Below are 53,980 nucleotides of genomic sequence, written 5' to 3'. Positions count from 1 at the left end.
GAGCCACCGGTCCGACAGGACATATGAAATTTTGGCAAACCACCATCATTTGCGAGGCCCGGGGTGGAGATCTTCCGACGAGAACCAGACATCGCCCGATATGGCGGTGGCGGTGTCGTCCGGTGCCCTGTCCTGGACCAGCCAGATCGAGCGGCTGCGCGCGGCCTGCTCGCGCGTCGGGATCCTCGACGCTGAGTCTGCGAGCGAGGCGCCGACACAGGGAATGAACCACGATCGCATGAACGGATCGCAGGCGAAGCCTTTTTGCGTGCGGATCACCATCACCGCCAGTGGGACGCGCTCGGCCGGGCGCCAGGGGAAGATCATGCGGCCGCCAGGTCGCAGCGCCTTCAGCCACCCTGCTGGTGGCGCTGCGACGCCAGCATTGACATAGATGATGTCGGATGGCGGCAGGGGCGTCGTCACCGCATCGCCATGGACGACCGTTGCATTGCCATATGCTTCGAGATTTTTGCGCGCCAGATCGGCCAGTTTTTCGTCGAGTTCGAAGCCGGTGACGGTGCCGCCTGGTAAAACCAGCCTGGCCAGCACGGCGGTGTAGTAGCCGGTGCCGGCGCCGATATGAGTGACGGCCTCACCAGGTTTAGGCGCAAGCTTTCCGATCCACATGGCGTGCAGGAAGGGCTCGCCATTGTTGATGCCCTTGTCGTCGTCGAGCGTCACCAGCACGTTCTGATAGATATGAGCCGGGTCGGCGCTCGGCGTCGTGACCTTGCCGTTGCCGGCGATGACCGTCCACGGCCCGGGACCGAGAAACGCTTCGCGTGGCACCTCGGCGAAAGCCGCTTCCAGGCGTGGGTCGGGCGAGCCGGCATTGGCGACCAGCAGCCGCGCGTAGAATTTCCTGATGTCTTCGATCCGGGCCATGCTGCGGGACAACATAGCGCGGATTGCCAATTTGTCGCGAGGCTACCCTCTGCGCAGAGGGTAGTCGATTTCCCGGCGAGGCGGAGCTTAGCCGATCCCGAACAGGGTGTCGTAGAGCAGCTTGAAGTTGAGCCCCAGGATGACTGCGGCGACCACCCAGGCAAGGGCGGCGACGCCGCGCGGAATGGCGAGATTGCCCATCTTCTTCTTGTCGGAGACGAATTGCACCAGCGGGACGACTGCGAAAGGCAACTGCATCGACAGGATCACCTGGCTGAACACCAGCAGCTGGCCGGTGCCCTTTTCGCCATAGAGCGCGGTGACGACCACCACCGGGATGATGGCGAGGCCGCGCGTCAGAAGCCGACGTGCCCAGTTGGGGATGCGCAGGCGCAGAAAGCCTTCCATGATGATCTGGCCAGCAAGCGTCGCCGTCACCGTGGAGTTGAGGCCGGAAGCCAGCAGCGCCACCGCGAACAGGATCGAGGCGATGCCGAGGCCGAGCAGCGGCGACAGCAGCTCGAAGGCTTGGCCGATCTCGGCAACGTCCTGATGGCCGGTGTTATGGAAGGCGACCGCCGACACGATGAGGATCGAGGCGTTGACGAACAGCGCCAGCATCAGGGCGATGGTCGAGTCCGTCGTTGCCCATTTGATGGCATCGCGCTTGCCCTTGTCGGTGCGTTCATAGGCGCGGGTCTGCACGATCGAAGAGTGCAGATAGAGATTGTGCGGCATGACGGTGGCGCCGATGATGCCGATGGCGATGTAGAGCATCGCCGGATTGGTGACGATTTCCGACGACGGCACGAACATGGCATGCAGGATCGAGCCGGCCGGCGGGGCGGCGACGAAGATCTGGATGGCGAAGCAGCTGAAGATGATGATCAAAAGCGCGATGACGAAGGCTTCGAGATAGCGGAAGCCCTTGTTCATCAACAGCAGCACGAGGAAGGCATCGAGCGCCGTCAGCATGGCGCCGCCGATCAGCGGAATGCCGAACAGAAGTTGCAGCGCGATCGCCGTGCCGATGACTTCGGCCAGATCGCAGGCGATGATGGCCAGTTCGCAGGCGATCCACAGCACGAAATTGACTGGACGGGGATAGTAGGCGCGGCAGGCCTGGGCGAGGTCGCGGCCGGTGGCGATGCCGAGCCGTGCCGCCAGCGCCTGCAAAAGGATCGCCATCAGGTTGGACAGCATGATGATGAACAGCAGCGTGTAGCCGAACTGCGCACCGCCGGCGAGATCCGTCGCCCAGTTGCCCGGGTCCATATAGCCGACCGAGACCATGTAGCCGGGACCCATGAAGGCGAACAGGCGACGGAACCAGACGCCCGAGCTTGGCACGGCGATTGTGGAATTGACTTCGCGCAGGCTGGGCTGCTCGTCCTCGTCGGGCCTGGCGAACCGCCATGAGGAACGGGAGGCTGTGGCTTCGGCTTCAGACATGAAGGAGGGCTTTCCGCGAGACTGGACGATGTTGCCTCAAGCTATGCCATGGCTCAACATTATGCAATATGCTATATTTCATTGTCGTTGCTTTTAGGCGGCTGGCGGTCATCGGGTGAAACGGCAATCGGAAGCGCTGGTTGCACCTGTGGCGGAATGCAAATAAACGCCCTGAAGAATCAGAGCCCGTGCTATGAAAGCGTGGACGGGTGATAGCCTCGGGAGGAGCGCATATTGGCGCCGAAGAACAGACCAGTCCCGCGTGAGCCGCTGCTCGACGCCGAAATTCATTCGGAGGGATTCCGGCAGCAGCGCGAAGCGCGCCGCAGCGCGCTGGTCGAGGATTATGTCGAGCTGATCGCCGATCTGATCGAGGACGGCAACGAGGCGCGCCAGGTCGACATTGCCGCACGCCTTGGCGTTGCCCAGCCGACGGTGGCCAAGATGCTGACCAGGCTGTGCGCCGACGGGCTGGTGTCGCGAAAGCCCTATCGCGGCGTTTTCCTGACCGATGCCGGCCGCAAGGTCGCCGAGGAGAGCCGCATCCGCCACCAGACGGTGGAAGCCTTTTTGCGCTCGCTCGGTGTCAGCGCCGAGACGGCGCGCATCGACGCCGAAGGCATCGAGCACCATGTCAGCGTCGAGACGCTGGAAGCGTTTCGCAAGGCGATGACGGCGACGCGTTGAGCCGAACCCGCCGCTGGATTTCCTGAGCCGCCGGAACCGCCGTACGCCACGCACGTTGCTGCTGACACCGCGCGATGTCGCGGCAAGGGAGGAAGCGATGGGCGTTGAACGGGCACCGACCGCAAAGGGCAAGCAGGCTGCCGAGGGACTGACACAGGCGGCGGCAAGCGATGAGCGCAAAACCGAGGCCGAAACCCACCATTCGCTGAAAAAGGGCGCGGCGCGTTTCGAGGAACGTTCGAAGAGCTCCGACGGCAAGAGCGCCGGCGCCAAGCAGGAAGATTAGACGTCTGTCAGGTTGACGTCAGCTGTTCTGGGCGAACGCCGTCTGCCGGAACGTGGTGGCGGCGCTTTCAACAAACCGTTCCCTCACTCGCGGACGTCCTGCACCCAGCTGCGCGGGTGGCCGTCGACGCGGAACTGGAAGATGAAATAGGGCGGAATGCAGGTGCCTTTGCCAGCTTTCGCTTCCGCCAGATCGTCATAGCCTGCGGTGCAGATGTAGTCCTCGCGGCAGGGATGCGCCTTGTCGCAGGCTCGTAGGCCGGCGGTCTTGGTAAATTCCTTCGTGCAGAATTTGTGGTCCTTGCCCGACGCGATGCAGTCGTTGAAGCCGGTCTTGGCCAGACGCCCGCACGTTGCTTCGTCGGGAAGCTTGTCGCAGCTTGCCTTGCGCAGCATGCCACCGGGAAAGCCGCCGGTCTTCTGCTGCGGATTGTCGTAGCGCTGGCGCGCGGCGCCATAGCCGGCGAGTTTGACCAGCGGCTTCTTGTCCTTCGCGGAGTCGATGGCGCAGGCCTTGGCGGTGGCCGGCGACAGGCGGCAATACTGGTCGCTGCCCCAGCTCGACATCTTGATCTCGCCGAACTCGACGGGGTCGCCGACCACCGTGCCTGCTTCGCTGACGCAGGTGCCGAAGCCTGGATGGAAGGCGCTTTCGTGGACACCGGCGCAGCGCAGGCCCGCACCGCAGCTCCAGTCCTTGAAACTTGCATCCTCGCCGCGATAGCAGATCGAGCCCCAGCCATTGTAGAGGTCGGTGTCTTTCAGCGCCTCGGCATATCTGGCGTCCGGACGGGCGGCGAAGCTGCGCGTAAAGTCTAGCTGACTGCCGGCGGCGAACTGCTCGACGATGGCGCGGCGGCGCGGCAGGTCGGCGAAGAACACGGCCGAGCCCGGCACGAAGACGGCGTTGCGGCGCGGCTCGCTCACCGGATCTGCGCCGGTGTAGTGGAAACCGGCAATGCCACGCGTCTGATGGCAGCCGGTGCAGCTCATCTCGTTGAGCCGCAAGTTGAAGCCGGCCACCGACTTGATGGTCGAGAGTGTGTTGCCCCTGGCGATATAGTTCTTCAGCGCCTTGTCGATGTCCGCGTCGTCGACCAGCCCGTAGACGATGTTGTTCTGCGACCGGCTGAGACCGCCGGGGGCGACGGAGACGGCGCTCCTGGCCAGGAACTTTTCGTCGATCACCAGCCGGCCATGGTCGAGGTCGTAGATGTTGCGGTCGGTGAGCAGCCATTTGGCGAAGGACGGCTTGTCGGCCAGCACAATGGCGCGGTCGATCTGGTTTTCCATCTTCGCTTCATAGAAGCTGGACGCAGCCGGATCCCATTTGAAGATCTTCAGGAGATATTCGGCATGGCCGCCGAAATCGCGCCGCGTCGAGGCCGACAGCCTGAGCACCTGCATGTTGAGTTCGAGCCGCATGATCTGCGACGAATTCAGCATGGTGCCTGACAGCGGCCCTTCGTCGGAGCGCAGCCAGGCGGCAAGCTGGTCGGGTGGCAGGTCTTTTTTTCCAGCTGCCAGCCAGCGCTGGGCAACATCGGCGCAGGACACGTCAGTGGCGCTTGGCAGGTCCTTCGAGGCGCGCGCTTGTGCCTGCCTGGGTTTGGCGTTGAACACCAGGCTCATGGTCAGCGGCAGGCGCGAGGAAATGCGCTGGCCCGCCTTTCCCTTCACAGGCTTTTCCGCGACCGAATAGTGGAAACGGTAGATCAGCCGGATTTCGCCGCATTCGGTGTGGCCGAGATAGCCGCGGTCCATGCGGTTGACGACGCCGGTCAGGTCCAGCGTCGAGCCGTCGTCATCGATGTATTTCGGATTGAATTTCTGGCTGGTGTCCTTCGACTTCGCCATGGCAGCAACATAGGGATCGGGGCTGGTCTTCGGCTCGTCGGCTATCTGCCGCTTGACTGTGTCGCGCACCGTGGCCAGCGCCGGCACCGAAAACAGGCCGCGATTGTCGACCTCGCGGGTGAGGCCGAGTGCCGGGCCCAGCAGGCGGCTGATCGACAGGCCACCACGCTCCAGCGCCTGCAAGGTGGCGGGATCGGTGACGGCAACGCTGGAATCGAGCGTGGCGGCACGGGCGGACCCGATGCCGAAACAAGTCAATGCCGTCAGCAACAGCAGGAATTGGCCGATCGTCCGCAAGCGCCCCTCGCTTCCCAGAGAAACGGACATTAACGGTCTTCGATAGTCTCGGCCATGGGGACGATTGCAACGCCGAGCCGCTCGCCGCAACGAGCTTGGCCGCAAGGCGACCCGTATGGCCAAAAAGGCCATCGAAAAATGCTGTGACTTGGCGCAACCATTGGGATAATTGTTTGTTGCCCCGGAACAACGGGGAAGTTGCTGCACGAGGAGTTGCCATGCTCTGGAAGGGCCGTCGTCAGAGTGACAATATCGAGGACGACCGCAGCGACAGCGGCGGTGGCGGACTCGGCGGCGGCGGTGGCCAGTTCCGCATTCCGATCGGCGGCCGCACCGGTGGCGGCGGCAGCATCTTCCTCGTCATCCTGGTGGTGCTGGCCGGATGGTATTTCGGCTTCGATCCGTCGACGATCCTAGGTGGCGGCGACGGCGGCCTGCTGCCGGGCGGCGGCGGCCAGATCACCGACAACAGCGGACAGGACAACGGTGCCACACCGGCCAATGACGAGATGAAGCAGTTCGTGGCCACCGTGCTGGCCGAGACCGAGGACACCTGGTCCGGCATCTTCAAATCTCAGGGCCTAACCTACGAGGATCCGAAACTGGTGCTGTTTTCCGGCCAGGTCCGCTCGGCCTGCGGCTTCGCTTCCGCGGCGGCCGGACCGTTCTATTGTCCCGGCGACCACAAGGTCTATCTCGACATGACCTTCTTCCAGCAGCTCGACCAGCAGTTCGGCGCCTCGGGCGAATTCGCCCGCGCCTATGTGATTGCGCATGAGGTCGGCCACCACGTGCAGAACCTGACCGGCATCATGTCCAAGTTCAACCAGATGCGGCAAAGCATGGGCGAGGTCGAAGCCAACCAGATGTCGGTGCGAATCGAGCTTCAGGCCGACTGCTTTGCCGGCGTGTGGGCGCATTACACCGGGCAGAAAGGCATATTGGAGCAGGGCGACATCGAGAGCGCACTGAACGCCGCCAAGCAGATCGGCGACGACACGCTGCAGAAGAAGACGCAAGGCTATGTTGTGCCGGAAAGCTTCAACCACGGCACCTCGCAGCAGCGGCAGACCTGGCTGGCGCGTGGTTACAAGAGCGGCAAGCTGTCGGAGTGCAACACGCTGAGTGGGCCGATCTGACAGACCGTTTTCGAGCTTCACCTGCCGGCGATGCTGCCGTCAGGGGGTATCAGGATGAATAGAATCAGCCTGTTCTCACATTGTTCCTTGCGGCGGGCTCGCCTATAAGTGCGTCCGCCTGCGCCTGAGGGCGAGCAGAGGAGCTTGATCCTGCATGATCGACCCTAAAACCGCCAGACGGGGCCTTGCGCTCGTCTTCACCACGCTGCTGCTCGACATTATCGGCTTCGGCATGATCATGCCGGTGCTGCCGGCCTATCTCAGGGAATTGACCGGGGTCAGCATCAGCGGCGCGGCGATCGAAGGCGGCTGGCTGTTCTTCGTCTATGCGGCGATGCAGTTCGTCTTCGCGCCGATCATGGGCGGCTTGAGCGACCGGTTCGGGCGGCGGCCGATCCTGCTCGCATCGGTGCTGACCTTCTCCATCGACAATCTGATCTGCGCGGTCGCCTGGTCCTACCCGATGCTGTTCATCGGGCGTGTGCTGGCCGGCATTTCAGGCGCCAGCTATTCGACGACTTCAGCCTTCATCGCCGATATTTCGAATAATGAGAACCGGGCAAAGAATTTCGGCCTGCTCGGTATCGCGTTTGGCGTCGGCTTCGTCATCGGGCCGGTTCTCGGCGGGCTGCTCGGTACGTTCGGGCCGCGCGTGCCGTTCTATTTCGCCGCCGGGCTCGCCTTCGTGAATTTCCTCATTGCGTTGTTTTTCCTCCCGGAAACGCTCGATGACAAGCATCGCCGCCGCTTCGAGTGGAAACGCGCCAACCCGGTCGGCACGCTGCTCCAGATGCGCCAATATCAAGGCATCGGCTGGATCGGGCTTGTCTTCTTCCTGATGACGCTCGGGCACATGATGTATCCGGCGGTCTGGTCGTTCGTCTCCAGCTATCGCTATGGCTGGAGCGAGCAGCAGATCGGCTTCTCGCTCGGCGCCTTCGGCCTGTGCGGTGCGATCGTCATGGCGACGGTGCTGCCGCGCGTGATCCCGAGGCTTGGCGAGTGGAAGACGGCGGTCATCGGCCTGACATTCACGGCAGCCAGCGCCTTCGGCTATGCCTTCGCGTCGCAAGGCTGGATGATCTATGCGGTGATCGTCGTCGGCTGTCTGGAAGCGCTGGCCGATCCACCGCTGAGGAGCCTCGCCGCCGCCAAAGTGCCGCCATCGGCGCAAGGCGAATTGCAGGGGGCGATGACCTCGATCTTCTCGATCACCTCGATCATCACGCCGCTGCTCTATACGGCGATCTTTTCCTGGTTCACCGGGCCAAGCGCGCCGGTGACCTTCGGCGGTGCGCCCTATCTGGTGGGCGCATGTTTTCTGACGCTGGCGGTCATCGTCTTCGTCACCAAGGTGGCGAGGCCCGCGGCGCGCGCAAATGTCACCGCCGGCGTCGCCGAAGATGGAGCGCAGGTGTGAGTCACAGCCGCATTGCGCTGACTCGGGACGGACTGTCGCTGTCGCGGTTGGTCTTCGGCGCCTCGCGTCTGCTCGACAGCGCCGCCCGCCCGGATGCCGATCAGGTCGCACGGCTGATCGGCACCGCCGTCGATCTCGGCCTGACCAGCTTCGATCATGCCGACATCTATGGGAACTACGAGGTGGAAGCGGCCTTCGGTGCGGGATTGGCGCGCTGGGAAGGCAAGCGCGACAGCATCGAGCTGATCTCGAAATGCGATATCATGCTGAAGTCGCCAAACCGGCCGGACAACCGGCTGAAGCACTACGATACCGGTGGCGGCCATATTGTTGCGTCGGTGGAGCGGTCGCTTGCCAATCTCGGCACCGACTATATCGACCTGTTGCTGCTGCACCGGCCCGACCCGCTGACGGATGCCGACGAGACGGCGGCAGCTCTTGCCAAGCTGGTCACATCTGGCAAGGTGAGGGCGGTCGGCGTCTCCAACTTCACGCCGTCGCAGTTCGATCTGCTGGCCTCACGGTTGCCGTTCGCCCTCGCCACCAACCAGATCGAAATGTCGGTGCTGAAAACGGCCGCATTGACCGACGGCAGCCTGGACCACGCGCAGCGCCTTGCCTATGCGCCGATGATCTGGTCGCCGCTCGGGGGCGGCTCGCTGTTCACCGGCAAGGAGGGGCGCGAGGCGCGGGTGCGGGCAGCGCTTGCTGCGGTGGCCGCCGAGATCGGAGCCGGCGATCTGGCTGCCGTCGCGATCGCCTGGCTATTGCGCCATCCGGCCCGATTGGTGCCGGTGCTGGGTTCGATGAAGCCGGAACGGCTGGCCGCCATGGTCAAGGCGTTGGAGATCAGCCTCGACCGCCAGCAATGGTTCGCCATCCTGGAAGCCAGCGAAGGCCGGCCGGTGGCGTAGGACGAGATACTAGAGTCTTTGTTTGACGCAATTCCCGGACGGAAAACCGTTTCACACTTTTCCCGGGATTGCTCTAGGTTTCGATCCATTCGCCGGGGATATCCAGCGTCTTTGCCAGCATGGCACTGGTCTGCGGCGATGGTTTGCGACGATTGGATTCGAGGTCGGACAGGAAACCCTGGCTGACACCAATAGCAGTCGCCAAATCGGCTTGGGTCAGGTTGCGCCAATTGCGCAGCGCCTTGAGCCGGCTCGAGCCCCGCAGGATATCCATGGTCACGGCAGCGGGCAGGGGCTTTTCCGTTTTGAGCTCGGCCTTCCGTTCATCGTAGATCGCCACATCCGCAGCATCCATGGCTTCTTCAGCGGCATGCAGCAATGCCTCGTAGTCGGCCCTCGGGATGACGACCAGTTCTTCGCCGGTTGAGGTCTTGATGATTTGCGGGGCGTTCATGATGATGTCCTGTCCTATGGCCTGCTATAGGTCGTCGTTTCACGCTTGCCGATGTAGATCGCGAGAATCGTGGTGCGGTCTTCGTCGAATATGACGCGGTAGCGGCCGATACGCAGTCTATAACCGTTCCGGCCGGCAAGACGCTTTACATCTCCACGACCGCTGACGGCGTAAGTGATCAAACCTTCGGAAACCTGCTCGCGGACATCCGCCGGCAGGTTATCGAGATCGCGAGCCGCCGATACTGAAAGGATGATCGTCTTCACAACAAATAATATCGCACATTTATCGCTTTGCGTTAAGCGATATTATAGCTAACAGCCGATCCTCAAAGGATCAGGCCCGTTCGGCCAGCAATTCCTCGCCGCGCTTTTCGCGGATCAAATTGACGAAGCGGCGGAACAGGTAGTGCGAATCCTGCGGGCCGGGGGAGGCTTCGGGGTGATGCTGGACCGAGAACACCGGCCGGCCGGTCAGCGTGATGCCGCAGTTCGAACCATCGAACAGCGAGACGTGGGTTTCCTCGACGCCCGATGGCAGCGAGTCGGCATCGACGGCAAAGCCGTGGTTCATCGAGACGATCTCGACCTTGCCGGTGGTGTGGTCCTTGACCGGATGGTTGGCGCCGTGATGGCCCTGGTGCATCTTGGCGGTCTTGCCGCCCAGCGCCAGTGCCAGCATCTGGTGGCCGAGGCAGATGCCGAACACCGGGATGTCGGTCTTCAACAGATCCCGGATGACCGGCACGGCATAGTCACCGGTGGCTTCCGGGTCGCCGGGGCCATTGGAGAGAAAAATGCCGTCCGGCTGCATGGCAAGGATTTGTTCGGCGCCGGTCTTGGCCGGCACCACCGTGACCTTGGCGCCGAGGCCGGCGAGCAGGCGCAAGATGTTGCGTTTGACGCCATAATCGATGGCGACGACGTGCATTGTCGGTTCGGTCTGCTCGCCAAAGCCTTCGTTCCACACCCAGGGCGTCTCGCGCCAGACCGAGGACTGGCCCGACGTGACTTCCTTGGCGAGGTCAAGCCCGATCAGCCCCGACCATGCGGCGGCGCGGCGCTTCAGATCGTCGAGGTCGAACACGCCATCGGGCGCATGCGCGATGACGGCGTTGGGCATGCCCCTTTCACGGATCAGCGCGGTGAGCGCGCGGGTGTCGATGCCCGAAAGGGCGACGATGCCGCGCTTCTTCAGCCATTGGTCGAGACCAGCGCCGGCGCGGTAGTTGGACGGGTCGGTGACATCGGCCTTGAACACGGCGCCAACGGCGCCGGCGCGGGCGGCCGGATTGAGATCCTCGATGTCCTCGTCATTGGTGCCGATGTTGCCGATATGCGGGAAGGTGAAGGTGACGATCTGGCCGGCATAGGAAGGGTCAGTGAGGATTTCCTGGTAGCCGGTCAGCGCCGTGTTGAAGCAGACTTCGGCGACGGCGGAGCCGGTGGCGCCGAGGCCGCGACCTTCGATGACGGTGCCGTCGGCCAGCACCAGAAGGGCGGTCGGCTTTTCAGTGGTCCAGGCGGGCGTCGAGGCGGCGGTCATCTCGGCCATGGCGGCACTCCTATCGGGCTGCCCGCTGCAACCGGCCCGGCGGGCCATCTGCGCGGCAAACGGCGCGAAGCGGCGATTTTCGCGGCCTCCACGCAGTCAAATTTCCGTTCATGCAAGGCCCAGTACATAGGGGAAGGGGGCAGAGCGGTCAATGATCATGCGAAATGCCGCCATGTTTTATTTCGCCTAGCAAAATCAGTGGCTTGCCCCGGCATATCAGGGTTTGCCTTGGCTCGCCCCCGGCGCTATTGTCCGCGCCGATCGAAGGAGAATGTACCATGCGCGGCAAAATCGCCGAATCCCTGAAGAGCGCGATGAAGGCGCAGGACAAGCACCGGCTGCCGACATTGCGGCTGATCCAAGCGGCCATTCACGACCGCGACATCGCCAATCGCGGTTCGGGCAAGGAGCCGGCCAGCGATGAGGAGATCCTGCAGATCCTGGCCAAGATGGTGAAGCAGCGCGAGGAATCGGCCAAAGCCTTCGACGACGGCAAACGGCCGGAACTCGCCGCGCAGGAGCGCGGCGAGATGGAGATCATCCGCACCTTCCTGCCGACGCAGTTGGACGATGCGGCGGTGACGGCTGCGGCGCGCGAGGCGATCGCCGCGACCAGTGCGGCCAGCCAGAAGGACATGGGCAAGGTGATTGCCGCACTGAAGCAGAAATATGCCGGCCAGATGGATTTCGGCAAGGCGAGCGGCATCGTCAAGGGTCTGCTGCAGTAGGGTGCTGCTCATCTCGTCGCTTGGGTGGCCGACCGGGCGCTCCCGGAACCCAGATCCGTCCGGAAGTCCAGGAGTTGGAACTCGGATACCGCCGAGATGTTTATCCGTCATGCAACTGGAGAGATGTCATGACTGACAACGAAACCCGCTACGAAACCGGCGCGACGAAATATCCGGCGAAGACCGATGCCGACGCTTCCGATGAATTCGCCCAGGATGCGGCCGCCAACAAGAAGCCCGCCAGCGGAATGGGGCTCACCCGCCGGGTGGGCGAAGTGGAAGACCGAACCCGCCAGTCGGACGGACAAAACCCGCCAAGGCAAGGCACGCCGAGCGCCGCAACCGAAAAGACGTCCGGGGCCGGCCCCGCTATCGCGGAGCGTTCAAAGGACGTCAAGGCTCCGAAGAGCGGCCGCCAGCCTGGAGCGTATCACAGGAAGTGATCGCTCGACGGGACCCGAGAGGTCCTGGCATTGCACGGCCGGTCATTAATGACCGATTTCCACTGGCGCCTTTCGCGACTGGTTGGTCGGTATCTGTCCGGCGGGCCTCCTCGGCTACAATGCACGGCGCAATGTCGGCGCTTCCTGCTGGATATGATCCCACAGCCGGTTGGCGATCGGCCCATGCGGCCGGTCGCGGCGCCGCGCCACCACCAGTTCGTCGGTGCGGCCCGGCAGATGGCGGCCGGCAATGGATTGCAGGCGCCCGTCATGCAGTTCTTCCTCGATCAGGAAGCGGGGCAGGTGGCCCCAGCCAAGGCCCTGCAGGATTATCTCCTTCTTCATGCCCTGGTCGGCGACGAGGCATTGCGGCGCGCCTTCGATCAGCGAATAGTTTTGTTGTGGCGAATGGCGGGCGCTGTCGCGCATGACGCATTGGGTGAGTGCCTGCATCTGGTCCAGGGTGATCGGCTGCTCGATACGCTCGGGCAGAAAGCCCGGCGCCACCACGGGAATGAAGGACACCTTGCACAGATCGACCCATTCCACCCGCGCATCGCCCTTGTCGACCCAGTGCAGGATCAGATCGGCTTCGTCATCGAATAGACGCTCCCATGGGCCGCCGACCGCTTCGAAATGCAGATGCAGGCGCGTGCCGGGGCACTGTGCGAAGAACCGCCCGAGCATGCCCAGCACATGCGGGCGCGGGCACAGGTCGCCTATCACCACGTGGATCTCACTTTCTTCACCCATCGCCAACTGGGCGGCATGGACGCGCAAACCGTCCAGCTCGCGCAGCAGCGATAGCGCTCGGCGGTGGAACGACAGCCCTGCCTCGGTTGCACGCACGCGATAGCCGCTGCGGTCCAGGAGGCAAAGGTCGAGCTGTCGCTCCAGCTTGGCGACGGCAGCGAACACCGCCGGATGCGAGCGATGCAGCACGGCCGCCGCAGGCTGAAAGCCTCCGGTGCGAATCACCGCATCGAAGCATTGAAGGTCGTGGAGGGTAAATTCGGCCATGTCGGTTTTTATTACAGAGATTGTCCTGTCTTTGTAATATCAACAAAATTGTCCCTCGGCTACGTTTGGCCTCATTCAAAACGTTCCAGAAGGAATCTTCATCATGAATGAGCTGAATTTCGTCATAACGGGAGACGGCACGCGCATCGCCTACCGCTTCGACGGCGAGGCAAGCAAGCCGGTGCTGGTGCTATCGAATTCCATCGGCACCACGCTGCACATGTGGGACAGGCAGGTTGGCGAGTTGTCGAAGCATTTCCGTATCCTGCGCTACGATTTTCGCGGCCATGGCGGATCGAGCGTTCCTGTCGGCGCCTACTCGCTCGACCGGCTTGGCCGCGACGTCATCGAACTGCTCGACGCGCTCGACCTGCAACGCGTACATTTCCTTGGCCTGTCGCTTGGCGGGTTCGTCGCGCAGTGGCTCGGCATCCACGCGCCCGAGCGGATCGACCGGCTGATCCTGAGCAACACCTCGTCTCATCTCTCGCCGGCAAGCTATTTCGACGAGCGGATTGCCGCGGTGCGGCAGGCACCGGACATGTCGGAAACCGCCGAGACGTTCCTGAGCAACTGGTTCCCCGCGTCGATGGTTGCCGCCAACGAGCCCGTGGTCGAAGAGTTTCGCACCATGCTGCTGGCTATCGACCGGCAAGGCCTGGCGGGCCTGTTCGCGGCGGTTCGCGACGCCGATCTTCGCCGTACCGTAGCACTGATACCGCGACCGACGCTGGTGATCGCCGGTCGGCACGACACGGTGACAGCAGCCAGCCACGGCGAGATGATTGCCGCGGCGGTGCCCGGCGCGAAGCTGGTCGTGCTGCCCGCGGTCCATCTGTCGAACATTGAGTATCCGGCAGAGTTCATCCAGGCTGTGGTCGATTTCCTGCGCTGAGCTGGAGCGCGACGGAAAGGCGTCCGGCGCCAGTCCGGTGGTCGCCGAACGTTCGAAGGAGGCCATGGTTCAGAAGAGGGGCGGCGGCCTCGGTCAACGTGAGCGCCTAAGCCGAACCGAGCCCATCTGGCGAAAAGCGTCTTCAACGCTTTTCGGAACGATCCCGTCACCTTGCCATTATCAGCACGAGGGCAGGCTCGGACCCGACCTTAGAGGTGGCCGGTGACTTTCGAGCGCCAACACGAACACGCCGGAGGAAGCGATGACTGGACGCAAAACCCACGATCAACAAATTCGCATCATTGAAGAGCGGGAAAACACAAAGAACGCCGGCAAGGATTTCGATTCAGAGGCGGATCTGAAACGATCAGCGGCGGAACGCGAAGCGCTGCGCAAGGGATCGGACATGAGAACCGACACACCGGACCTCGTCGATCCGGACGACCGCAACATCCTTCGCGGCAAAAATCAGGAAAGCGTCCATCACAAAAACCGTCCTGACGACTAGATGAGCACCGATCCTGGAACATTTGTCATAGATTGGAGGCAGCCCATGGCACGCGGGAGCAAGAAACACATCGGAGCAGGTTCGCAGGGAAAGGGTTCTGGCACAGGCGCCATGACCGTAACGCCAAAGGACAAGCTCGAAGAAAACAAGGTTCTGTCCAATCGCGACAAGGCACAGCATTCCAAAGAACGCGGTTTGGACTCCAGGCAGGTCGCGACAGAGCAGCATCAGGATCATGCCGCCAACCGTTTACGGGACTGACGCCCTGCTGGACGCCAGCCTCGGCGCGCCGCTCGGAGGCCGTCAGAGTCGTTGCCGTCGCTATTTGACGCCGAGGCTCTCGGGCCAGAGCGCCTGGATTTCCTTCGGCAGCGCATCGCGCACCTTGGCCGACTGGCCCAGATCAATATGCCGTGCAAGAACTCGGAACACCGAGCGTGCCGCCTCCTCGGGATCGACGGGGCGGATCGATTTCAATTCCTCGCCGATGTGCTGCGAGAAGTTTTCAAGGGAGCGCGTTTTGTCCGGCTCGGCTGCGGGCCGGTAGTGGTCGTAATAGGCGCCGCGCACCAGGATCGGCAGTTCCGCCCCAAGTTTGGCCGCAAGCCCGATCTGCAGCCTGTCCCTTACGGTCCGTAAGACCGCGCCCAATATGTGCCATGCAATCCGCCGATCCGGACCATGATCGTCCATGATCTCGTCGAGCCAAATGTTGGTCGTCTGCAGCGTCCTGTCAAAAACATCCAAACCGGTAGCGCTCATCATCGCCTCCTCATCAAATTCATGTCTGGTTTCGAATCGATGCTTGGGGACAATCGTTTCGCTATCTGTCTACAAAATTGGCTCGGTCTGTGATCCGGCTCTGCTCCGGGATCACGGAACCGCTCTTGGTTGCGCTGGAACCCCTTCCGAAGCAGTTCGTTCCTTGGGTGGGCGGCTTTGAGGAGTTGATTGGGTGGGGGGAGCGCGTCCCGCAACAGGTTTTTTGCGATGCCTGCAAGGAAGACAAAAACCGATGAAGGCGAGAACCGGCAGCAACTCCTGCAGATGATGACCACGGAGCATTTGGTGCTGGGGACCGCCAGGGCGGCGACGATTCAGGAGGCGAATCAGCGCGCAAATTTGTTCCTGACTTCGGTATCCAGCGCCACGATCGCCCTTGCCTTCGTCGCCCAGGTGACAAGGATGGGGCTTCCTTTCATGCTGTTCAGCCTGATCCTGTTGCCATGCCTCTACTTCATCGGGCTGGTGACATTCGTCAGGGCTGTACAGGTGGCCATCGAAGACATGGTCCACGCCCGCGGCATGGCACGCATCAGGCACTACTACACCGAGCTTACTCCCTCGATGGCGCGCTATCTGGTTCACTCCACTCATGACAACCAAACGGCTCTGCTGGCCGATGTCGGCCTCAAGCCAAGGCCCTGGCAAGCGTTCGCCGGAACCGCAGGAATGGTGAATGTCGTCAACGGTGCCATCGCCGGTGTCTTTGCCGGCGTGATGCTCAAGGTTGTCATTTGCTCGACAGTCAGTCTTGCCGTGACTGTTGGCATTCTAGCCTTTGCGGTGAGCAATTGGTGCCTCTGGCAACATCACACGCGCAGTTGGGCAAGCGCGGAGCACAAGCTGAAGGTGCTGTTTCCGAACCTGCCGGACAGCGACGGCGAGGCGCGGATCGGATAACCCGTTCGAGAGGGACTGCAGAAGCACCAACTCGCTAGGCGGAAACCTCAAGCACGATCTTGCCACGCACATGCTCATTTTCCAGCCGTTCTTCCGCTTTGGCGACCTCTCCAAGAGGGTAGGTGGCTAGCACGAAGGGGGTGACCTTGCCGGCGTCGATGAGGCGGCCGATCTCGGCAAGGTGCGCCGCATTCGGCTCGGCCAGATAGGAGACGCCACGCGCCCGACGCAAGTTTGCCTTTTCCTGCGACGGTTGGGAAAGAGTGGAAACGAGCGTCCCGCCTGGCTTGAGCACATCCCAGGAACGGTCCTGCGTGTCGCCCGCGATAAGGTCGAACACCAGGTCGACCGCATTGACGACCTCTTCGAAACGCTGATTCTTGTAGTCGACCGTCTGATCGGCGCCAAGCTCACGCACGAAAACGACGTCCTCGGCGGAAACGGTTGTCGCGACGAACGCGCCCGCGGCCTTGGCCAGTTGGATCGCCAGATGACCGACGCCGCCGGCGCCGCCATGGATGAGAACCCGTTGCCCGGATTTGAGGCCGCCATGGTCGAAAAGGCCCTGCCATGCAGTGATGCCGGCAAGCGGCACCGCCGCGGCTTCGACATGGCTTAGACGATCCGGTTTCGCAGCCGCCTCCGTCGCCTTGACCACGACATATTCGGCATTGCCGCCCCGGTCATGACCAAGCATCGCAAATAACGGGTCGCCCTTCTTCAACGTATGCGCCCGCGTACCGCATATTTCCACCGTGCCGGACACGTCGCGCCCGAGCGTGATCGGCAGGGTTTCGCTCACCGACCCTTCGCGGGTCTTGTAGTCGATCGGATTGACGCTTGCGGCGCGGACCCTGAGCACAACCTCGTCGTCAAGCGGCTGAGGCGAGGGGACTTGATCGATCGAAAGGACCTCAGGTCCGCCAAAAGCGTGGATGCGGACTGCTTTCATGTCGGCATACCTCCTATTGTTTGGCTGTCGGCGACGGTGTCTGCATGTCGTCAGCGGCTGTGCAGCCCAGGTTGCGGAGGCAGCCACACCGGCTTCCCAGCCGGGCAACGCCGCCGCAAGGACGGCATCCTGCTAGGCCGTAGACTGCGTCGGCGGGTTCTGATTCATATGGCGGCAAGGCTGCAACCAGACTTGCTGGCCTTCTAACTGGGTAGCAGGCCGTTGGTTCCAACCACCACAATCGGCTGAACGTGGTGCCGGAAATTCTTTCCTCGGCCAGAGCATTCAGCCAGTCTTGATCCATCCGGCCTTATGCACACAGCTGTTTCGAGTTGCGACATCGAGGAGGAGAGGCGGGGCACCGGAGCTACCGGCGCGCTGGCCTGGAGATCGGATTGAAATCATTGATGGTGGGTCGCAGGGCTGCCGATCAATGCGGTTCGCACGCCGAACATAAAGCGGCGCGGCGGTGCGATGCGGACTTCAAGACGCTTCGCAGATCGGCAGCGGCTGCGGCGGCGGTGCCGGGTGATCCTTCCTGTATTGGGCGATGATCGGCTCGAGGGTCTTTCGCGGCCAGAATTTAGGTGTGCCGATTTCCTTTAGGCAGGACGCGTTCCAGTAGGCGCCCGGCTGTGAATGGTTGGCTGCGACCGCGGCGATGTCGCGCGATTCCGGGTAGATATAGAGCGTCGTCGGATTGTCCTTGACCATCGGGATAATCTGCTGCGCATCCGCCGGCGACCAGCTGGTGCAGCCATTGCTGCGGCCGCCGGCATAGTCGACCAGTTTGCCGAACGGCACGAAGCCGTCATGGTCGGCATGCGAACTTTTCGGGTTTTTGCGCAGGCATAGGCCGTGCAGCACCTGGGCGGCATGGCCGCCGATCACCCGCTGCCTGGCGTTCGCGGCCTCGCCTTCGCCGTCGAACTGGATGAAGGTGCGCTGGAAAACCGCGTCCTGTTTCGCAGCGGTGCGGTAATAGCCCTTGAACGAGGTTTTTGCCTCGCGGGTGATATAGCCGCCGCCGGCCGTCAACGACGAATCCATCGCATTGCCGAAATTCTTCGCGCACCGCTTGCTGTTCGAAAAATCGACAACGCCTTTCAAATTCCGGCCGCTGCCATGACCCGACGAAATCGCGCGAAACGACTGGCTGGCTTCGCAGATGACGTAATAGCGGCGCCCCAGAACGCCATCGCCCAGATCGCTGGGGCGCGTCGCATCCATGGCGAAGTAGCAGGGGTTCTTGACTGCACCTTGCGCGACCTTCTTCCGGTAAAGCGCGCGGGCTCGTTCGAGGACAATTTGTGAGATCTGGCCGTCGCTGTTGCCGATGTGAGCCTGCAGCCAGGCCGGAACGTCAGATGGTGCGGCAAAGGATCGAGCCGACATCGTCAAGGCAATGGCGGCGACGAGGAGGCTGAGGATCGGGACGATACCCAGAGGGACGAATCTCAACCGCACCGGATCAACTCCTGCCAAAGCCGTTTCCTTGCGGTGTTGCCGCCGGGAATCGATCATAAAGGGTCTCGCATTATCAGGCGAAACACATCTTGTTTAGCGCACCCTTTGTTAACGCGTGCCCTCCGCAAGTCCGCACGAAGAGCCATGAAGGAGATCGACGCGCGCAAATGCTCCTACGCCGGGATGCTGGCTCGAGGCTTGCAGCGGGCTCCCCGCATCTTTGAATGTCTGCGATTTTCGATACGCAGGGATTGAGCTATCATCTGATTCTGGCGCAGCCCACGCCTCCTCCCTCCGCCGGGAAAGCATCGTTCATGCAGGGCACTCTCATCACCGAACCGACTGTTCGAGCGCCAGGCATAAGGAGGGATTGCGGAAACTGCTCGCACCAGGAGGTTTTGCAATGAAGCTGTCCGCGCCCGTTTACCATCTGAAGCGTCAAGCCAAGCTGTTGTCCCGCGAGGCCAAAATTCCGCTCCACGAAGCGCTTGATCGTGTTGCAGCACAGGAAGGCTTCGCCAGCTGGAGTCTGCTTGCAGCCAAGGCAGCCGAGGCGGCGCCTGCCGGCATACTGTTTGCGCAACTTGCGCCCGGCGATCTTGTTCTGGTGGGTGCACGACCCGGCCACGGCAAGACGCTGATGTGCCTCGAACTCGCGGTCGAAGCCATGAAATCAGGCCATCGCGGTGTGTTCTTCACGCTGGAGTATACGCAGCGGGATGTGCTGGGCCGGTTTCGCGCCATCGGGGCGGACCCTGCACGGTTCAACGACCGGTTCGTGTTCGACAATTCCGACGCCATCAGCGCCGACTACATCGTCAGAACGCTGGCGGCGGCGGCGCGCGGTACGCTGGTGGTCATAGACTATCTGCAACTGCTCGATCAGAAGCGGGAAAACCCGGACCTGATGGCGCAAGTCCGCACGCTGAAGGCCTTTGCCCGCGACAGGGGATTGATCCTCGTTTTCATCTCGCAGATCGATCGCTCATACGATCCGGCGAGGAAGCCGGTTCCCGATATCAGCGACGTGCGGTTACCAAACCCTCTGGACCTGTCGCTGTTCGACAAGACCTGCTTCCTGAACAAGGGCGAAATCCGGTTCCACGCGGCAGGCTGACGATCCGGTCAGCCAGCCTTCATTGGGCCGTTGCCGGTAGATTCAGAGGCTGTGCAACCGATGCCGAACTGTGCTGCGCGCGCAATGCTTCGGCCGCCTGGCGAACCACTTCGGATATAAGCAGCAGCTGTTTGGCGATCGGGCTTGTCTTGCGCCAGATCATGCCGATCGTCCGCGATGGTTGGGGATTGGCGAAGTGGGCGATAGAGACTGCCGCGGAGCGCGTCTCCACCGGCACGGCCATTTCGGGGATCAAGGTGACGCCGACGCCGGCGCCGACCATCTGCACCAGGGTCGACAGCGAGCTGCCGTCCAGCAACTCGCGCGGCCGTGCCGAATGCATGTTGCAGAACGACAGCGCCTGATCGCGAAAACAATGGCCCTCCTCGAGCAGGAGCAGCCGCATCTCGCGCAGCATTTCGCGGTTGGGCACCGGCTTTCCCTCATCCTCGCCGGGCCGGACCAGCACGAAGTTCTCGGCAAACAGCACGATTTCCGTCAGCGAGGGTTCCGACACCGGCAAGGCAACGATGGCCGCATCGAGCCGGCCGTCGGCCAGTTCCTGGATCAGCTTCTGCGTCTGCGTTTCGCGCACGTGGATATCGAGCCCGTCATGCATGCGGGCGAGGTTGCCGATGATGGCAGGCAGAAGATAGGGTGCGATCGTCGGGATCACGCCGATGCGCAACCGTCCCACCAGCCGGTCGCGCGAGGCGCGGGCCAGATCCGTCAGCTCGTCCACCGAGCGCAGGATGTCGCGGACGCGCAAGGCGAATTCCTCGCCGAAATTGGTCAGCCGGACCTGGCGTGGGCCTCTTTGGAAAAGCGCCGTGCCAAGCGTTTCCTCCAACTCCCGGATCTGCACCGAGATGGCGGGCTGCGAGATGGCGCAGGCATCCGCCGCGCGTCCGAAATGGTTGTGCCGCGCCAGTGCCTCGAAATAACGCAACTGCTTCAGCGTCAGGTTTGTCATAATGTCATCTTATCGCTGTAATCAGGAAATCCAACTTAAATTAATCAGACGGCTTTGCTATACGAGTCGCAACGAAGATGAGGAGCAGCCGGGACCGCCTGGTGAGGCGCATGCCCGCAGCAACAGGACATCCAACATATTCGGTCGCGTATCGGGCATATGGTCATCGCGCCAGCCATGAAACGGACCGCCTCCAGGGACATTTCTATGTCCCTGTCACCCAGCAGTTGAACAGCTCAACACAGCCACGATCGGAGAAGAACATGGACGCACAGACCGATGATCCCAGCGCCGGCAAATGCCCCGTTGCACACGGATCCTCCAGCAGGAGCAACCGTGACTGGTGGCCCAACCAACTCGATCTTGGCGTTCTCCATCAGCAATCGAACCTTTCGGATCCGATGGGCGAAGAGTTCGACTATGCCGAGGAATTCAAGTCGCTCGATCTCGATGCGGTGATCAAGGACCTGCACCAGGTGATGACGGATTCGCAGGATTGGTGGCCGGCCGACTTCGGCCATTACGGGCCGCTGTTCATCCGCATGGCCTGGCACAGTGCCGGCACCTACCGCATCGGCGATGGCCGTGGTGGCGCCGGGGCAGGCCAGCAGCGTTTCGCACCGCTCAACAGCTGGCCGGACAATGCCAATCTCGACAAGGCGCGCCGGCTGCTGTGGCCGGTCAAGCAGAAATATGGCCGCAAGATTTCCTGGGCCGACCTTCTGATCCTCACCGGCAACGTCGCGCTGGAATCGATGGGTTTCAAGACCTTCGGCTTCGCCGGCGGCCGCGCTGACGTCTGGGAGCCCGAGCAGGACGTCGACTGGGGTTCGGAAACCAAGTGGCTCGACGACAAGCGCTATTCCGGCGACCGTGAACTTCGCGGCCATCTCGGCGCCGTGCAGATGGGGCTGATCTACGTCAATCCGGAAGGGCCGAACGGCACGCCGGATCCGCTGGCCTCGGCCCGCGACATTCGCGAGACCTTCGCCCGCATGGCCATGAATGACGAGGAGACCGTGGCGCTGATCGCCGGTGGTCACACCTTCGGCAAGACGCACGGTGCCGGCGATGCGTCGTTGGTTGGCGCGGAGCCAGAGGGCTCGATCATCGAGGCGCAAGGCCTCGGCTGGTCGAGCAAGCATGCTTCCGGCATTGCCGGCGACGCCATCACCTCGGGCCTCGAAGTGACCTGGACCACGACGCCGACCAAGTGGAGCAATAATTTCTTCGACAATCTGTTCGGCTTCGACTGGGAACTGACCAAGAGCCCGGCCGGCGCCCATCAGTGGACGCCAAGGGGTGGCGCCGGGGCCGGCACCGTTCCGGATGCGCACGATCCGTCAAAGCGCCGCGCGCCGGCGATGCTGACCACCGATCTCGCGCTGCGGGTAGATCCTGCCTACGAAAAGGTGTCGCGGCGCTTCCACGAGCATCCGGAGCAATTCGCCGACGCCTTCGCCCGCGCCTGGTACAAGCTGACCCATCGCGACATGGGTCCGGTCGCCCGCTATCTCGGCCCGCTCGTGCCGAAGGAAGAGCTGATCTGGCAGGATCCGATCCCGGCCATCGACCACGAGCTGGTCAGCGAGCAGGACATCGCCTCGCTGAAGGCGAAGATCCTGGCATCGGGCCTTTCAGTCTCCGAATTGGTCTCGACTGCGTGGGCCTCGGCCTCGACGTTCCGCAATTCCGACAAGCGCGGTGGCGCCAACGGGGCACGTATCCGACTGGCGCCGCAGAAGGATTGGGACGTCAACCAGCCGGCGGAACTGTCGAAGGTGCTTGCCAAGCTCGAAGCCATTCAGAAGGAGTTCAACGCGGGCAGCAAGAAAGTCTCTCTTGCCGACCTGATTGTGCTTGGCGGCGTTGCCGCGGTCGAGAAAGCCGCGAAGGACGGAGGCCATGAGGTGAAGGTGCCGTTCACGCCAGGCCGCATGGACGCCTCGCAGGAGCAAACGGACGTGCATTCCTTTGCCGCGCTCGAGCCAAAGGTCGACGGCTTCCGCAATTACGTCAGGGGCAAGCAGCCGATGTCGGTCGAGGCCATGCTGGTCGACCGGGCGCAGTTGCTGGCGTTGACCGCGCCGGAATTGACGGTGCTGGTCGGCGGTCTGCGCGTGCTCGGCGCCAATACCGGCGGATCGAAGCACGGCGTGTTCACCGACAGGCCGGGCACTTTGACCAACGACTTCTTCGTCAATCTGCTCAGCATGAACACGGTCTGGGATCCGGCCGCCGGCTCTGTTCCGGGTTCGGAAGAGGTGTACGAGGCGCGCGACCGCAAGACCAAGGCGGTCAGGTGGACCGGCACCCGTGCCGATCTGATCTTCGGCTCGCACGCCCAGTTGCGTGCGCTTGCCGAGGTCTATGGCTCCGCGGATGCAAGCCAGAAATTCGCCAGGGATTTCGTGGCGGCATGGACAAAGGTGATGAACGCCGACCGCTTCGACATCGCCTGACTTCGCATAAGGGTACTCCCGCGCGCCTGCGCCGGAGCTCCAGTCCTCCCAAGGACATAAGATCGGGGCCGCGTTTCCAGCGATGGAAACGCGGCCTTGTCGTAAGAGGCTGCTCCTTGGTGGACCGTGCCTTGCCGGGCAATGCTGCTATTTATCGGCGTAGCGTCTCCGCCGATGCACCATGATCGAAATCGTCAAACCCGCGCTTGAACATCTGCCATCCTACAAGGTGGCGCTCGAGCGCGGCTGGTCACCGGACAATGTGCGGCTGATGGAAGCGACGCGCGAGCAGCTCGCGGCCATCGAAAAGGATCCCGTGGCCTTTCTTGCCGACCTCGACAATCCCCAGGCCAAGGGCGGCCCGATCAGCTTGCCCGACGGCAAAAAAGTGCCGCGCCTGCCGGGCTTCCGCCGCTGGATCTGGGATGGCGAGGCGTCGGGCTCGATCGGCTTTCGCTGGCAGAAGGGCACGGCGGGACTGCCGCCGCATGTGCTCGGCCATATCGGCTATTCGGTGGTGCCGTGGAAGCGGCGGCGCGGCTACGCCACCGAGGCGCTGCGGCTGATGCTGGACGAGGCGAGGGCGGTCGGCCTGGCTCACGTCGAGATCACCGCCAAGCCGGGCAATCCGGCCTCGCACAAGGTGATCCTGGCCAATGGCGGCAAGCTCGTCGAACGCTTCTTCGAGGACGCCGCCTATGGCGGGGCGGAAAGCTTGCGGTTCCGGATCGAGCTGTAGGATGTGTCTCAACCATGCTCATCGGCGCACAGCGCATGATCCGACAGCGCGCGGATGACGTAGCAGTCGCCGACCGTCTGGCCATTGCAGCACGTGGCGATGCGTTCGAGCTCGGCCTCGAGTCGCTTCAACTGGGCAATCTTTTCCCGCACCGAGATCAGTTGCTCCTCGGCGATCTTGTCGGCGTGGCCGCAGGGCTGCTCGGGGTGGCCGCTCAAGTCGATCAGGGAGCGGATGTCGTCGACGGCGAAGCCGAGGTCGCGGGCGTGGCGGATGAAGGCCAACCGCTCCAGCTCCTGCCTGGAATAGCGGCGCTGGTTGCCTTCCGAACGCTCGGGCGCGGCGACAAGGCCCATCTGCTCATAATAGCGGATTGTCGGCACCTTGACCCCGGTGCGACGCGAGAGATCACCGATCGAAAACATGAAATTTTCCCTTGAAGCTCTAGTGACTAGAGCAATTATAGTGCCTGACATCAGCATTCAAGACCCATGCGGCGACGCCGCGCGGGCAAGACAGGCAGGTAATGTGATGACGACGCCGCTCAAGCAGGAAACGATCGGGCAGACACGGTTCAAGATCGGCGGCATGGACTGCGCCTCTTGCGCGGCCAAGATCGATACGGCGGTGCGTCGTCTCGACGGCGTCGCCGATGTCTCGGTTTCGGTGACCGGCGCCAGCATGACGGTCAGCCACAGCGGTTGGCTCAACGACGACAAGGTGCTGCGGCAGGTGGCGCGGCTGGGCTACGGCATCGTCAAGGCGGAAGGCGGGGCCGATGGGCGTGCTTCAGTGGCCAAGGATCATGATCATGCTGATCATGATCACAGCGATGCGGCGCCGGGGCAGGCGTGGTGGCGCTCCCGCCGTGCCGTGCTGACGCTGGCCTGCGCGGCAGCGCTTCTCGCCGCCTACGGCATCGGCCATCTTCTTCCTGCGGCCGAGCGCTGGGTCTTCCTTGCCGCCCTGCTGGTCGGCCTAGTGCCGATCGCACGGCGAGCGCTGATGGCGGCATTGGCCGGCACGCCGTTCTCGATCGAGATGCTGATGACCATCGCGGCGATAGGCGCCGTGATGATCGGGGCTACGGAAGAAGCCGCCGCCGTGGTGGTGCTGTTCCTGATCGGTGAACTTCTGGAAGGTGTCGCAGCCGGCCGGGCGCGGGCGAGCATCCAGGGACTTGCCGATCTGGTGCCGAAGACGGCCTTGGTCGAACGCGCGAGCGGCACATCGGAAGTTCCTGCCGAACAGCTCGGCGTCGGCGACATCATCCTGGTGCGGCCGGGCGACCGCATTCCGGCCGATGGCGAGATCATCGAGGGGTCGAGCGAAATCGACGAGGCGCCGGTGACCGGCGAGAGCACGCCCAAGCGCAAGGGCGTTGCGGACGTCGTCTTTGCCGGCACGATCAGCACCGACGGCGTGCTCAAGGTGCGGGTGACGGCTGCCGCGTCTGACAACACCATCGCCCGGGTCGTGCGGCTTGTGGAGGAGGCGCAGGAAGCCAAGGCGCCGACTGAACGCTTCATCGACCGCTTCTCAAGATACTACACCCCGGCGGTGCTGGCGGTCGGCGCGCTGGTTGCCCTGTTGCCGCCGCTGCTCATTGGCGGCGACTGGAACGAATGGATCTACAAGGGCCTGGCGATCCTGCTGATCGGCTGCCCCTGCGCGCTGGTCATCTCGACGCCGGCGGCAATCGCCGCGGGCCTTGCGGCCGGGGCGAGGCGCGGCCTGTTGATGAAGGGCGGCGCGGTGCTGGAAGGCTTTCGCCGGATCACGGCGGTCGCCTTCGACAAGACCGGCACGCTGACGGCAGGCAAGCCCGTGGTCACCGACATTGTGGCGTATGGAAGGGATGAACGCACCGTGCTGGCGCTGGCGGCAGCGCTGGAGCAGGGCTCCAGCCATCCGTTGGCGATGGCGATCCTGGACCGGGCCAAGGCCGACAAGGCACCGGTGCCGCCGGCTCTGGCGGCCAAGGCGATCTCGGGCAAAGGTGTCGAGGGCAGCGTCGGTGGCGTCGCCGTCTTCCTCGGCTCCGGTCCGGCGGCGGGCGAACGCGCCGACATGACGCAAGTGCAGCGCCTTGCCGTCGACAGCCTCAACGGGCAGGGCAAGACCGTCTCGGTGCTGGTCGCCGACGGCGTGGTGGCAGGGCTGATCGCCATGCGTGACGTGCCGCGACCGGATGCGGCGGCCGGCATTGCGGCGCTGAAGGCCGAAGGCATCCGCACGATCATGCTGACCGGCGACAATCGCCGCACGGCGCAAGCCATTGCCGCTTCGCTCGGCATCGAGGCGCGGGCGGAGCTGTTGCCTCAGGACAAGCAGCGCATCATCGGCGAATTGCAACGCGAAGGGCTCAAGGTCGCCAAGATCGGTGACGGCATCAACGACGCGCCGGCGCTCGCCGCCGCCGACATCGGCATCGCCATGGGTGGCGGCACCGATGTGGCGCTGGAGACCGCGGACGCGGCGATCCTGCATGGCCGGGTCATGGACGTCGTGCGCATGGTAAAACTGTCGCGGGCGGTGATGGCCAATATCGGCCAGAACATCACCGTGGCGCTCGGGCTGAAGGCGGTGTTCCTGGTCACCACCATTGCCGGCATCACCGGCCTTTGGCCGGCGATCCTGGCCGACACCGGCGCCACCGTGCTGGTCACCGCCAACGCCATGCGCCTGCTGCGCTGGCGCGGGTGAAGTGTTTTTGGTTGATCACGATCTTTTCGGAAAACCGGCGTCCCCTTTTCCGGATCGTGACCTACTCCGCTGGGGCCGTCAGCGGCGGCGTGGCGTTGCTGCGCCCTTCCCAGACATAGGAGGCGAGCGCCACCGCGATAGCGACCAGCATGGCGATGGCGCCCAGCAGCGGCAGGCTGCGGTAGCCATAGCCGCTGTTCAGCATCGCGGCGCCCAACGACGCGGCCAGCGCGATGCCGACATTGAAGCCGGACGGAATGAGCGACGAGGCGAGGTTTGAGGCGTCCGCCGTCCAGGCCAGGATGCGGGTCTGGATCGGTGTGCCGATGGCGAAGTTGAGGCCGCCCCAGACGACGATCGCCACAACCATCGGCAAGGGATAGGGGCTGACGGCGTAGATGACGGCCAGCGTCACCGCCTGCAGGGCCAGCATGGTGATCAATGACGGCATCAGCTTCCAGTCGGAGAGCTTGCCGCCGAGGAAGACGCCGAGCGTTGCGCCAACGCCATTGAGCAGCAGCACCCACGGCACCAGGTTCTCGTCGAGCCCGGTGACCTCCAGCAGTGTCGGGGTGATGTAGGTGAACAGGCCGAACTGGCCGATCATCAGCATCAGCATCAGGATCAGCGAGGTCCAGACCTGCTGGCGGGCCAGCACACGGACCTCGCGGGCGAAACCGGCGGGCCTGACCGACGATCCGGTGGTGCGCGGCAACAGGGCTGCCATGGCCAGCGTTGCCGCCACGCCGAGCGCGCACATCACCCAGAAGGTCGCGCGCCAGCCCCAGATGTTGCCGATCGCGGTGCCCGCCGGCACGCCGATGACGTTGGAGACGGTGAGGCCGGACAGGATGACGGCGACAGCCATGCCGCGCTGGTCCTCGCGCACGAGACCGACGGCGACGACCATGGCAACGCCGAAATAGGCGCCATGCGCGACCGCCACGGCAATGCGCAACAGTAGCATCGAGGTGAAGTCGGGCGCCAGCGCGCAAGCCGCCTGGCCGATGGTGAAGGCGATGGCGAGGCCGAGCAGCAGGCTCTTGCGTGACAGCGACTTGGTGGCGAGCGCCAGCAGCGGGCCGCCGATGGCGATGCCGCCTGCATAGCCGGAGACGAGGTAGCCGGCCGAGGGGACCGAAACGCCAAGACCTTGCGCCACCTGCGGCAGCACGCCGGCAATGACGAATTCGGTGGTGCCGAAGGCAAAAGCGGCAATGAACAGGGCTATGAGCGGAAGCGACATGGCAAGGCCTTAGCTGGAACGGCCTCAAACCACGGATGGGCTTTGCGGGCAATGAAGAAATTTTTGTCGCGAGTTTAGGTTTTCTTCAGTGAGCGAGGCGGTGAAGCGCCAATCTCCCCCACGAGGGGGGAGCTCGGCTGCTTCTCAGCTCGCCTTCAACCGCGACCCAGTGAGCAGACCGCGCTCTTCGAGCACCGGATAAGCCATCGAGGCCAGCAGCGAATTGATCTGCTTCAGGTCGCGGATGGTATCGAGATGAATCGAACTGGTCTCGACGCTTTTGGCGGTGCCGTCGCGCAGCCGCACGAAATGGCTGGCGCTGGTTTCCTTCTCGCGGTCACGCAGCTGGTCCTTTTCCAGCACCAACTGGCGGGCAGTCTCGGGATCGCGCGACACCAGCACATTGAAGGCAAGCCGCGCATTGGCCAGCACCGAGCCATGGAAGGCGCACAGCTCGGCCCAGCCCTCGTCGGTGAATTCCAACCCGCGCTCGAATTTCTTCTTCACATGCACCAGCATGTTGCGCACGATGATGTCGCCGACCTGCTCGAGCTTGACGCAGGCGCCGATCAGTTCCTGGCAGCGCAGCGCTTCGTCCTCGGTCAGCGGGTTCCTGGTCAACTTGGCGAGGTAGAGCTTGATCGCGGCGTGCTTGCGGTCGACGCGGTCGTCGAGTGCGGCCAGCGCCTTGATCTTGTCGGCATCGGCACTTTCATAGAGTTCGATGATGCGCTTGAGCATGATCTCGATCGTCTCGCAGACCCGCACCACCTCGCGGGTGGCATTGGCCAGCGCCTGGCTCGGCACGTCGAGCGCGCTTTCGTTGAGCGCGGACAGTTCGACGACGTCAAGCGAGGCGGCCGGCACCGGCTTGGTGCCAAGTGCGACGATCTTCTCCGAAGCGCGGTAGACGAACCCTGCCAGCGGCAGGCCGGCGAGCAGGATCAGCACGTTGAACAGGATGTGGGCATTGACGATCTGGTCCGCCGCCGTCGAACCGAGAAAGGCGAAGTGCGGCCTGAAGATCATGACCAGGATCAGCATGACCAGCGAGCCAAGCCCGCGCATCAGGAGGTTGCCGATCGGCACGACGCGCACTTCGGGGCTCGACGAGCGGGTCAGCATCGGCGCGATGATCGAGGAGCCGAGGTTGACGCCAAGGATGAGAACGACGCCGAGTTCGGGCGTGATCAGGCCGCGGCCTGCCAGCGTCGCCATCAACAGCACCGCCGCGATGCTCGATTGGAACAGCCAGGTGATCAGCGCCGCCAGCAGATAGGCGGTGATGGAATCGGTCGAGAAGTAGTTGATGATGACCGGCATGAGCTGGCTGTTGCGCAGCGGCTCAGACGCCTGGCCGATCATCTCCAGCGACAGGATCAAAAGGCCGATGCCGACCAGAATGCGGCCGGTCTGGCGCCAGTCGCGCCGCTCGGTGGCCATGAACATGACCGTGCCGGTGATCAGGCACAGCGGCACCAGCAAGGTGAGGTCGAAGGTCAGCAGCTTGACCACCAGCGCAGAGCCGATCTCGGCGCCGCGCACTGCCAATTGGCCCGCGGCGCCCGAGACGATGCCAGAGCCGGCGAAGGAGCCGACCAGCAGCGTGACGGCTGTGGAACTCTGCAGGGCGATGGCAAGGCCGGTGCCGGCCAGCACCGCCATGATCGGATTGCGCATGGTGGCGCGCAGGCGGTGGCGCAGCACGTCGCCATAGGCGCGTTCAACGCCGGTCTTCACCATGCGGGTGGCAAACAGCATCAGCGCCACGGCGCCGGCCAGATGCAGAAGGACGACGGACCCGCTCATTTCGCCCCCCGCATGCAAACAGGATGCGCGTCCTGTTTGGCGTGGCGATCAGAAGGGAAAACGAGGGTACGAATCATGTTCATGGCGGTGACTTATAATAACTCGAATATTTTAGCCGGATAATAAAATCTTGTCGATTTCAAGGGCCGTTGCAGCGCGACGGGCGGTGTCGGAAAATGGACGGGCGCGCAAATGGTTGCATTGCGGGGCGGGCTCGAAGCAACGGATAGGCAGAGTTAGCAGCGCGACCGGCTCCTGCCTTTGCGATTATGTTCAGCTCTATTGGGTAAATAAAGGAAATCATTACACAATTGTAATGCAGGCGTTCAGCTTCGGTTCATCGGTGGCCCGCTATTCCTCTGGCATCGACAACCAAGGAGACTTCTTTTGAAACGCATTGTCCTTTCCGCACTCGCTTTCTCGATGCTGGCCGCTACGTCGCTCACCGGCCAAGCCGCACCGCTGAATGCACCGAACGCTCCGCAGTCGAATTACAGCCAGGTCGACTGGCAAAAGCCCACCAACAGGGATGTCAAGAAGCGCTTCATCCAGAAGCGCGTCATCCATAAGAAGGTCATCGTGAAGCGCAACAACTGGCGCAACGGCCATAAATATTCAGGCTGGAGACAGCACCAGCCGATCCGCGACTACGGCCGCTACGGCCTGCATCGTCCCGGCCGCGGCCAGGAATGGATCCGCGTCGGCAACGACTATGTGTTGGTCGGTGTGCTCTCCGGCGTCATTTTCGGCGCGCTTGCCGCGCATTAAGCGGTCCCCAGGCGGATATTGGAAAGAGGCGGCCCGCAACGGCCGCCTCTTTTGCCTGTGGAAACCGGGTATGGCCCGCATTAAGGGTCGTCGGATTTCGCGGGTATGATTATATAATCGGGAAACGAGTTCCCCGATGCGCTTTCCACCCGCCTTCCTCGACGAGATACGCGACCGCGTGCCGATTTCATCGGTTATCGGCCAGCGCGTTGCGTGGGACAGGAAGAAAACCAACGCGCCGCGCGGCGACTATTGGGCCTGTTGTCCGTTCCACGGCGAGAAGAGCCCCTCCTTCCACTGCGAGGACAAAAAGGGCCGCTACCATTGTTTCGGTTGCTCGGTCTCGGGCGATCATTTCAAGTTCCTCACCGAACTCGACGGGATGAGCTTTCCCGAAGCGGTCGAAAAGATCGCCGATATGGCCGGCGTGCCGATGCCGGTTCGCGATGCGCAGGAGGAGCGGCGCGAAAAGGAACGCGCCAGCCTGACCGACGTCATGGAGATGGCGACCGCCTTCTTCCAGGAACGGCTGCAGGGGCCGGAAGGCGCCAAAGCCCGCGCCTATCTCAGAGACCGCGGGCTGACGCCGGCGACGCAGCAATCGTTCCGGCTCGGTTTTGCGCCCGACAGCCGCAATGCGCTGAAGGAGCATCTCGCCGCCAAGGGCGTGCCCAAGGCCGACATCGAGGCTTGTGGACTGGTGCGCCACGGCGACGACATCCCGGTTTCCTATGACTGGTTCCGCGACCGCATCATGTTCCCGATTCCGGATTCCCGGGGCAAGATCATCGCGTTCGGCGGCCGTGCGCTGCAGCCGGACGCGCTGGCCAAATACATGAACTCGCCTGACACCGAACTCTTCCACAAGGGCAATGTGCTCTATAATTTCGCCCGCGCCCGCACGGCCTTGGCCAAGGGCGGCACGGTCATCGCCGTCGAAGGCTACATGGACGTCATCGCACTGGCGCAGGCCGGCTTCGAGAACGTCGTGGCGCCGCTCGGCACCGCGCTTACCGAGAACCAGCTCGAACTGCTCTGGCGCATGGCGCCGGAGCCGATGCTGTGCTTCGACGGCGACAAGGCCGGGCTGAAGGCAGCGTGGCGGGCCGCCGATATGGCGCTGCCGTCTGTGCAGGCCGGGCGCTCGGCGCGCTTCGCGCTGCTGCCGGAAGGCAAGGATCCCGATGATCTGGTCAAGGCCGAAGGACCGGATGCGTTTCGTCGCGTTCTGGCCGAGGCGCGGCCGCTGGTCGACCTTTTATGGATGCGTGAGACGGCGGGCGGCGTCTTCGATACGCCGGAGCGGCGGGCCGAGCTCGAGAAGACGCTGCGCGAACTGACCAGCCGCATCCGCGACGAAAGCCTGCGCTACCACTACCAGCAGGAGATGCGCGAGCGTGTGCTGAGCTTCTTCGGCTCGCAGCGCGGCACCAGGCAAAGTCGGCAAGACTGGAAACAGGGCCAAGGCAAGACGGCCGCGCCCGGCGGGCAGTTCGCCAAGGCCGGCAGCGGCCGCATGGCGATCACCGAAAGCCTCGGCCAGTCGGCTTTGGTCAAACGCGGCGGCGAAGGGATGTCGGTGCGCGAGGCGACGATCATCGTCGCATTGGTCAACCATCCGGCGCTGATCGACGAGAATTTCGCTCATATCGAGTTCCTCGATCTCGCCAACTCCGATCTGAGGCGGCTGCATGGAGCGATTCTCGACGCGATGGCGCACGACATGGCCAATGACCGGCAGGCGGTGATTGCGACGATCGAACGCGCCGGCTGCGCCGAGATCTGGGAGCGGGCCGTCGGGCTGATCCGGCGGATGCGGCAATGGCCGGCGCTGGAGACCGCCGCCCTTGAAGATGCCCGCGATGCTTTCAGCCAGGCGCTGCACTTGCAGCGCAGCGCGCGCACCTTACATAAGGAGCTGAAACAGGCGGAAGCGGCGCTCGCCACCGATCCCACAGACGAAAACTATCGGCATCTGATCGAAATTCAGGCGCAATTCCAGGATGTGCAGGCCACGGAAGCGCTAATCGAAGGGTTTGGCGTCTCCTCGGGCAGGGCGGGGCGAGCTTAGTTGGAAGCGAGTGAATTGAGAAAGCGTCGTTGCGCGTCCAAATGGCGCGTAACGGGCTAAGTCGGGTAATTGATTCGCTTTTTTCATGCGAATCATGCGAGAGGCGCTTGACCTTCTGGCAGATTGGCGGAATCAGGACGATTCGAAACGTTAACCCGAACCCGCGTCGACGGGAAATAAGCGATGTGAGGTACTGGTCACTGGACAGGCAGCCCGCCTGCCACAGATATCAGGGTTAATCTGGACTTAATGCATGTCGCCCAAAAGGGGAAACCCGATTTGGGCAACGACATACACCAAACGAAACGAGTTGATGCAGTTACTGGCCCGGTGAAGCGCGTTTCATAAGCGAGCGCATCCGATTTGACTGGTCCGACAGCTTACGCGGCTTTGAAGTTCGGCCGCTAGGAGAAGATAAAGACTATGGCGACAAAGGAAAAGGAAGAGGTCGAAACCGAACGCGAAGGCGCCACCGATGGCCCTCTGCTCGACCTTTCCGATGATGCTGTCAAGAAGATGATCAAGGCCGCCAAGAAGCGCGGCTATGTCACCATGGACGAGCTGAATTCGGTGCTGCCCTCGGAGGAAGTGACCTCCGAGCAGATCGAGGACACGATGGCGATGCTGTCCGACATGGGCATCAACGTGGTCGAGGACGACGAGCAGGGCGAGGAGCCCGAGGCCACCGACACCGCGGCCGATGCCGAGGAAGACGCCAACGAGCTGGCCGAGCAGACCGGCACCGCGGTCGCCGCCACCACCACCAAGAAAGAACCGACCGATCGCACCGACGATCCGGTGCGCATGTATCTGCGCGAGATGGGCTCGGTGGAGCTCTTGTCGCGCGAGGGCGAAATTGCCATCGCCAAGCGCATCGAGGCCGGCCGCGAGACGATGATCGCCGGCCTGTGCGAAAGCCCGCTGACTTTCCAGGCCATCATCATCTGGCGCGATGAACTCAACGAATCCAAGATCCTGCTGCGCGAGATCATCGATCTCGAAGCCACCTATGCTGGCCCCGAGGCCAAGCAGGCGCCGGTGGTCGAGCGCGTCGAGGAAGCCAAGGTCGAGGACAAGCCGCGCCGTTCGCGCGACGACGAAGACGACATCACCAATGTCGGCGCCGATACGCGTGGGCTGACGGATGACGACGACGAAGACGAGGACGAAGCCAGCCTGTCGCTGGCCGCGATGGAAGCGGAACTCCGCCCGCAGGTGATGGAGACGCTCGACGTTATCGCCGACACCTACAAAAAGCTGCGCAAGCTGCAGGACCAGCAGGTCGAGAACCGTCTGGCCGCCGCCGGCACGCTGTCGCCCAGCCAGGACCGCCGGCTGAAGGAGCTCAAGGACCAGCTGATCAAGGCGGTGAAGTCGCTGTCGCTCAACACGGCGCGCATCGAGGCGCTGGTCGAGCAGCTCTACGACATCAACAAGCGCCTGGTGCAGAACGAAGGCAAGCTGCTCAGGCTGGCCGAAAGCTACGGCGTGCGCCGCGAAGAGTTCCTGAAGGAATATCAGGGTTCCGAGCTCGACCCGAACTGGACGCGCTCGATCGGCAATCTGACATCGCGCGGCTGGAAGGAATTCACCAAGAACGAGAAGGATGCGATCAAGGACCTGCGCGCCGAGATCCAGAACCTCGCCACCGAAACGGCGATCTCGATCCTGGAATTCCGCAAGATCGTCAACCAGGTGCAGAAGGGCGAGCGCGAAGCGGCGATCGCCAAGAAGGAAATGGTCGAAGCCAATCTGCGCCTCGTCATCTCCATCGCCAAGAAGTACACCAATCGCGGCCTGCAGTTCCTCGACCTGATCCAGGAAGGCAATATCGGCCTGATGAAGGCGGTCGATAAGTTCGAATATCGCCGCGGCTACAAGTTCTCGACCTACGCGACATGGTGGATCCGACAGGCGATCACGCGTTCGATCGCCGATCAGGCGCGTACCATCCGCATTCCGGTGCACATGATCGAGACGATCAACAAGATCGTGCGCACCTCGCGCCAGATGCTGCACGAGATCGGCCGCGAGCCGACGCCGGAGGAACTGGCCGAAAAGCTTGCCATGCCGCTCGAAAAGGTGCGCAAGGTCTTGAAGATCGCCAAGGAGCCGATCTCGCTCGAAACGCCGGTCGGCGACGAGGAGGATTCGCATCTGGGCGATTTCATCGAGGACAAGATGGCGATCCTGCCGATCGACGCGGCGATCCAGGCCAATCTGCGCGAGACCACCACGCGCGTGCTGGCCTCGCTGACGCCGCGCGAGGAGCGTGTGCTCAGAATGCGCTTCGGTATCGGCATGAACACCGACCACACGCTGGAAGAAGTCGGCCAGCAGTTCTCTGTTACCCGCGAGCGCATTCGTCAGATCGAAGCCAAGGCGCTGCGCAAGCTCAAGCACCCGAGCAGGTCGCGCAAGCTGCGCAGCTTCCTGGATAGCTGAGACTTACCGATGCAAAGAGTTCAAGGGCGCCGATGGCGCCCTTTTTTGTTGCGGGACGCACTCTTGCGCTGCAGGCCCTTCAGGAGGATAATTTCCGTGTCGGATGCATTTTCTGGGCGACAACCCGGATGCCCGCCCCGGCGAAGCCGCCGTGCTCCGTGGCCCCGGAGGGAGGTGTGCCATGACAAGCTACATCGTGCTGATGAACTGGACGGAGCAGGGTGCCAGGAACGTACGCGAGTCACCGAAGCGGCTCGACGCCGCCAGGAAGCAACTGGGAGACATGGGCGGATCGTTCAAGGCGTTCTACCTGACCATGGGCGAATACGATATGGTGGCTGTGGTCGAAGCCCCCGACGACGCGGTGCTGGCGCGCTTCTCGCTGATGCTGGCGGCAGCGGGCAATGTCAGGACGCGGACGCTGAAGGCCTTTCCCGAATTAGCCTACCGCGAGATTATCACCTCGCTCGGGTGAAGGAATCGGCAGGGTTTCTCGAAGTCGCTGGTTGGTGCCGGCCTGGTGGCGCTTTGCCGCAAGACGGGGCGCTTCGCCGTGATAGAATGCGGCCGGGGAGATCGCGATGAAGAAGGTTTCGATATTGGTCGCCAGCTTTGCCGCTTTGTCGTCGCTGCCGTTTTCCGTCGGCGCCAGTGCGCAAAAACCGGTCGGCATGGCCAATCCGGCATCCGTCCATTGTGGCGATATCGGCGGGCGCCTGGTGATCAGGAAGGACAAGGCCGGTAATGAATATGGATTCTGCGGCTTGCCCAATGGGCGCCTTTGCGAGGAGTGGGCGCTGTTTCGCGACAACAAGTGCGTCGGGCCGAAGGCGGCCATGCGCCGCAAGTGACACACCTGCCATCATAGGGTGAGATCATGTCCGAACCGCATTCCCATTCGCATCTGTGGCCCGGCGTGCCACTCGCACTTGGCTCGGCCGCCCTGTTCGGGGCGACCCCGCCGCTCAGCAAGCTGCTGCTCAATGGCGTCAATCCCTTCATGCTGGCCGGGCTGCTCTATCTCGGTGCCGGTGTCGGGCTGGCTTTGTATCGCCTGCTTCGGGGCAGGCAGGCCGCGGCCGGGGAGGCGCAACTGACCGCTGGGGATATTCCCTGGCTGGCGCTGGCGATCGGCATGGGCGGCATCATCGCGCCGGTGCTGCTGATGTTCGGCTTGACCCTCAACACGGCGTCCAGTTCGGCGCTGCTGCTCAACCTGGAAGGGCTGGCGACGATGGCGATCGCCTGGCTCGTCTATCGCGAGAATGTCGACCGGCGCCTGCTTTTCGGCGCGTTCGCCATTCTGGCGGGCGCCGTTCTTCTGTCGTGGCAAGGTGAGGGCGTCGCCTTCAACCGTGGCGCCCTGCTGGTGGCGGGGGCTTGTCTGGCCTGGGGTATCGACAACAATTTCACGCGCAGGATCTCCGCCACCGACCCGGTGGTGATCGCCATGCTCAAGGGGCTGGTGGCGGGTGTCGTCAATGTCGGGTTGGCGCTTGCCGGCGGTGCCTTGTTTCCCCCGGGGTCGGTCATTGCAGCGACCGCGGCAGTCGGTTTCTTCGGCATCGGGGTCAGCCTGGTGATGTTCATCGTGGCGCTGCGTCATCTGGGCACCGCGCGGACAGGGGCCTATTACTCGCTCGCTCCCTTTATCGGCGCGTTGCTGGCAATCGCCATCCTGGGTGACGCCGTGACGCTCAAGCTTGCGGCCGCCGGACTTCTGATGGGTGTTGGCCTGTGGCTGCATCTGTCGGAGCGCCATGAGCATGAGCACGACCATGAGGAACTGGAGCACGAGCACAGCCATGTGCATGACGAGCACCACCAGCACCATCATGACGGGCCGGTAAGCGAGCCGCATTCTCATTGGCACCGGCATGCCCCAATGCGACACCGGCATCCGCATTATCCCGACCTGCACCACAGGCATGGCCACGGATAAATGCTGACCGTCTGGTACAACACGCGCTGCCCGGTCTGCGATGCCGGCATAAGCAGGCAGAAGCGGCGGCTGATCGAAGCGGTCAAGGCCGGGCGGATCGAGTTCCGAGACATCAATTTTGAACCGGCAGCGCTTGCCGGGCATGGCGCGTCGCTTGAGGATATCCGCCGCCGGCTGCACGCCACCGACGTGGCGGGCAGGCTGCTGGTCGGCGCCGACGTTGCCATCGCCGTGTGGAAGGTCACGCCGGGCGAGGGCTGGCTGGCGATGGTGTTCGGCAATCCGGTTGTCTTGCCGCTGACACGCTTTGCCTATGATCGTTTCGCCGACCTTCTCTATGCCTGGAACCGGCGCAAGGGTCGCTGGTAGCGCTTCGTGATTAATGACCAGAAGCGCAAAGGTCCGGAGGACATCTCCGGACCTTTTTTCGTGCGAGTTATCGGCTGGCCGGCTCGCAGAGCGCGCCGACGATGCGGCGTACCACCGGCAGCACCAGCAGCAGCGTCGGAAACGCCACCAGCCAGGACAGCCCCCAGGCGGTCAGCCAGATGGACGGCAGCTCGGGGTGGAAGCCAAGGCTTTTCAACGTCGAGATGAACGAGACGATGAAGGTCATCAACAGCGACAGCACCAGCGGGCTAAGAACAGCGGCATAGCGCGCAGGCAGCTTCCTGCGCTGATGTCTTGCAGTCATTTTGAGAGTTCCCTGAAGTATCCGGTCCGTCGCTTTTGGCATCCATTCGCCGGTGACCGGCAAAATTGCCCGGAAAGACCGGGGTTGGATGCGTTGCTTGACGTCAGACGCTTACGGAGCAGCCGAGGCGCTCGCGGGACTTCTAGCGGTACGTTCCGGTGAAAGCAAGCCTCTGGCGCCGCATTCAGATACATCGTAAGATATATCTTGACTCTCTCGATTGGCTCGCATAATTAAGATATATCGTAAGATACAACTCAAAGAGCAATCAATGCACAAACATTTTGGGAACAATCATTTCGGCGAGCGCATGTTCATGCACATGGCCGGCAAATTCGGCGGCAAATTTGGTAGCAGAGGGGGCGGCGGTTTTGGCCCGTTCGGGCACGGCGGTCGCGGTGGCGGGCGGGGCGGCCCGGGCGACATGTTCCGCGCCGGGCGCATGTTGGCCGACGGCGACCTCAAGCTGATCACGCTGTCGCTGCTGGCCGAGGCCCCGCGCCACGGCTACGACATCATCAAGGCGTTGGAGGAACGCACCAGCGGCATCTACAGCCCGAGCCCCGGCGTGGTCTACCCGACGCTGACCTTCCTGGAAGAGGCCGGCTATGCCGCCTCCGCCGCCGACGGCAACAAGAAGGTGTTTTCGATCACCGAAGCTGGCCAGGCGCATCTCGCCGACAACCGCGAGATGATCGATGGCGTGCTCGACCATCTCGAGCGCTTCGGCCGTAAAATGGCCAAGGCGCGCGACTGGTTCGGCTGGAACGACGAGAGCGAAGAGGGCGGGCGTCGTGGCGGCCGGGGTGGCCGCGGGGATCGTTCGGAAGCGCGCGACGAATTCCGCGCAGTCCGCCACCGGCTGCGCGCGGCTCTGGGTGACTTCGTCGACGCCCCGGCCGACAAGCAGGCCGAGGCGATCGCCATCCTCGAAGCCGCCGCCGAGGCCCTGGAAGCGCTGTCGCACAAGTAAGCTCGTCCAGCCGACCGGACGCAGCCCTTGCCCGCTGGGCCAAGGACCGATAGTGAAATTCATCCCGCGTCACTCTACATGGTGCGGGATGAATGCTGTTGGAGGAAGCCCGATGTCTTTTCTGAAGCGTCTTTTCGGCGGTGGCGCCAGCGGAGCCGAAACGGCTGGGCCAACGAGCGCAGCGCCGGCCAAGCAGGTCGAGCACAAGGGCTTCCTGATCAGCGCCACGCCCTACAAGGCGGATGGCCAGTACCAGACGTGCGGCGTCGTCTCCAAGGAGATCGACGGCGTGGTGAAGGAACACAAATTCATCCGCGCCGACCGCTTCGCCGGGCTCGACGACGCCGTCGACATCTCGATCAAGAAGGGCATCCAACTGGTCGACGAGCAGGGCGACGGGATTTTTGGGTAGATCACCGCCAGCAGGTCACTGCCTAACCATGCGGGCCTTTGCGCCACGATGGACCTCTCGGTCCGGGTTGACGTACGACCGCCGGCGGATCAACTCGTCCTGGCGGGATCAATCGTCATCAGGCGGGTCCTGGCCTCGATCAGATGCCTTCTCGCGGCCCTTATCCGGCCGCACAATGCCAAGTTAAGAGCGACGCCGCCTTCCTCGTCCAGCAAGTCATTCGCGCGCTTCAGAGAGCGCTCGGCTCTCCTTATGCGCAGTCTGGCGTTGGCCGCTTCGATGCTGTGAATTTCAATCATTGTGCCGCGTCCTTTGCGGTTCCGGTCCCTTCATGGACTAAACCGCCGCTGATCCTATTGGTTCCGGCGCTGTGACTATGGCTGCGGTTCCGGCTATTTCGTTGTGGTGTTGAATTCACGGTTTGCCGCATAATCGATAACGAAGGTGCCCTCGGGAGCGCGAACGCCTTGCCTCACATTTGAGATGGTCACCGTCGTGGTAAGTCCCTTCTCGTCGGTGAGGCTCCATCTGCGCAGATCGAGCGATTTTCTGTCGAACACCATGGAGATGTTCGAATTGCCGAAAGCCGATCTGTCGGCCAGCTTGACGGTTACTTGAGCGCCGTCTTCTCTGATGCTTTTGACGCGACTGCCGGAGAAGTCGACCTTGTTGTCGAGCAGCAGCTTAAGCGGCGTCTTCGAGAGAGCATAAAGCCGCGATGTCTTCAGTCTCCTGTTATAAACCACCAGGGATTTGCCATCCGCGATCACGCTGACCCCAGATTGGCCTGCATAGTTGAACCGGATCTTGCCTGGGCGTTGGAGAAAAAACCTGCCGTGTTTTCTTTCCGCTTTCGGGCCTGATTGCACGAAATCCCCTGACATGGATTTCACCGATGAGAAGTGATCGGCAATCGTCTTTGCTTCAACCGGCGCGGCCGAAGCCCCGGCATTCACCGCGGCAACGCCGATAACGGCACACAAGAAACCCAGCAGCTTTTTGATCCGATAGGCCATTCGATTAACCCCCAGCAAACGCGTGATCGAAGGAGATCACGCGTTGAGATCAGTAGCCGTTCGGGCACCGCGCGACGTAAACCCGGCCGTACCGATCGCGATATCTGCACTGGCCGGCTTCGCTGGCGTGGCCGATGACGGCCCCTGCTATCGCACCACCCGCACCGCCAACAACCGCCCCTTCCACAGGGTCTCCGGCCACCGCGGCGCCTACGGCCGCGCCACCCAAGCCGCCGACGGCGGCGCCTTGTTCGGTACGGGAGCACGCCGAGAGCGGAATGAGCAGGCTCAAAATGAGCAGCGTCTTTTTCATTGGTTCTCTCCTGGGGCTACTATTAGCCAAAGCTTAAATGCTCAAGAGAGCTTTTCGATCCATCGACCGTTGCCTGCCATTCAAGCCTGGCCGTGGCGGAGCCACGCGCCTTCGGCTCAAATGCCTGCGATCGCCAAAAGCCAGGCCAGGATGTCGAGCAGCAGAAACAGCAGCGCAATCTGCAGCGCCACCCGCAGCCGCTGGATAATTCGCCAGTTGCCGGCCATGTCCGCCTTGATGCGAAGGGCAAGCGCGCGGCGCATGGCCGACATCGTCGTCGGCCTGTCGCCGTCGACATATTGATCAAGCAGCTCTTCCGGATCGAAGCGGAATGTATATTGGTGGTAGGGCCAAAGCATGAAGACGATCAACCCGCCGATGCCGAACAGCAGGGCCACCGCGGTCCAGTCCCAGAGCCCAAGCCCATTGGAAAGGGCCGCACCGCCGAGCAATGAGTTTGCGAATGCGGTGGCAAAGACAAGGCTGCCGGCGCGGGTGCTCATGTTCTCCACAAGGGTCTGCTGTTGCGTGAGACCTCTCACCGCCTCCTGATAAATGAATGCAAGACGCGGATCGTCGTCGGCAACAGCGCTTGCGGCAATTCTGTTGCTTTCGCTTCCACTCGGATGTTCCGCCATCAGGGTGTCCTCTCTGGCGTGGACTGGATGCGCGAGCTCAGTCGAGATCCCACGGTGCAAATGTTGTCCGTGGACTGCCCCGCGCAAGGGGGGAACGGATGAAACAGGGGACAGGATCCGTGGCGAACCGAACGGGCCAGGCTGATTGCGCGCCTGGCCAGCAAGGTTTGGGAAATCGACCCGGGCTAAGCTGCCTGCAACTCCCTGCGCGGCAGTGGCGGGAACGCGATGGCGATGCCGACCGCCCCGAGCCCGATAAGAGCAGAGCCTATGAACAGCCAGGAATAGTTGGCGTAGGCGTCGAACACCATGCCGCCGGCAAGCGGTCCCAGCGCCATGCCGAGGCTGGACAGCATGGTGGCGGCCCCGAACACGGTGCCGAGGATGCGCTGGCCGAAATATTCGCGCGCCAGCACCGCATAGAGCGGCATGACGCCGCCATAGGTGGCACCGAAGATGACGGCCAGCATGTAGAACTGCTCAAGCCGGCTGATCGAGAGATAGGCGGCAATGACGATCGCCTGGATCGCCAGGCCCGCGATCAGCACCGGCTTGACGCCCAGCCTGTCGGCCAGCACGCCGTAGAAGAGCCGGCCGCCGAGGCCTGCCAGGCCTTCGACACTGTAGATCGAGACCGCTGCCATGGGGGCGACGCCGCACAGCATGGCATAGCTGACCATGTGGAAGATCGGCCCGGAATGCGCCGCGCAGCAGGCAAAGAAGGTCAGCCCCAGCACGATGAATTGCGGCGAGCGCAGCGCCTGGCCGACCGTCAGGCCGGCACCTTCGGCAACCGGCGCGGAGCCGGGGTCGACTAAGACGGGCTTCGGCGGCTGGCGCACCAGCAGCACCGCCGGCAACAGCAGCAGCCAGGCGGTAATGCCGATGTCGAACATCGCGGTGCGCCAATCATAGGCGGAGATCAGCCAGCGGGCGAAGGGCGAGATCGTCATCGGCGCCACGCCCATGCCGGCCGAGACCAGTGAGACGGCAAGGCTGCGGTTGGTGTCGAACCAGCCTGTGGTCAGCGCGATCATCGGCGCGAAAAAGGCGCTTGCCGCGAGACCGACCAGCACGCCATAGGTGACCTGGAAGCTCAGCAGCGAACCGGCGTGGCTGGCCAGCACCAGCGCCAGCCCGAGCAGCACCGCGCCGATCATCACGACGATGCGGGCGCCAAAACGGTCCGATATCGCGCCCCAGGCGAAGCCACCAAGGCCCATCACCAGGAAGTTGAGCGTCATGGCGCTCGAAATGCCGGCGCGCGACCAGTTGGTGTCGATCGCCATCGGCTCGAGAAAGATCGCCAGCGAAAACATCGTCCCGATGGCGACGCAGGACATCAGCGCGCCAGCGGCGACGATGACCCAACGATAGGAAAGGCTCATTCAAATCTCCCATGCCTAAGGGCAGCGCTGCGCGCTGCTTGCACCCGAAGGACGCCGGCACCGGGTTCGATCCTACAATCCGGTTGCATTTTTTATCCAGTTTGACGTGACGCCGTTTTCAGTAGCTCAGATCGGCAGTTCCGACGTGTATTTGATCGTCTGGCTGGGGACGTCGGTCTTGACGTTCTGCACGCCCTTGATGCGGCTCAGATGCTCCGACTGGAAGCGGCGGTAATCGTCGATGCCGGCCGCCACCACACGCACCATGGCGTCGCAATCGCCGAGCATCAGGTAGCACTCCATCACCTGCGGCAGCTTGGCGACTTCGGTGGCGAAATGCTCGATCGTGTCCTCGTCCTGCGTTTTCAACCAGATGCGGGTGAAGAAGGTCAGGCCCTTGCCGATGCTGGCGGGGTTGAGCACGGCGACGTAGCGGTCGATGACACCGGTCTCCTCCAGCAGCTTCACGCGACGCAGGCAAGGCGATGGCGACAGCCCGACCTCATTGGCCAGATCGTTGTTGGCCATGCGGCCGTCGCGCTGCAGCGCCCGCAGGATCCGCTTGTCGATCTCATCAAGTTTCATGGCTCTGGATTCCATCTATTTATGGCTTTGTAGCGCCAAATGCCAAATTCTGATGAAACACAACAATCTTCGCAACCAAATTGTGAGCCGGTGCCGCTATGTTTGCGGCCGACATCACAAGAGTCCAGAAGCAACCCGGGAGCGGCGGCCGCGAGGCGCGCCAGGGGAGACGCATGAGCATTTCACAGGCAGTCGAGGCGGCGGGCAATGGTTCGGGATCCGAGTTCCGCCGTGGCGTGGCGTCCTGCGCGCCGGTGCTGTTCGGCACCATCCCCTATGCGCTGGTGCTTGGCGCCCAGGCCACGCAGAAAGGCTTAAGCACGGTCGAACTGTCTGCCATGACAGGGCTGAACTTCGCCGGCGGCTCGGAATTCGCGGCGATCCAGTTGTGGACGTCGCCGCCGCACGTCGTGCTCATCGTCGCCATCACCTTCCTGGTCAACAGCCGTCACCTGCTGATGGGTGCGGCACTGGCGCCGTTCTTGCGCCACCTGCCACGACGCAAGGTGTTTCCGGCGCTTTTCTTTATGTGCGATGAAAGCTGGGCGCTGGGCCTGGCCGATGCCAAGCAGCGCACCGCTGCCGGCATCACGCCGGCCTTCAGCCCGCGCTACTATATGGGCGCGGCGCTGGCGATGTATCTCACCTGGGTGGTCTTCACCACGTTGGGCGCTTTGCTCGGTCCGATGCTCGGCGACGTCGGGGCCTATGGTTTCGACATGGCGTTCCCGGCCGTCTTCCTGGTGCTGATGCGCGGCATGTGGACGGGTATGGCGGCGGCGCGGCCCTGGCTGGTCAGCCTGATCGTTGCAGCACTGGTCTATCTCTTCGTTCCCGGCGCCTGGTATGTCGCCGCGGGCGCCATGTCGGGGCTGGTCGCGGCTTGGCTGATGGCGGGTGATGCATGATCGACGCAATGACCTTTCTCACCATCGTGCTGATGGCCGGCGTCACTTATCTGACGCGCATCGGCGGCTATGTCGTGCTGCGCAACCGCATGCTCGGCGCGCGTGCCACGGCGGTCATGGGAGCCGCGCCTGGTTGCGTGCTGATCTCTGTCATCGCACCGGCCTTCGTGTCGAAGTCCCCGGCGGATATTCTGGCGCTGGCTGTTACTCTGGTAGCCGCCACGCGGCTTTCCATGCTGCCGACCGTGCTGATCGGAGTCAGCGCCGCTGGTCTGCTGAGGCACCTCATCGGCTAGAACGAAAAAGGCAGGCGCGCACGCCTGCCTTTCGAAGCGGACAAATTTTGGCTCTTTACGCGGCAGCCGCGACACCCTGGCTGGCGGCCACCACGGCATCGACCTTGGCGGTCGCCTTGGCGAGAGCTGCGGTCACCGCGTCAGGACCCATGCCGACGCCTTCGATGCGGATGACATCGACATCGGTCATGCCGAGGAAGCCGAGCACGCCGCGCAGGTAGGGGATGGCGTGATCGAACTGCACGGCCGCACCTTCGGAGTAGATGCCGCCCGAAGCCAGCACGATATAGACCTTCTTGCCGGTGACGAGACCCTTGGGGCCGTTCTCGCCATAGGCAAAGCTCTTGCCGGAACGGGAGATGTGATCGACCCAGGACTTCAGTGTCGAGGAGATATTGAAGTTGATGAAGCCTGTGGCCAGGATCACCGTGTCGGCGGCAAACAGCTCGTCGAGCACGACATCGGAGACGCCGACGACTTCAGCCTGGCGCGCAGTGCGGGCTTCCGCCGGCACGTAGATGCCGCTGGCGTAGTCGGCATCGATATGCGGCAGCGGGTTGGCGACGAGGTCGCGCACGACGAGCGTGTTCGACGGATCGGCGGCGACGAGCTTTTCAGCGAATTCGGTAGCGATGCGGGTCGAATGCGAGGCGGCGCCCCGCGGGCTTGAGGTGACAAGAAGAATGGACATTTTGGGCTCTCCAGCGGTTCGAATGATTTGTCCCACAAGATATGGGGCTTTCGATCCATTCAATAAACTGGTATATTTTCTATACGATCCATCTATAAGTTAGATATAGCGATGCAGCCCAACCCGACGCTCGATCAACTTCAGATATTTGTGACAGTCGCCGAAGCCGGCAGCTTCTCGGCCGCCGGCCGCAAGCTCAACCGGGCACAGTCCGTGATCAGCTACGGCATCGCCAATCTCGAGGTGCAGCTGGGGCTGAAACTGTTCGAGCGTGAGGGCACGCGCGAGCCGCAATTGACGGAGATCGGCCGGGCGATGCTGGAGGATGCGCGGCGCATGATCGGCGTGCTGCAGCGCATCCGCTCGCGCGTCGACGGCCACCATCAGGGGCTCGAGGCCGAAGTCGCGCTGTCGGTCGATGCGGCGCTGCCGTCGCCGGTGCTGGTGCGGGTGCTGAAGGCATTCGAGGTGCAGTTTCCGACCGTGATGCTGCGCCTGCATATCGGCACGCTCGGCCTGATCCCCGATCATGTCGTCAGCGGGCAGGCCGACCTTGGCATTGGCGGCCTGCTGGGCGATGTCGATGTGCATCTCGCGCGCATCGGCTTCATGTCGATCGTGCTGGCCGCTGCGCCCAGCCATCCGCTGGCCCTGCTGCCGAAGCCGGTGGCGATCGAGGATGCGCGCGAACACACGCAGCTTGTCGTCACCGACCAGTCGGAGCGTACCAAGGGGCGCGACTTCGGCGTCTTCGCCTACCGTACCTGGCGGCTGACGGATGTGCGCACCAAGCATATGCTGATGCGCGAGGGGCTGGGCTGGGGCGGGCTGCCGCGCTGGCTGATAGCAGACGACCTGGCGAGTGGCCGGCTGGTCGAAATCGACCTCGAATCCTTCAGGGAGGTGAGTTCGCCGCTGTTTGCCATGCACCGCAACGATCGCAGCCCGAAGCCAGCGGCCGCCTGGCTGATCGACCAGTTCACGCGCCAGCTCGGCTGCTTCAACGAGTTCGAACCGGGCGAGGTGCCTGAGGAAGAGACAGGCCATCGATCAGCGCCATGAGCACCGCGCGGTAGTCCTGAGCTGACGCACCGGCCTCGGTGGCCAGGGCGGCACGGTCGAAGGCGGAACCGAGCAGTGCGGTCAGCGCGTCGGCCGGCAATCTCGTCATCGTTTGCGCCCGCATCGCCGCGACCAGCCCTTCGCGCAGCGAGCGGTTGCCATGGCGGTTGTCGATCGCGTCCATGGCGGCGCGGCCAAGCACGGCCGGGCCGTCGAGCAGCAGCAGGCGCGTGCGGCCTGGCGCGCGCATGGCGGTGAGATAGGCGTCGGAACCGGCAATCAGTGCGTCGCGGGCAATGAGTGATGGCGCCGAGGCGCGCTCGATCTCCTCGGCGACCGCTGCCGCCTCCTGGTCGACCACGGCGGCAAACAGCGCCTGCTTGTCGGCGAAGTGATGATAGAGCGCGCCGCGCGTCACGCCGGCGGCGGCGACGATCTCCGGCGTGCCGGTCTCGGCATAGGATTTTTCAGTAAACAGCTTTCGCGCCGCGGCAATCAGGTCGGCGCGCGTCGCTTCGGTACGGTCACGGTTGGAACGGCGCGCGGAATCGCGTTGCATACATGCAGCCTGTATGTTAATTCAATTTACATGCAGACTGTATGTTAATTGACGGGAGAAGGAAAGATGAAGACGACGAGCTATTACCCGGTGCTGATGACCGGCGACGTCGCCGGCACGACGGCGTTCTATGTCGAGCATTTCGGCTTCCAGCCGCTGTTTGAAAGCGACTGGTATGTGCATCTGCAATCGGTGGACAACAAACGCGTCAATCTCGGCATCGTCCAGGGCGACCACGAGACCATCCCGAAGGAGGGGCGGGGCCGCACATCGGGCCTGCTGATCAATTTCGAGGTTCGCGACCCGGACGCGGTCTATGAGCGGATCCTTGCCGCCGGCCTGCCGATCCTCCAATCCTTGCGCGACGAGCCCTTCGGCCAGCGCCATTTCATCACCAAAGACCCCAATGGCGTGCTGATCGACGTCATCAAGCCGATTCCGCCGAGCGAGGCGTTTCTGGCGCAGTACGCCGAGGGGGCTGCGGAACGGTGACCGTCCTCAGCCCGCCCTTGCCACCGGCGTCACCGTCACCTGGCTGACGCCGGTGCGGCGCACCACGGTGCATTGTGTCTCGCGGCCGATGCGCTCGGCGTCGAGCACGCGCACCAGGTCGTCGACGCCGGTGACCGGGCGGCCGTCTATTGCGGCGATGATGTCGCCCTCCTTCAAGCCGGCCTTGGCCGCCGGGCCGTCCTTCTCGACGCTGCGCAGGCGAACCGCCGTGCTGGTCGAGACTTGCGACAACAGGGCAGCGCGTCGCGGCAGATTGACGGTGTCGGCCGAGACGCCGATGAAGGCGCGGCGCACGCGGCCGAAGCGGATGATCTCCGAAATGACGAAATTGGCGGTGTTGGAGGCAACCGCGAAGGCGATGCCTTGCGCGCCATGGATCATGGCGGTGTTGACGCCGATGACCTCGCCGGCCGACGACACCAGCGGTCCGCCGGAATTGCCGGGATTGAGCGCTGCGTCGGTCTGGATAACGTCGTCGATCAGCCGGCCGGTGGAGGCGCGCATCGAGCGGCCGAGCGCGGAGACGACGCCGGAGGTGACGGTCCATTCGAAACCGAGCGGGTTGCCGATTGCAATGGCGATCTGGCCGCGCCGCAGCCGCTTGGAATCGCCCAGCGGTGCGATGTCGGCAAAGCTGCCGTCGGCGCGCACCAGCGCGATGTCGGTGTCGGGATCGCGGCCAAGCACGCGGCCTTCGCGGGAGGCACCGTCCGGCATCGACACGCGCACCGTCCTGGCGTCGCCGACGACGTGGAAATTGGTGACGACCAGCCCGTCCGGCGCGATGACGAAGCCGGAGCCATGGCCGCCCTGACCGCCAACGCGCTCAATGCGGCAGACGGCCGGACCGATGCGGTCGACGGCGTCGGCAACCGTCGTCGAATAGGCGTCGAGCAGCGTATCATCGGTTTGGAATTTGGCGACGGCGAGGGCCATGGGAGGGCTCCGTGTGTTCAGGCTTGATCGTGACTATATGTGCGGAGCGGCTGGAACCGCAGCGACCTGACCAGATGGCCAGTCAAACCGGCAACTAGCCGTCAGGCGAGTACCCGCGGACGCGCTGTCGAGCGATATCTGGGGCATGGATGAACCCAGGAGACCATTATGAGCGATTTCAATCTGAGCGCGTTTTCGCAAGCCGTCGCCGATCTCGCCGCCAAGGCCGCGCCGGCAACGGCTGGCTTCGCCACGCATCATCACCGCACGGCAAGCGCCTTCCACTGGCGCGACGGCTATTTCGTCACCGCTGAAGAGGCTGTCGAGGCCGGCGAGGAGATCGAACTGGTGTTGGCTTCGGGGGAAACGGTGAAGGCCGAGCTGGTTGGCCGCGACCCTTCTACCGGTGTTGCCCTGCTGAAGCCGGCGGAGGCCGTCAGCGCCGCGCCGTTGGCCAAGGCCGATGCGGTGCGGCCGGGCAACATCGCCATTGCCATCGGCAGCAGTGACGGTTCCGCTTTGGCTGTTTCAGGCTCGGTGGGCGAAGTCGGCCCGGCCTGGCGCTCGATGCGCGGCGGCACCATCGACCGGCGCATCAATCTTGCCGTCGGCGCGGGCGGCCGTTTCGAGGGCGGCCCGGTTCTCGACGCCAAGGGTGCGCTGATCGGCATGCTGTTGTTCGGACCGCGCCACCGGGCGCTGGTCATGCCTTACGAGACGATCGAGCGGGCGGTCGCGACCTTGCGCGAAAAGGGCCATGTCGCGCGCGGCTATCTCGGCGCCGGCCTGCATCCGGTACGCGACCGCGACGCGCACGGCGCGATGGTGATGAGTCTCGATGACGATGGTCCCGCGAAGTCCGCCGGTCTCTCTCTTGGCGATATCATCGTGGCGTGGAACGGTGAGGCAGTGCACGGCCCGCGGGACCTGATCCGCAGGCTCGGACCCGACAGTGCCGGCGCTTCGGTGACGCTCGGTGTCGTGCGCGGCGGCGAACAGCGCGATGTCGCGCTGACAATCGGCGAAAAGCCGCTGAGCTGAGAGGATCCATGGACACGCTCACCAGCGACCGGATCATGCATGACGGTGCCGTCTCGCGGCGGCTGGTGGTGCTGATTGCGCTTGGCGATGCGTCACGCGCCGAGCGCCTGGCGGCCTCGCTGGCCGCGAGCGATGACCTGCTGCCGGTCGTGGCTGGCGGTGGAAGAGCCGATGTCGCCATCATTGACGACAGCATTGGTGATGGCGTGCCGGCCCTCGTTCCACGGGTGCTGCTGACCGGACGCGCTGGCGGCGAGTGGCCCGCCGGTGAGGTGCTGGCCGTGATGTCCGCTGGCGCGGACGATTTGTTGATCGCCGCGGCGGCGCGGCTGGCCGCGGCCGGCTATCGCGTCTCGGGCGAGCGCGGAAGCGGACGCCATGAGGATTTCCGTGCCGGCGATGGCGAGCCGTTCGAGGAGGAAGCCTCCGACGAGCATGCCGCCCGGCCTTCGCTGTCGCCGCGTGAGGCGGAAGTGTTGGGGCTGCTGGCCGAGGGCGCTCCAAACAAGGTGATCGCGCGGCGGCTCAACATTTCGGTGCACACCGCGAAGTTTCATGTCGCCGCAATCCTGATCAAGCTCGGTGCCGCCAACCGCACCGATGCGATTGCCATTGCGATGCGCCAAGGGCTGGTGCTGGTCTGATCCCGATCACACCGCCGCCTCGATATCGGTGAGGTGGAAATCATCACCCTTGAACAGGAGCGGCATGGCCTCGAGCCGCGCCGTGGCGTAGGCGATGCAGTCACCGAAGTTCAGCCCCGCCGGGTGCCGACCCTTGCCGTAGCGCAGGAAGGCTTGGCGGGCGACAGCTGCATGATCGGCGGTGAAGGCGACGGTCTCGATCGAGGCGGTGTGTAGGAAGCTGTCGAGGCGATCCAGGATTTCATCTTGCTTGCCGCCGGCAAGAACCATCGTCGTTTCAAGAAAAGTTGGCGCGGCCAGCAGGCGTCTCTTGGCCTGCGTGATCGCCAGCACGAAACGTTCGTGACCTGGCTCGGCGCGCAGAATGGCGACCAGGGCCGAGGAATCGATGATCATTTCGTCGGGATTCCGAACTCGTCGTATCCAAGGATTTCGTCGTCGGTCATCGCATTTTCGCGTTTGGGGATTTTTCCGGCGCTGTCGGAGATCGCCAACAACCGCTGAAACAGGTCGCTGGCTTCGTCGCGCGGCACCAGCCGCTCGCGTGCAACCTCGCGCTCGAGACTTTGGCGGATGGCCTCCGTCACCGAGACGCGCCGGCGGCGGGCAAGTTCGCGCGCCAGTTGCTCGACTTCCAGATTCTTGATCGATAGCGCCATTCTATATCATACCTATCCATATAGAATATATACCTAGGCGGTCGATAAATCCAGTAGGTTTGTAGTGCTGGCCAACGACAGCCTCCGCAACGTCACCGTGGCCTCCCGCAGCAAGCTCTTGATGTCCGAGGCCGTCACAGGCAAGGATCGCGCAGCGAGACAATGCAGGCGGAGGGAAAATGTCGCTCAAGGGAAAGACGCTGTTCATCTCCGGCGGGTCGCGCGGCATCGGGCTGGCGATCGCGCTGCGCGCCGCGCGTGACGGCGCCAATGTGACGATCGCGGCCAAGACCGCCGAACCGCATCCGAAGCTGCCGGGCACGATCTATACGGCGGCTGAAGAGATCGAACAGGCCGGCGGCAATGCGCTGCCTGTGCTGTGCGACATCCGTGAGGAGGCACAGGTGGCCGAGGCGGTCGCCAGGACCGTGGAGAAATTCGGCGGTATCGACATCTGCGTCAACAATGCCAGCGCCATCCAACTCACCGGCACGCTCGAGACCGACATGAAGCGCTATGATCTGATGCATCAGATCAACACGCGCGGTACCTTCCTGGTCTCGAAAATGTGCATTCCTCACCTGAAGTTGGCGCAAAATGCTCACATCCTGAATCTGGCGCCGCCGCTCGACATGAAGGCCAAGTGGTTCAGGAACCACGTCGCCTACACGATGGCCAAGTTCGGCATGTCGATGTGCACGCTGGGCATGAGCGCCGAGTTCGCCAAGGACGGTATCTCGGTCAATTCGCTGTGGCCGATCTCGACCATAGACACGGCGGCGGTGCGCAATCTGCTGGGCGGCGCGACGGTTGCGGCGATGAGCCGTTCGCCGGACATCATGGCCGATGCGGCGCATGCCATCTTCATGCGGCCAGCGCGCGAGACAACAGGCAATTTCTACATCGACGAGGAGGTGCTGCGCGCCGAAGGCATCAGCGATTTTTCGGTGTATGCGCCTGATGCGACCGGGCCGCTGGCCGGCGATTTTTTTGTCCCCGACGAGGTGTTCGCCCGCACGGACAGCAAGATCAGGAATATTTACTAGAACTCTTTGTTTTGACGCGACGCGGGCGTTGAGCCAAGCCCTTCGCCACCCGCAGAGTCATGGCAAAGCCTTGCTCGAACAAGGCGGTAGGGCATCGTTCCTGCCGGACTGATTCAACTTCCGGCCGGCGCAGGTCACGCCTCATCCTTCTTGCCTTTGCTCAGGCCCATCAGCCGGTCGATATAGGCGAGCATGAGGGCCGAGACGACGAAGGCGAGGTGGATGATGGTCAGCCACATCAACTGGTCGGTCGTGTAGGTCGACGAGTTCAAAAACACCTGCAAAAGGTGGATGGACGAGATGGCGACGATGGTCGAGGCAACCTTGACCTTCAGCGAACCGACATCGATGGTGCCCAGCCAGTGCACGCCACCCTCCTGGTCGTCGAAGCGGCTGACGAAGTTCTCGTAGCCCGAGATGATGACCATCACCACCAGCGAGGCAACCAGCGCGGCATCGATCAGGCCGAGCATCTTGAGGATAGTGTCGGTGTCACCGAGCGTGAACGCCAGGGTAATGAACTCATAAAGCTTCTTGCCGAAGGACAGCGCATAGACGGCCAATGCAAGGGCCAGGCCTATATAGAAAACGACGAGCAGCCAGCGCGACGTGAGGATGATCGATTCGATGGCGAGTTCGAGACGCTTCATAGGATGATTCCGGCTGGTTATCTCTCGGACAATGGCCGTATTCGGCCAGGTCGCCACCGTTTGCAACACAAAAAACCCCGCCAAACAACGTCCGGCGGGGCTTAATGCGTCCCGCTGGAGTCGGGACGGGGCAGGGAACGCCCAGCGCCGAATCTGGGGTGGCTGCGCCCGCGATTCAATGAGCCGTGTCTAATCCCCGAACAATTCTTGTTGAACCCGGCGCGTTGATCCACCCCCGGCAGTGCCGGGGATGGATGCTTCTCGTGCCGATTCCGCAAACCAGGTCATGGTTTTGAAATTATGACCTAATTGTTGCTGGCGACCGGTGCCACCAGCGACGTGATGCGGCGAATGCCAACGCGCCGGTTCTCGCGGTTCGGCGCCGACGTATTGACCTTCAGATACTCCTCGCCATAGCCCTGTGTCGTCAGGTTCTCCGGCGGGATGCCGAAGGCGTTGGTCAGCGCCTCCGCCACCGATTCCGCGCGGCGATCTGACAGGGCGAGGTTGGCTTCAGGCGAGCCGACGGCGTCGGTGTGACCTTCGATCAGGAAGGTCTCGGCCGGGTTCTTCTTCAACAACTTCTCCATTGCGGTGGCGACGCCCTCGAGCTTCTGCACCTCGGTGTCGGAGATCGAGGCCGAGCCGAATTCGAAGTTGAGCGTGTCGAGATCGACGCGCCGTGCGATGTCGCGCACGCGGGCCGAACGTTTGACCTCGTCGATCGAGTAGAGGCGCTGGACCTTCTCCACCGGTGGCTGTTCGAGGAAGGTGTAGTAGTCGTCCGGATCTTCGACATCCTCGGAGTCCAGAATGTACTCCTCGCGCGGGATTGTCAGCCGCATCGGCGGCAGATCATCGCCGGGATCGCGCCAGTCGCTGTCGTCCTCATAGTGCCGCTCATCGACATAGCTCAGCACATATTCGCGTCCATCCGGCGCAATGCGCGAACGCTGGATGACGTCGCCATAGCGGTTGCGGATGGTGACGATCTGGACACCGTTGTCACGCTCGACGATTTCCCGGGTGCGATTGCCCGAGAGATCCTCATAATAGACGTTCCTGGCGCCGCGGGTCATGCGCGGGGCGTCATTGCTCTCGACGAACGTCTGGTTGTTGAACTGCAGGATGACGCGGTCGCCGAGTTCCCTGACGACGTCGACGCCTTTCGGACGCCGGCGGTCGCGGGCGTTCTCATCGGGTGCACGCTCTACGCGTGTGCCCTTTTCCTCGGTCACCGGCGCGATCTTCTCGGGCTTGATCTCCTGCTGTGCGGCCCTGTCGTCGGTGGGGGGCGGGCCTTGGTCGATGGGAGCAGCCACCGGCTTGCGGCCCTGATCGCCACCTTGCTGGGCATTTTGCCCGCCATTCTGCTGCTCGCCATCCTGGGGGACGATCTTGTCGCCCTGCTTGCGGCCGCCTCTGCGCTCGGCGTCCTTCTGGCTGTCCAGGATGGGAGCGGCGTTTGGATCGGCCGGTGCTTCGCCTTGCACCGGGTTTTCGCCCTGTACCGGTGCTGCCGTCTGACCATTGGCCGGTTGTTCGCCGGTGGCTGGCTGCTCGGCTGTGGCCGGCTGCTCGCCAACAGGTTTCCTGACACGCTTCTTCGTCGTGTCCTGGGGCTGCTCGCCCTGGGCCGCGGGCTGTTCGCCGGCAGGGGCCGTCGCCTCTCCAGCGGGAGCCTCCTTCGGTGCCGGGGCGACTTCAGGTTGGGCCTGCTGGTCCTGCCTGTTCTTCTTGCGCGGCTTGGCCTGCTCGCCGGGCTGATTGTCGTTGGCCGGTTCCGCCTGGCCGGCCGGCGCCTGCTCGGTTTGCTGCTGGTCGCGTTTCTTCCTGCGCGGCTGCTGTTCCTCGGCTGGAGCGGCCTGTTCGGCCGGCGCCTGCTCGGTCTGCTGCTGCTGGTCGCGCTTCTTCCTGCGCGGCTGCTGTTCCTCGGCTGGAGCGGCCTGTTCGGCCGGCGCCTGCTCGGTCTGCTGCTGCTGGTCGCGCTTCTTCCTGCGCGGCTGCTGTTCCTCGGCGGGAGCGGCCTGTTCGG

59 protein-coding genes are annotated in these 53,980 nt (G+C 63.3%); 31 read left to right on the top strand and 28 right to left on the bottom strand.

Features of this window, described 5'->3' with window-relative positions; translation table 11 throughout:
• Positions 1-45: 45 nt before the first annotated feature.
• Complete coding sequence (locus tag EOA19_RS28510) at positions 46-888, bottom strand: protein-L-isoaspartate O-methyltransferase (protein ID WP_023809695.1); 843 nt, start codon at positions 886-888, stop codon at positions 46-48.
• A gap of 87 nt (positions 889-975) precedes the next feature.
• Complete coding sequence (locus EOA19_RS28505; RefSeq protein WP_023809694.1) at positions 976-2,340, bottom strand: Nramp family divalent metal transporter; 1,365 nt, start codon at positions 2,338-2,340, stop codon at positions 976-978.
• 234 nt (positions 2,341-2,574) lie between these two features.
• On the opposite strand from EOA19_RS28505, the gene mntR reads away from it, so the two are divergent.
• Positions 2,575-3,027 carry a manganese-binding transcriptional regulator MntR gene (gene mntR / locus EOA19_RS28500; protein ID WP_023809693.1) on the top strand — a complete coding sequence of 151 codons (453 nt, stop codon included), beginning with the start codon at positions 2,575-2,577 and terminating at the stop codon, positions 3,025-3,027.
• A 97-nt stretch (positions 3,028-3,124) separates the two neighbouring features.
• Positions 3,125-3,313, top strand: coding sequence for a hypothetical protein (locus tag EOA19_RS28495; protein ID WP_023809692.1), 189 nt, complete (start codon positions 3,125-3,127; stop codon positions 3,311-3,313).
• 83 nt (positions 3,314-3,396) lie between these two features.
• On the opposite strand, the gene EOA19_RS28490 is transcribed toward EOA19_RS28495, so the two are convergent.
• Complete coding sequence (locus EOA19_RS28490; protein WP_031212682.1) at positions 3,397-5,496, bottom strand: hypothetical protein; 2,100 nt, start codon at positions 5,494-5,496, stop codon at positions 3,397-3,399.
• Positions 5,497-5,684: 188 nt separating this feature from the next.
• Between EOA19_RS28490 and EOA19_RS28485 the strand changes: the two genes are divergently transcribed.
• The 3 genes from EOA19_RS28485 to EOA19_RS28475 all read left to right on the top strand — a co-directional run bounded on the left by EOA19_RS28485 (position 5,685) and on the right by EOA19_RS28475 (position 8,939).
• On the top strand, positions 5,685-6,605 hold the full coding sequence (locus tag EOA19_RS28485) for a neutral zinc metallopeptidase (RefSeq protein WP_023809690.1): 921 nt from the start codon (positions 5,685-5,687) through the stop codon (positions 6,603-6,605).
• 154 nt (positions 6,606-6,759) lie between these two features.
• Positions 6,760-8,025: a TCR/Tet family MFS transporter gene (locus tag EOA19_RS28480; protein ID WP_128305499.1), complete on the top strand. Its 1,266-nt coding sequence runs from the start codon at positions 6,760-6,762 to the stop codon at positions 8,023-8,025.
• Positions 8,022-8,939, top strand: a complete 918-nt coding sequence (locus tag EOA19_RS28475; RefSeq protein ID WP_023809688.1) for an aldo/keto reductase — start codon at positions 8,022-8,024, stop codon at positions 8,937-8,939. The genes EOA19_RS28480 and EOA19_RS28475 overlap by 4 nt, the downstream gene beginning before the upstream one ends.
• Positions 8,940-9,012: 73 nt before the next feature.
• Here EOA19_RS28475 and EOA19_RS28470 read toward each other — a convergent pair whose 3' ends face one another.
• The 3 genes from EOA19_RS28470 to carA form a co-directional block, all read right to left on the bottom strand.
• The gene (locus tag EOA19_RS28470; protein ID WP_023809687.1) at positions 9,013-9,393 is read right to left on the bottom strand and encodes a helix-turn-helix transcriptional regulator; all 381 of its coding nucleotides are present in this window, start codon (positions 9,391-9,393) and stop codon (positions 9,013-9,015) included.
• A gap of 14 nt (positions 9,394-9,407) precedes the next feature.
• Entirely contained in the window at positions 9,408-9,659 is a 252-nt protein-coding gene (locus EOA19_RS28465; protein ID WP_023809686.1) for a type II toxin-antitoxin system RelE/ParE family toxin, read from the bottom strand.
• A 70-nt stretch (positions 9,660-9,729) separates the two neighbouring features.
• A complete protein-coding gene (gene carA / locus EOA19_RS28460; protein WP_031212679.1) occupies positions 9,730-10,947 on the bottom strand; it encodes a glutamine-hydrolyzing carbamoyl-phosphate synthase small subunit in 1,218 nt (405 codons plus the stop codon).
• Positions 10,948-11,225: 278 nt separating this feature from the next.
• Here carA and EOA19_RS28455 point away from each other — a divergent pair, with 278 nt between their 5' ends.
• A complete protein-coding gene (locus EOA19_RS28455) occupies positions 11,226-11,675 on the top strand; it encodes a GatB/YqeY domain-containing protein (protein ID WP_023809684.1) in 450 nt (149 codons plus the stop codon).
• 128 nt (positions 11,676-11,803) lie between these two features.
• A complete protein-coding gene (locus EOA19_RS28450) occupies positions 11,804-12,118 on the top strand; it encodes a hypothetical protein (RefSeq protein WP_023809683.1) in 315 nt (104 codons plus the stop codon).
• 114 nt (positions 12,119-12,232) lie between these two features.
• Here EOA19_RS28450 and EOA19_RS28445 read toward each other — a convergent pair whose 3' ends face one another.
• Positions 12,233-13,138: a LysR family transcriptional regulator gene (locus EOA19_RS28445; protein WP_127297499.1), complete on the bottom strand. Its 906-nt coding sequence runs from the start codon at positions 13,136-13,138 to the stop codon at positions 12,233-12,235.
• Between the two features lie 103 nt (positions 13,139-13,241).
• On the opposite strand from EOA19_RS28445, the gene pcaD reads away from it, so the two are divergent.
• The 3 genes from pcaD to EOA19_RS28430 all read left to right on the top strand — a co-directional run bounded on the left by pcaD (position 13,242) and on the right by EOA19_RS28430 (position 14,802).
• Positions 13,242-14,033: a 3-oxoadipate enol-lactonase gene (gene pcaD / locus EOA19_RS28440; RefSeq protein ID WP_128305498.1), complete on the top strand. Its 792-nt coding sequence runs from the start codon at positions 13,242-13,244 to the stop codon at positions 14,031-14,033.
• Between the two features lie 262 nt (positions 14,034-14,295).
• Entirely contained in the window at positions 14,296-14,541 is a 246-nt protein-coding gene (locus tag EOA19_RS28435) for a hypothetical protein (protein ID WP_023809680.1), read from the top strand.
• Positions 14,542-14,586: 45 nt separating this feature from the next.
• Entirely contained in the window at positions 14,587-14,802 is a 216-nt protein-coding gene (locus tag EOA19_RS28430) for a hypothetical protein (protein ID WP_013530133.1), read from the top strand.
• A 60-nt stretch (positions 14,803-14,862) separates the two neighbouring features.
• Here the strand turns inward: EOA19_RS28430 and EOA19_RS28425 are convergent, their stop codons facing one another.
• Positions 14,863-15,303, bottom strand: coding sequence for a DUF2267 domain-containing protein (locus EOA19_RS28425; protein WP_128305497.1), 441 nt, complete (start codon positions 15,301-15,303; stop codon positions 14,863-14,865).
• Between the two features lie 228 nt (positions 15,304-15,531).
• Here EOA19_RS28425 and EOA19_RS28420 point away from each other — a divergent pair, with 228 nt between their 5' ends.
• On the top strand, positions 15,532-16,224 hold the full coding sequence (locus tag EOA19_RS28420; protein WP_128305496.1) for a hypothetical protein: 693 nt from the start codon (positions 15,532-15,534) through the stop codon (positions 16,222-16,224).
• A 34-nt stretch (positions 16,225-16,258) separates the two neighbouring features.
• On the opposite strand, the gene EOA19_RS28415 is transcribed toward EOA19_RS28420, so the two are convergent.
• Positions 16,259-17,176: an NADP-dependent oxidoreductase gene (locus EOA19_RS28415; RefSeq protein ID WP_128305495.1), complete on the bottom strand. Its 918-nt coding sequence runs from the start codon at positions 17,174-17,176 to the stop codon at positions 16,259-16,261.
• Positions 17,177-17,659: 483 nt separating this feature from the next.
• On the bottom strand, positions 17,660-18,643 hold the full coding sequence (locus tag EOA19_RS28410) for a hypothetical protein (protein WP_128305494.1): 984 nt from the start codon (positions 18,641-18,643) through the stop codon (positions 17,660-17,662).
• Between the two features lie 403 nt (positions 18,644-19,046).
• Between EOA19_RS28410 and EOA19_RS28405 the strand changes: the two genes are divergently transcribed.
• A complete protein-coding gene (locus EOA19_RS28405; protein WP_023809677.1) occupies positions 19,047-19,760 on the top strand; it encodes a DNA helicase in 714 nt (237 codons plus the stop codon).
• Between the two features lie 19 nt (positions 19,761-19,779).
• On the opposite strand, the gene EOA19_RS28400 is transcribed toward EOA19_RS28405, so the two are convergent.
• The gene (locus tag EOA19_RS28400) at positions 19,780-20,733 is read right to left on the bottom strand and encodes a hydrogen peroxide-inducible genes activator (RefSeq protein WP_128305493.1); all 954 of its coding nucleotides are present in this window, start codon (positions 20,731-20,733) and stop codon (positions 19,780-19,782) included.
• Between the two features lie 263 nt (positions 20,734-20,996).
• On the opposite strand from EOA19_RS28400, the gene katG reads away from it, so the two are divergent.
• A complete protein-coding gene (gene katG / locus EOA19_RS28395; RefSeq protein WP_023809675.1) occupies positions 20,997-23,195 on the top strand; it encodes a catalase/peroxidase HPI in 2,199 nt (732 codons plus the stop codon).
• Positions 23,196-23,376: 181 nt separating this feature from the next.
• Positions 23,377-23,934 carry a GNAT family N-acetyltransferase gene (locus EOA19_RS28390; RefSeq protein ID WP_128305492.1) on the top strand — a complete coding sequence of 186 codons (558 nt, stop codon included), beginning with the start codon at positions 23,377-23,379 and terminating at the stop codon, positions 23,932-23,934.
• An 8-nt stretch (positions 23,935-23,942) separates the two neighbouring features.
• Here the strand turns inward: EOA19_RS28390 and EOA19_RS28385 are convergent, their stop codons facing one another.
• Entirely contained in the window at positions 23,943-24,359 is a 417-nt protein-coding gene (locus tag EOA19_RS28385) for a helix-turn-helix domain-containing protein (protein ID WP_023809674.1), read from the bottom strand.
• 106 nt (positions 24,360-24,465) lie between these two features.
• Here EOA19_RS28385 and EOA19_RS28380 point away from each other — a divergent pair, with 106 nt between their 5' ends.
• Complete coding sequence (locus tag EOA19_RS28380; protein ID WP_128305491.1) at positions 24,466-26,640, top strand: heavy metal translocating P-type ATPase; 2,175 nt, start codon at positions 24,466-24,468, stop codon at positions 26,638-26,640.
• A gap of 61 nt (positions 26,641-26,701) precedes the next feature.
• Here EOA19_RS28380 and EOA19_RS28375 read toward each other — a convergent pair whose 3' ends face one another.
• On the bottom strand, positions 26,702-27,886 hold the full coding sequence (locus tag EOA19_RS28375) for an MFS transporter (RefSeq protein WP_128305490.1): 1,185 nt from the start codon (positions 27,884-27,886) through the stop codon (positions 26,702-26,704).
• A 144-nt stretch (positions 27,887-28,030) separates the two neighbouring features.
• Positions 28,031-29,695 (bottom strand): Na/Pi cotransporter family protein, encoded by a 1,665-nt coding sequence (locus tag EOA19_RS28370; RefSeq protein ID WP_023809671.1) that lies wholly within the window; start codon positions 29,693-29,695, stop codon positions 28,031-28,033.
• A gap of 387 nt (positions 29,696-30,082) precedes the next feature.
• On the opposite strand from EOA19_RS28370, the gene EOA19_RS28365 reads away from it, so the two are divergent.
• The 7 genes from EOA19_RS28365 (at position 30,083) to EOA19_RS28335 (ending at position 37,290) form a co-directional block, all read left to right on the top strand.
• Positions 30,083-30,463 carry an RcnB family protein gene (locus EOA19_RS28365; RefSeq protein ID WP_127270906.1) on the top strand — a complete coding sequence of 127 codons (381 nt, stop codon included), beginning with the start codon at positions 30,083-30,085 and terminating at the stop codon, positions 30,461-30,463.
• A 136-nt stretch (positions 30,464-30,599) separates the two neighbouring features.
• On the top strand, positions 30,600-32,534 hold the full coding sequence (gene dnaG / locus EOA19_RS28360; RefSeq protein ID WP_128305489.1) for a DNA primase: 1,935 nt from the start codon (positions 30,600-30,602) through the stop codon (positions 32,532-32,534).
• 423 nt (positions 32,535-32,957) lie between these two features.
• On the top strand, positions 32,958-34,979 hold the full coding sequence (gene rpoD, locus EOA19_RS28355; protein ID WP_023809668.1) for an RNA polymerase sigma factor RpoD: 2,022 nt from the start codon (positions 32,958-32,960) through the stop codon (positions 34,977-34,979).
• A gap of 181 nt (positions 34,980-35,160) precedes the next feature.
• Positions 35,161-35,454 (top strand): GYD domain-containing protein, encoded by a 294-nt coding sequence (locus EOA19_RS28350; protein ID WP_023809667.1) that lies wholly within the window; start codon positions 35,161-35,163, stop codon positions 35,452-35,454.
• A gap of 106 nt (positions 35,455-35,560) precedes the next feature.
• The gene (locus tag EOA19_RS28345) at positions 35,561-35,830 is read left to right on the top strand and encodes a DUF333 domain-containing protein (RefSeq protein WP_128305488.1); all 270 of its coding nucleotides are present in this window, start codon (positions 35,561-35,563) and stop codon (positions 35,828-35,830) included.
• A gap of 26 nt (positions 35,831-35,856) precedes the next feature.
• Entirely contained in the window at positions 35,857-36,921 is a 1,065-nt protein-coding gene (locus EOA19_RS28340) for a DMT family transporter (protein WP_128305487.1), read from the top strand.
• On the top strand, positions 36,922-37,290 hold the full coding sequence (locus EOA19_RS28335) for a DCC1-like thiol-disulfide oxidoreductase family protein (RefSeq protein ID WP_023809664.1): 369 nt from the start codon (positions 36,922-36,924) through the stop codon (positions 37,288-37,290).
• Positions 37,291-37,357: 67 nt separating this feature from the next.
• Here EOA19_RS28335 and EOA19_RS28330 read toward each other — a convergent pair whose 3' ends face one another.
• Positions 37,358-37,615: a DUF2798 domain-containing protein gene (locus tag EOA19_RS28330; RefSeq protein ID WP_023809663.1), complete on the bottom strand. Its 258-nt coding sequence runs from the start codon at positions 37,613-37,615 to the stop codon at positions 37,358-37,360.
• Between the two features lie 271 nt (positions 37,616-37,886).
• On the opposite strand from EOA19_RS28330, the gene EOA19_RS28325 reads away from it, so the two are divergent.
• Positions 37,887-38,588 carry a PadR family transcriptional regulator gene (locus tag EOA19_RS28325; RefSeq protein ID WP_128305486.1) on the top strand — a complete coding sequence of 234 codons (702 nt, stop codon included), beginning with the start codon at positions 37,887-37,889 and terminating at the stop codon, positions 38,586-38,588.
• A gap of 112 nt (positions 38,589-38,700) precedes the next feature.
• The gene (locus tag EOA19_RS28320; RefSeq protein ID WP_128305485.1) at positions 38,701-39,000 is read left to right on the top strand and encodes an HlyU family transcriptional regulator; all 300 of its coding nucleotides are present in this window, start codon (positions 38,701-38,703) and stop codon (positions 38,998-39,000) included.
• Positions 39,001-39,089: 89 nt separating this feature from the next.
• Here the strand turns inward: EOA19_RS28320 and EOA19_RS28315 are convergent, their stop codons facing one another.
• The 6 genes from EOA19_RS28315 to EOA19_RS28290 form a co-directional block, all read right to left on the bottom strand.
• Positions 39,090-39,299 (bottom strand): hypothetical protein, encoded by a 210-nt coding sequence (locus EOA19_RS28315; protein WP_127297412.1) that lies wholly within the window; start codon positions 39,297-39,299, stop codon positions 39,090-39,092.
• A gap of 93 nt (positions 39,300-39,392) precedes the next feature.
• Positions 39,393-40,016, bottom strand: a complete 624-nt coding sequence (locus tag EOA19_RS28310) for an outer membrane lipoprotein carrier protein LolA (protein WP_128305484.1) — start codon at positions 40,014-40,016, stop codon at positions 39,393-39,395.
• Positions 40,017-40,065: 49 nt separating this feature from the next.
• Positions 40,066-40,329 (bottom strand): glycine zipper domain-containing protein, encoded by a 264-nt coding sequence (locus EOA19_RS28305; RefSeq protein ID WP_128305483.1) that lies wholly within the window; start codon positions 40,327-40,329, stop codon positions 40,066-40,068.
• Positions 40,330-40,445: 116 nt separating this feature from the next.
• The gene (locus EOA19_RS28300) at positions 40,446-40,967 is read right to left on the bottom strand and encodes a hypothetical protein (protein ID WP_164893065.1); all 522 of its coding nucleotides are present in this window, start codon (positions 40,965-40,967) and stop codon (positions 40,446-40,448) included.
• 185 nt (positions 40,968-41,152) lie between these two features.
• Entirely contained in the window at positions 41,153-42,355 is a 1,203-nt protein-coding gene (locus tag EOA19_RS28295; protein ID WP_128305482.1) for an MFS transporter, read from the bottom strand.
• A 126-nt stretch (positions 42,356-42,481) separates the two neighbouring features.
• Positions 42,482-42,940 carry an Lrp/AsnC family transcriptional regulator gene (locus tag EOA19_RS28290; protein ID WP_128305481.1) on the bottom strand — a complete coding sequence of 153 codons (459 nt, stop codon included), beginning with the start codon at positions 42,938-42,940 and terminating at the stop codon, positions 42,482-42,484.
• Positions 42,941-43,113: 173 nt separating this feature from the next.
• Here EOA19_RS28290 and EOA19_RS28285 point away from each other — a divergent pair, with 173 nt between their 5' ends.
• Both EOA19_RS28285 and EOA19_RS28280 read left to right on the top strand, forming a co-directional pair.
• Positions 43,114-43,848, top strand: a complete 735-nt coding sequence (locus tag EOA19_RS28285; RefSeq protein WP_128305480.1) for an AzlC family ABC transporter permease — start codon at positions 43,114-43,116, stop codon at positions 43,846-43,848.
• On the top strand, positions 43,845-44,144 hold the full coding sequence (locus tag EOA19_RS28280) for an AzlD family protein (protein ID WP_128305479.1): 300 nt from the start codon (positions 43,845-43,847) through the stop codon (positions 44,142-44,144). Before EOA19_RS28285 ends, EOA19_RS28280 begins: the two co-directional genes overlap by 4 nt.
• Positions 44,145-44,199: 55 nt before the next feature.
• Here EOA19_RS28280 and EOA19_RS28275 read toward each other — a convergent pair whose 3' ends face one another.
• Positions 44,200-44,835, bottom strand: coding sequence for an FMN-dependent NADH-azoreductase (locus tag EOA19_RS28275; protein ID WP_023809654.1), 636 nt, complete (start codon positions 44,833-44,835; stop codon positions 44,200-44,202).
• 111 nt (positions 44,836-44,946) lie between these two features.
• Here EOA19_RS28275 and EOA19_RS28270 point away from each other — a divergent pair, with 111 nt between their 5' ends.
• Positions 44,947-45,897 (top strand): LysR family transcriptional regulator, encoded by a 951-nt coding sequence (locus EOA19_RS28270; protein WP_128305478.1) that lies wholly within the window; start codon positions 44,947-44,949, stop codon positions 45,895-45,897.
• On the opposite strand, the gene EOA19_RS28265 is transcribed toward EOA19_RS28270, so the two are convergent.
• Positions 45,836-46,456 (bottom strand): TetR/AcrR family transcriptional regulator, encoded by a 621-nt coding sequence (locus tag EOA19_RS28265; protein ID WP_128305477.1) that lies wholly within the window; start codon positions 46,454-46,456, stop codon positions 45,836-45,838. The genes EOA19_RS28270 and EOA19_RS28265 overlap by 62 nt on opposite strands.
• Before the next feature lie 66 nt (positions 46,457-46,522).
• Here EOA19_RS28265 and EOA19_RS28260 point away from each other — a divergent pair, with 66 nt between their 5' ends.
• On the top strand, positions 46,523-46,948 hold the full coding sequence (locus tag EOA19_RS28260) for a VOC family protein (RefSeq protein WP_023809651.1): 426 nt from the start codon (positions 46,523-46,525) through the stop codon (positions 46,946-46,948).
• Positions 46,949-46,954: 6 nt separating this feature from the next.
• On the opposite strand, the gene EOA19_RS28255 is transcribed toward EOA19_RS28260, so the two are convergent.
• A complete protein-coding gene (locus tag EOA19_RS28255) occupies positions 46,955-47,905 on the bottom strand; it encodes a trypsin-like peptidase domain-containing protein (protein ID WP_023809650.1) in 951 nt (316 codons plus the stop codon).
• Between the two features lie 168 nt (positions 47,906-48,073).
• On the opposite strand from EOA19_RS28255, the gene EOA19_RS28250 reads away from it, so the two are divergent.
• Together EOA19_RS28250 and EOA19_RS28245 are read left to right on the top strand one after the other, a co-directional pair.
• Positions 48,074-48,946, top strand: a complete 873-nt coding sequence (locus EOA19_RS28250) for a S1C family serine protease (protein WP_127297400.1) — start codon at positions 48,074-48,076, stop codon at positions 48,944-48,946.
• 8 nt (positions 48,947-48,954) lie between these two features.
• Complete coding sequence (locus EOA19_RS28245) at positions 48,955-49,590, top strand: helix-turn-helix transcriptional regulator (RefSeq protein ID WP_128305476.1); 636 nt, start codon at positions 48,955-48,957, stop codon at positions 49,588-49,590.
• 6 nt (positions 49,591-49,596) lie between these two features.
• Here EOA19_RS28245 and EOA19_RS28240 read toward each other — a convergent pair whose 3' ends face one another.
• On the bottom strand, positions 49,597-49,986 hold the full coding sequence (locus EOA19_RS28240; protein WP_128305475.1) for a type II toxin-antitoxin system VapC family toxin: 390 nt from the start codon (positions 49,984-49,986) through the stop codon (positions 49,597-49,599).
• Positions 49,983-50,249 (bottom strand): type II toxin-antitoxin system VapB family antitoxin, encoded by a 267-nt coding sequence (locus EOA19_RS28235; RefSeq protein WP_128305474.1) that lies wholly within the window; start codon positions 50,247-50,249, stop codon positions 49,983-49,985. Before EOA19_RS28235 ends, EOA19_RS28240 begins: the two co-directional genes overlap by 4 nt.
• Before the next feature lie 179 nt (positions 50,250-50,428).
• On the opposite strand from EOA19_RS28235, the gene EOA19_RS28230 reads away from it, so the two are divergent.
• The gene (locus tag EOA19_RS28230) at positions 50,429-51,295 is read left to right on the top strand and encodes an NAD(P)-dependent oxidoreductase (protein WP_128305473.1); all 867 of its coding nucleotides are present in this window, start codon (positions 50,429-50,431) and stop codon (positions 51,293-51,295) included.
• Between the two features lie 134 nt (positions 51,296-51,429).
• Here the strand turns inward: EOA19_RS28230 and EOA19_RS28225 are convergent, their stop codons facing one another.
• Together EOA19_RS28225 and EOA19_RS28220 are read right to left on the bottom strand one after the other, a co-directional pair.
• A complete protein-coding gene (locus tag EOA19_RS28225; RefSeq protein ID WP_128305472.1) occupies positions 51,430-51,945 on the bottom strand; it encodes a TIGR00645 family protein in 516 nt (171 codons plus the stop codon).
• A gap of 305 nt (positions 51,946-52,250) precedes the next feature.
• Positions 52,251-53,980, bottom strand: a 1,730-nt coding sequence (locus EOA19_RS28220; protein ID WP_245486363.1) for an OmpA family protein, incomplete at its 5' end; no start/stop codon positions are given.

Source organism: Mesorhizobium sp. M7A.F.Ca.US.010.02.1.1, from assembly GCF_004023085.1.
In the GTDB taxonomy this organism is placed as follows: Bacteria; Pseudomonadota; Alphaproteobacteria; order Rhizobiales; family Rhizobiaceae; genus Mesorhizobium.
Note: the sequence above shows the minus strand (reverse complement) of the source record. Positions and strands in the feature narration are given on the sequence as shown.

What these genes read in the sequence shown, in the direction of transcription:
- EOA19_RS28430 (WP_013530133.1), top strand. Translation starts at nt 14,587, where the DNA reads ATGGCACGCGGGAGCAAGAAACACATCGGAGCAGGTTCGCAGGGAAAG.
- EOA19_RS28325 (WP_128305486.1), top strand. Translation starts at nt 37,887, where the DNA reads ATGCACAAACATTTTGGGAACAATCATTTCGGCGAGCGCATGTTCATG.
- carA (WP_031212679.1), bottom strand. Translation starts at nt 10,947, where the DNA reads ATGGCCGAGATGACCGCCGCCTCGACGCCCGCCTGGACCACTGAAAAG.
- EOA19_RS28290 (WP_128305481.1), bottom strand. Translation starts at nt 42,940, where the DNA reads ATGAAACTTGATGAGATCGACAAGCGGATCCTGCGGGCGCTGCAGCGC.
- EOA19_RS28320 (WP_128305485.1), top strand. Translation starts at nt 38,701, where the DNA reads ATGTCTTTTCTGAAGCGTCTTTTCGGCGGTGGCGCCAGCGGAGCCGAA.
- EOA19_RS28345 (WP_128305488.1), top strand. Translation starts at nt 35,561, where the DNA reads ATGAAGAAGGTTTCGATATTGGTCGCCAGCTTTGCCGCTTTGTCGTCG.
- EOA19_RS28385 (WP_023809674.1), bottom strand. Translation starts at nt 24,359, where the DNA reads ATGTTTTCGATCGGTGATCTCTCGCGTCGCACCGGGGTCAAGGTGCCG.
- EOA19_RS28225 (WP_128305472.1), bottom strand. Translation starts at nt 51,945, where the DNA reads ATGAAGCGTCTCGAACTCGCCATCGAATCGATCATCCTCACGTCGCGC.
- EOA19_RS28240 (WP_128305475.1), bottom strand. Translation starts at nt 49,986, where the DNA reads ATGATCATCGATTCCTCGGCCCTGGTCGCCATTCTGCGCGCCGAGCCA.
- EOA19_RS28300 (WP_164893065.1), bottom strand. Translation starts at nt 40,967, where the DNA reads ATGGCGGAACATCCGAGTGGAAGCGAAAGCAACAGAATTGCCGCAAGC.
- EOA19_RS28235 (WP_128305474.1), bottom strand. Translation starts at nt 50,249, where the DNA reads ATGGCGCTATCGATCAAGAATCTGGAAGTCGAGCAACTGGCGCGCGAA.
- pcaD (WP_128305498.1), top strand. Translation starts at nt 13,242, where the DNA reads ATGAATGAGCTGAATTTCGTCATAACGGGAGACGGCACGCGCATCGCC.
- EOA19_RS28335 (WP_023809664.1), top strand. Translation starts at nt 36,922, where the DNA reads ATGCTGACCGTCTGGTACAACACGCGCTGCCCGGTCTGCGATGCCGGC.
- EOA19_RS28390 (WP_128305492.1), top strand. Translation starts at nt 23,377, where the DNA reads ATGATCGAAATCGTCAAACCCGCGCTTGAACATCTGCCATCCTACAAG.
- EOA19_RS28510 (WP_023809695.1), bottom strand. Translation starts at nt 888, where the DNA reads ATGGCCCGGATCGAAGACATCAGGAAATTCTACGCGCGGCTGCTGGTC.
- EOA19_RS28305 (WP_128305483.1), bottom strand. Translation starts at nt 40,329, where the DNA reads ATGAAAAAGACGCTGCTCATTTTGAGCCTGCTCATTCCGCTCTCGGCG.
- EOA19_RS28415 (WP_128305495.1), bottom strand. Translation starts at nt 17,176, where the DNA reads ATGAAAGCAGTCCGCATCCACGCTTTTGGCGGACCTGAGGTCCTTTCG.
- EOA19_RS28405 (WP_023809677.1), top strand. Translation starts at nt 19,047, where the DNA reads ATGAAGCTGTCCGCGCCCGTTTACCATCTGAAGCGTCAAGCCAAGCTG.
- EOA19_RS28420 (WP_128305496.1), top strand. Translation starts at nt 15,532, where the DNA reads ATGCCTGCAAGGAAGACAAAAACCGATGAAGGCGAGAACCGGCAGCAA.
- EOA19_RS28505 (WP_023809694.1), bottom strand. Translation starts at nt 2,340, where the DNA reads ATGTCTGAAGCCGAAGCCACAGCCTCCCGTTCCTCATGGCGGTTCGCC.
- EOA19_RS28260 (WP_023809651.1), top strand. Translation starts at nt 46,523, where the DNA reads ATGAAGACGACGAGCTATTACCCGGTGCTGATGACCGGCGACGTCGCC.
- EOA19_RS28230 (WP_128305473.1), top strand. Translation starts at nt 50,429, where the DNA reads ATGTCGCTCAAGGGAAAGACGCTGTTCATCTCCGGCGGGTCGCGCGGC.
- EOA19_RS28485 (WP_023809690.1), top strand. Translation starts at nt 5,685, where the DNA reads ATGCTCTGGAAGGGCCGTCGTCAGAGTGACAATATCGAGGACGACCGC.
- EOA19_RS28450 (WP_023809683.1), top strand. Translation starts at nt 11,804, where the DNA reads ATGACTGACAACGAAACCCGCTACGAAACCGGCGCGACGAAATATCCG.
- EOA19_RS28350 (WP_023809667.1), top strand. Translation starts at nt 35,161, where the DNA reads ATGACAAGCTACATCGTGCTGATGAACTGGACGGAGCAGGGTGCCAGG.
- EOA19_RS28445 (WP_127297499.1), bottom strand. Translation starts at nt 13,138, where the DNA reads ATGGCCGAATTTACCCTCCACGACCTTCAATGCTTCGATGCGGTGATT.
- EOA19_RS28480 (WP_128305499.1), top strand. Translation starts at nt 6,760, where the DNA reads ATGATCGACCCTAAAACCGCCAGACGGGGCCTTGCGCTCGTCTTCACC.
- EOA19_RS28265 (WP_128305477.1), bottom strand. Translation starts at nt 46,456, where the DNA reads ATGCAACGCGATTCCGCGCGCCGTTCCAACCGTGACCGTACCGAAGCG.
- EOA19_RS28340 (WP_128305487.1), top strand. Translation starts at nt 35,857, where the DNA reads ATGTCCGAACCGCATTCCCATTCGCATCTGTGGCCCGGCGTGCCACTC.
- EOA19_RS28495 (WP_023809692.1), top strand. Translation starts at nt 3,125, where the DNA reads ATGGGCGTTGAACGGGCACCGACCGCAAAGGGCAAGCAGGCTGCCGAG.
- EOA19_RS28425 (WP_128305497.1), bottom strand. Translation starts at nt 15,303, where the DNA reads ATGAGCGCTACCGGTTTGGATGTTTTTGACAGGACGCTGCAGACGACC.
- EOA19_RS28470 (WP_023809687.1), bottom strand. Translation starts at nt 9,393, where the DNA reads ATGAACGCCCCGCAAATCATCAAGACCTCAACCGGCGAAGAACTGGTC.
- EOA19_RS28435 (WP_023809680.1), top strand. Translation starts at nt 14,296, where the DNA reads ATGACTGGACGCAAAACCCACGATCAACAAATTCGCATCATTGAAGAG.
- EOA19_RS28270 (WP_128305478.1), top strand. Translation starts at nt 44,947, where the DNA reads ATGCAGCCCAACCCGACGCTCGATCAACTTCAGATATTTGTGACAGTC.
- dnaG (WP_128305489.1), top strand. Translation starts at nt 30,600, where the DNA reads ATGCGCTTTCCACCCGCCTTCCTCGACGAGATACGCGACCGCGTGCCG.
- EOA19_RS28455 (WP_023809684.1), top strand. Translation starts at nt 11,226, where the DNA reads ATGCGCGGCAAAATCGCCGAATCCCTGAAGAGCGCGATGAAGGCGCAG.
- EOA19_RS28245 (WP_128305476.1), top strand. Translation starts at nt 48,955, where the DNA reads ATGGACACGCTCACCAGCGACCGGATCATGCATGACGGTGCCGTCTCG.
- EOA19_RS28275 (WP_023809654.1), bottom strand. Translation starts at nt 44,835, where the DNA reads ATGTCCATTCTTCTTGTCACCTCAAGCCCGCGGGGCGCCGCCTCGCAT.
- EOA19_RS28295 (WP_128305482.1), bottom strand. Translation starts at nt 42,355, where the DNA reads ATGAGCCTTTCCTATCGTTGGGTCATCGTCGCCGCTGGCGCGCTGATG.
- EOA19_RS28310 (WP_128305484.1), bottom strand. Translation starts at nt 40,016, where the DNA reads ATGGCCTATCGGATCAAAAAGCTGCTGGGTTTCTTGTGTGCCGTTATC.
- rpoD (WP_023809668.1), top strand. Translation starts at nt 32,958, where the DNA reads ATGGCGACAAAGGAAAAGGAAGAGGTCGAAACCGAACGCGAAGGCGCC.
- EOA19_RS28380 (WP_128305491.1), top strand. Translation starts at nt 24,466, where the DNA reads ATGACGACGCCGCTCAAGCAGGAAACGATCGGGCAGACACGGTTCAAG.
- EOA19_RS28370 (WP_023809671.1), bottom strand. Translation starts at nt 29,695, where the DNA reads ATGAGCGGGTCCGTCGTCCTTCTGCATCTGGCCGGCGCCGTGGCGCTG.
- EOA19_RS28255 (WP_023809650.1), bottom strand. Translation starts at nt 47,905, where the DNA reads ATGGCCCTCGCCGTCGCCAAATTCCAAACCGATGATACGCTGCTCGAC.
- EOA19_RS28280 (WP_128305479.1), top strand. Translation starts at nt 43,845, where the DNA reads ATGATCGACGCAATGACCTTTCTCACCATCGTGCTGATGGCCGGCGTC.
- EOA19_RS28375 (WP_128305490.1), bottom strand. Translation starts at nt 27,886, where the DNA reads ATGTCGCTTCCGCTCATAGCCCTGTTCATTGCCGCTTTTGCCTTCGGC.
- katG (WP_023809675.1), top strand. Translation starts at nt 20,997, where the DNA reads ATGGACGCACAGACCGATGATCCCAGCGCCGGCAAATGCCCCGTTGCA.
- EOA19_RS28400 (WP_128305493.1), bottom strand. Translation starts at nt 20,733, where the DNA reads ATGACAAACCTGACGCTGAAGCAGTTGCGTTATTTCGAGGCACTGGCG.
- EOA19_RS28330 (WP_023809663.1), bottom strand. Translation starts at nt 37,615, where the DNA reads ATGACTGCAAGACATCAGCGCAGGAAGCTGCCTGCGCGCTATGCCGCT.
- EOA19_RS28285 (WP_128305480.1), top strand. Translation starts at nt 43,114, where the DNA reads ATGAGCATTTCACAGGCAGTCGAGGCGGCGGGCAATGGTTCGGGATCC.
- EOA19_RS28490 (WP_031212682.1), bottom strand. Translation starts at nt 5,496, where the DNA reads ATGTCCGTTTCTCTGGGAAGCGAGGGGCGCTTGCGGACGATCGGCCAA.
- EOA19_RS28315 (WP_127297412.1), bottom strand. Translation starts at nt 39,299, where the DNA reads ATGATTGAAATTCACAGCATCGAAGCGGCCAACGCCAGACTGCGCATA.
- EOA19_RS28250 (WP_127297400.1), top strand. Translation starts at nt 48,074, where the DNA reads ATGAGCGATTTCAATCTGAGCGCGTTTTCGCAAGCCGTCGCCGATCTC.